Source organism: Microcoleus sp. LAD1_D3, assembly GCF_036702135.1.
Lineage (GTDB): Bacteria > Cyanobacteriota > Cyanobacteriia > Cyanobacteriales > Microcoleaceae > Microcoleus.
Map to the genome: position 1 here is coordinate 1 of NZ_JAUBSB010000033.1, position 57671 is coordinate 57671.

Genomic DNA, 57671 nt, shown 5'->3' on the forward strand with positions numbered 1-57671 from the left:
AAAGCCCTTCAAGTGGACTTATAAGGGTAAAGTATTAGCGGTTTAGTGGGTATTCTATTTTCGCCGAGCTGTACTAGGCTTAACCAATTGCTGATGGTAATTTAGGAGACTATCGCTCCGTGGGGGAAGGCCTATGCGAACTCAAAATCAATTATGGGCCTGGCTACCGAATCTATTTTGGACAAATAGAAATGACAATTGTGATTCTCATCTGCGGAGGCGATAAAAGCACTGAAGACAGAGATGTCCGCCAAGCTAAAGAATACTGGACAGATTATAGGAGTTAAGACAATGCCTAAAAGCCTACCTTATCATCCATTTTTGATTGAATCTCTCAGAAAAAAGCCCGAACTAGCAGCAGCCTATATAACGGCGACATTAGAGGAAGAAGAGCCGGAACCTGAACTGCTGAAACGAGCTCTCAGCGATGTAGCAGAAGCTCTCGGTCAACCAAAACTGACTCCTGAACAATATGAATTGCACTTAAAAAAACTGGATGAATTGCTGTCGCAGCAAGGAAGTGATGCGATTTATAATATGGGAACTTGGCTGAATGCTTTGGGATTGAAACTAACAGTTGCTGTTTGTACTGATACAGAGGATAATACTGCAAATGCTGAAATGCGATCGCACTTAACTGTCTAGCCCAACGATAAAATGCCCAATTTTAAATATTCATCCTTAATTAATGCCACCGTTGAAGCAGTCTGGAACTTTCACGAAAGGCCGGACATTCTGCAACTTTTGACTCCGCCTTGGCAACCGGTTCAAGATAAGATGAGGAGCGACATACTATAATACAATTATGCCAGAAGTCCAACCGAAAGAAATTCAGCGTTATACTACGCCAGACAACAGAGTACCTTTCGAGGAATGGTTTAATGTTCTCCGAGATGGCCAAGCTAAAGCTAGAATTAGGTTGAGATTAGACAGAGTTCAACTCGGCAATCTCGGAGATTATCGATTTGTTGGAGAAGGAGTCTATGAATTAAAAATAGATTAGGGCCCTGGATACCGAATCTATTTTGGACAAGTCGGCACAACTATTATCCTACTTTTAATAGGCGGGGATAAAAGCACTCAAGACCGAGACATACAGCAAGCTATCAAATACTGGACTGATTACAGGAGTCAAGATAATGCCTAAAAGTTTACCTTACCATCCTTTTCTAATAGAATCTCTCAAAAAACTAATAGATTCTGCTATGTATCTAGAGGCTTTTTTTGAAGAAGAAAACCCGGAGGCCGAACTGCTAAAAATGGTACTTAGCAATGTAGCAGAAGCTCTTGGCAAACAGCAGATGTCTCCCGAACAATATGAATTGCACTTAAAAAAACTGGATGAATTGCTGTCGCAGCAAGGAAGTGATGCGATTTACAATCTGGGAACTTGGCTGAATGCTTTGGGATTGAAACTAACTGTTGCTGTTTGTACTGATACAGAGGATAATACTGCCAATGCTGAAACGCGATCGCACTTAACTGTCTAGCCAACGATAAAATGCCCAATTTTAAATATTCATCCTTAATTAATGCCACCGTTGAAGCAGTCTGGAACTTTCACGAAAGGCCGGACATTCTGCAACTTTTGACTCCGCCTTGGCAACCGGTGAAAATAATTCGCCGCGAAGGGGGACTCGATGTGGGTGCGGTATCAGAATTTCGCCTGTTATTGGGGCCGATTCCTGTAAAATGGGTGGCGACTCACACTGAGTGCGAACAATATCGCTTGTTTGTTGATGAACAAACTGAGGGGCCGATGGCACGTTGGACTCACCGACACGAGTTTACCTCAGAAAATGGTAATACTAGATTGACTGATGCGATCGCATTTTCGATACCGGGCGGCCCGATTGTCGATTTGTTGTTAGGGTGGTGGGTAGAAATGCGGTTAACAGATATGTTTCGCTACCGCCACGAAGTCACAAAAAGAGAGTGCGAGAAAGATGCAAACAACGGCTGAATATTACTGTGCTTTCTGCGGCGAACCGAGTACAACTTTTGTTGATATCAGCGGTGGTATGGAGCAATCTTATATCGAAGATTGTCAGGTTTGCTGTCGCCCGAATGTTCTGTATGTCAGAATAGATGAAGATACCCTGGATATTGAAATAGATACTGACTATCAAGAATAAGTGACTATCAAAATGTATGAATTGCATTTGATGCAGACTTGGTAGAATTCATAAATCTTGAAGCTGCTGCTTCTACGAAAGCCTGAAAAATACGAGAGTTGAACGAACAGTTGGGCGACATTTCCGGATGCCATTGAATTGCTATCATCCAAGGGTGATAGCAGTGTTCCATTGCTTCTACCAAAGTGTCAGGTGCATCGGCTACAATTCGCCAATCGGATGTTACCTTCCGCACTGCTTGATGATGCCAGGAAACAACTGTTGTTGAAGTTTTTCCCATAATTTTTGCGAGCCGACTGTTGGGCTCAATTTCAATGGTATGCTCGATCGCACGCGGGGGAGTTCCGGTGCCGTGATTAACCTCGTCTCCGTAAGCATCCGGTACATGAATCACCAAACTGCCACCGCTGGCTACATTCAGGATTTGCATACCCCGACAAATCCCCAACACAGGTATGTCAGCCTTCAAAGCTAGCTTGGCTAAGCTTAATTCAAAATTGTCGCGTTCTGCATTAACCGAGTAAACTGTGCGATCGACATAACCGCCATAAAGTTCTGGGTTGATATCTCCGCCCCCGGAAAAAATCAAACCATCTACTGCCTCAAAAATACTAGCCGGATCTAATTGATTGGGCGGCAGTAAAATCGGAATGCCACCAGCCGCCTGAACTGCATCAATATAAGTTCCATTTAAGCGATATTCGCCTGCGGGACAGCGGTTGTATGTTGTGATGCCAACGATAGGAAATTTTTTCATTTGCTAGAGACTGGGAGATAATTATTTAGATTAATACTCAGATTTGGCACTATTTGTAATCAGTGTTTCATGGGCGGGCTAGAAGCCCACTCCACAATAAAACTTACTTATTGTGGAACAGGCATCTTGCCTGTTTCTTGCCGGATTTATTGTGATTCCTAGATTAAACTGAGCATTCCCTGCGCTGCTGTCTAATTTGTAACACTTTCATTTTTAGTTTCTGGCAGCGGTTTGCGCGTGCACAGATAAGCCAGTGGCCCGAACAGCGGCACTAATGTCACTGCCCAAAATGCTGTAGAGTTCTGCATTCCTCGGCGCGCCATGTCGTCTGCCAATAAGGCAGGAAATAGCAGGCAAAGCATACAAAAATCTAAACTCATTACGTGGATAAAACGGTTGGTTTGCCACTGTCCAATAAAATCAGACCAATCGCCTTTTGTCAAGCCAAAAGAAACTAAAGCAGCAGCACCCAATGTTAGGACAATGGCAGTAAAACGGGAGTCTAATATCTTTAAAAAGATATTTTTATGACCGGGAAATTCAGGATTCGGTTCGCGCAGGGCTAAATAAGGCAGCAAGGCAACGGCGCCGACGCCAAAGGATAAAGTGGCAAATAGCCATGCAGGTATTTTCTGCCCCCTGCCGTCAGCAAATAAGACGCAACTGTAGATGAGCGGCCAGACTCCCATGAGGTTGAATAACGCTACAATTAAAGGGTTGATGTCTGCTATTTTGCCTGTGGAAATATTGGTAATTAGTGTGATGGTTTTTTCTGGGCTGTCGGGTGGTGCAAATACAAAGGCGTAGGTGATAAATGCAATCCAAAGCAGCCCAAATCCAATTTTTCTGAACATAGTTAGTTTTCTTTACTTCTGATATTACTATAACAATCTTAAAGCGTTTTTGAATAACACTTTTTTTATTAACCGCAGAGGACGCAGAGGAAGAGAAGAGAAGATGAGAGCGGATAAAATGTGGGCATCTTCTGAATGTATTGCTATTTGGTATCGCCTGTTTTGGGCAGATTGCTAAATTTTTGCATAAATTGGCGATCGATCCAATCTTTCCAATACCACAACAACCGCGATTCCCACATGAAAGATCCGCGAGAGGCGATCGCCCTTTTATTCCCAGTACCGATTAAGCCTAAATATTGTTCCTGCGGTGCAAAGGGTTTCAGCGGTTTTTCCAATAAAAACTGCTGCAAATTTTCAAACAGCGGTTTGCCCTGACGCACGGCAAACACGCCTGCTTTGGGACGGGGATAATTAACCATCGCAGCGATATCGCCAGCCGCAAATACGTTGGGGTGAGAGACGGATTGGAGGCAATCGTTGACTTGCATAAAGCCGTTTGAGTCTGCTGCTAAACCGGATTCTCTTATCCAATCGGCGGCCGCTGCTTGTGTTACCCAAAAAATGCGATCGCACTCTAATTCTAAACCCGATTTACAGGAAATTTGGTAATCCGTAATTGGGATTTGGGAAGGGGTTTCTCTCTTAATCTTTTCTAAAGCACAGACTTTTTCCTTTAAATGCAATTGAATGCCATGACTGATGAGAATTTCTTGAATGCGTCGGCGCACCCGCTGATTGTGTCCCTGCATCAATTCAGCACCGCTGTGAAACAAATGAATTTCTGATGATAATTTTTCTAGTTTTTCTTCCCTCTTCCTTCTTCCCTCTTCCTTCTTCCCTCTTCCTTCTTCCTTCCCCAATCGAGATTGCATATTTAATGCTAATTCTACGCCGCCAGCACCGCCGCCTACAATCGCTATCCGCAGCGGTTTTTGGGGATGGTTTGCTCTTTCGGCAATTAACTGATTCCAGCTAGCTAAAAACTCCGGTACGGGTTTAGCTGCAATTGCATATTCAGCAGCACCCGGTACAGATAAAGTCGCAGGAGTGCTGCCGATATCCACCGAAAGCAAATCAAAATTAACCGGAGGGCGAGTTTGACAAATAACTAAATTTTTGTTAAGGTCGATCGCGATCGCCCGATCGATTAATATTTGACAGCCGGCAAATTCAGCAAGCGATCGCAAATCGATGTGACATTCATCATAATCGTAAAACCCGGCAACGTGTCCCGGCAGCATCCCCGAATAAGGAGCGTGCAGCACGTCGCTAATCAGAGTCAAACGCACTCCCGGCAGCGGTTTGATACCGAACATTTTTAATACGATAGCATGACTGTGACCGCCGCCAATTAACACTAAATGTTTCACAATTACAGATGTTCGATCGAGATGTTCCAGCACCGATATTGTACAGCACTTGCACTCCTGGGGCCGCACTGTCCGGTAAGGAAAGCTTGCAGTGCGTAATTAATGATTTCCCAGCAGTTAGACAGAATGCTGTCACTTACCCTCTGTCTCAGAGATTATACTTAGCTCAGTTGCGATCGCATAACATCAATCCACCCATTGCACTTAACCGATTCCACATTAAGCGCAAATGGCTGTAGACTGTAGAGCGAGCAAATTTTATCACCAAATTATGCCGGGGTGCGTTTCGATAGCTAACTCACCATTCAAAACTATGACATTACGCATCATTCCGCGCAGTTGGCAGCGATCGATTAAAACTCTTTTCCCGCTTCTGTTTGCCCTCTCATTCATTATAGTATTGCTGGCGAACAACTTCATTCCGGCGATCGCCCAGCAACCCCGCCAGGAAATTCGCGGTGTTTGGATGACGACAAACGACAAAGACATCCTCAGAGATAGCCGCAAACTAGGAGATGCTGTCACCCAATTAAAGCGGTTAAATTTCAACACTATTTATCCTGTAGTCTGGAATTCTGGCTATGCAATGTATCCCAGCTATGTAGCGCAGCAAAGAGACATTCAACCCTTTGTTTACAGAGGGTTAGAGGGACAAGATATGATCGCCGATTTAATTGATAAAGCTCACCGCCAAGGCTTGCTAGTAATTCCTTGGTTTGAGTTTGGTTTCATGGCTCCTCCCACCTCAGAATTAGCCTTAAATCATCCCGATTGGCTGACACAAAAACAGGACGGCAGCCAAACATCAAACGGCGCAGGTGGGGAAGTAGTTTGGCTCAATCCCTTTCATCCCGAAGTGCAGCAATTCATTACCGAACTTGTACTAGAAATCACCACTCAATACAACGCCGACGGCATTCAATTTGACGACCACATGAGTTTGCCGTCGGAATTTGGTTATGATGACTACACAGTTGCTTTGTATACCAAAGAAACAAAAAAAGCTCCACCAAAAGATTTTCAAAATCCAGCATGGGTGCAGTGGCGAGCCAATAAAATTACCGCTTTTATGTCGCAGCTAAATCAAGCCGTCAAAACAGTAAAACCCAATGCCATTTTCTCAATTTCTCCCAATTACTACGAGTTTGCTTACAAACATCACCTGCAAGATTGGCTGGCTTGGGTGCGTTTGGATATTGCCGACGAGCTAATCGTGCAAGTGTACCGTCCCAATTTAGAATCATTTGTGGACAAGATTAACCGTCCAGAAATGCAAGAAGCACAGCAAAAAATTCCCACCGGAGTTGGGATTATGACAGGTTTGAGAAATAACCCAGTACCGATTGAGCAAATTAAATCTCAGGTGCAAGCAGTCCAAGAATACGGCTTAGGCGTTGCTTTCTTCTACTACGAAAGCTTGTGGGAATATGCACCAGAACCCACCGCCGCTCGACTTTCTCAATTTAGTGCTTTCTTCCCGTCTTCTGCATTCCGAACAGCGCTACAAATACCCAGGCGCGCGGCGACTTTCCCTCCGCCTGCGCCACCCAAACCAGACCCCAAAGCTAAGCCAGATCAACCTACCAAAAACAGCCCACCTACGCCCTCGCCAACCACGTAAAAGAATTCAAGAGTCATCAGTCATTGGTAATTTTGTAGGGTGTGCCATTAGTCCGACAGTCCAACAGGGGTTTAAACCCCTGTCTCATAGCTGAAGTCGTCTAAAGACGACTCCAGCAATTCTATCAAAGCTGTTTTTGTATAGAGTTAGCGCAGAATATATGTGTAACTCTAATTTTCCAAATTGAGATTACTATTTGAGTCGGCTTTAACCGACTTATGCTATTAGACAGGGACTTGAGTCCCGGGCGGCCCGTGGCAGAATGAAACAGCTCTACAGGGGGCTAGGGGATACCGAGTTATGTTCCTATAAAATATCCGTATTACCAACAACTACCATCAATAAAAATGCAAACTCACCAAAAAATTTTACTGCCAAAAATGGGCTGCGGCACTTGGGCTTGGGGCAACAGATTGCTCTGGGGCTACAATGAAAGTATGGACGAGGAATTGCAAGCCGTTTTCAATCTTTGTGTTAGTAACGGTGTCACTTTATTCGATACCGGGGATTCTTACGGAACTGGCAAATTAAACGGACGCAGCGAGCAGCTTTTGGGGCAGTTTTCTCAACAATATCAAGGTGCAAACAAAGACAGTATTTGTATTGCGACCAAACTGGCTGCTTATCCTTGGAGACTGACGCGACAATCAATGATATCGGCTTGCAAAGCCTCTGCTTCGCGCATCGGGAAAAATGTAGATTTGGTGCAAATGCACTGGTCTACAGCCAATTACGCTCCTTGGCAAGAGGGGGCTCTTTTAGACGGTTTGGCTGACCTTTACGAGCAAGGATTGGTCAAGGGAGTGGGCTTGTCTAATTACGGGCCGAAACGGCTTAAATGGGTGCATCAAAGATTTAGCGATCGCCAAATTCCTATTGTTACTTTACAAGTGCAATATTCGCTACTTTCTACCTATCCGGTGACAGAACTCGGGTTGAAAGATGTTTGCGATGAATTGGGGATAAAATTGATTGCTTACAGTCCTCTAGCCTTGGGGTTGCTGACGGGTAAATATTCCGAAAATGGCTCTCTTCCTAAAGGTATTCGAGGTTTGGCGTGCAAGCAGCTACTTCCGGGAATGCGATCGCTTTTGGAGTGTTTGCGAGAAATAGCGGCATTCAGAAATAAGACTGTTTCGCAGGTAGCAATCAACTGGTGCGTGTGCAAAGAAACTATTCCGATTCCGGGGGCGAAATCTGCGGCACAGGCGAGGGATAATATTGGTGCTTTGGGCTGGGAGTTAGACTCCGGGGAGATTGCCGCATTGGATAAGGCGGCGGCAAGTGTAGATAAAAAAATGGTGCAGAATATCTTTCAAACTCGGTAATATCTGAGATATGGCACCATTTTCATGAACAGGCAAGAGGCTTGTTCCACAAGACATGAATTTGCTTGTTCCACAAAAACTAAATTTTCTTGCGGGGTAGGCTTCTAGCCCCCCCCTGAAAGCCTGATTCACATCACACAAAAATTTTCCACACACCGCACAAACATTTCTACACCCATCCCCAGCGCAGTTTCATCAAAATCAAAACGCGGGTGATGGTGCGGGTAAGCCAAGTTTTTCTCTGGATTTGCAGAACCTAAAAAGAAATAGCAACCGGGGACTTCTTGCAAAAAGAACGACATATCCTCGCCGCCCATTGTTTGACATTCCGGCACGATTCCCGCAGGAGTTTCAACAACGGATTCTGCCACGCCGCGCACCAATTCAGCTATTCTCGAATCATTAATAACTGGCGGATAAAGCGCACAATAATCTAATTGGTAATTTGCCCCATGACTCTGACAAATTCCGGCAATTACTTGCTCGATTCGCTTTGCAAAATAACCTTGATATGCTGGATTGAAATAGCGCACAGTGCCACCGATTTGAGCGGTATCGGCAATGACGTTGTGGGTGTGGCCTGCGTAGAATTTGCCGACAGTTACTACCGCTGAGTCGATCGGGTCAATGTTCCGCGCGACAATTGCCTGCAAAGCGCTGACAATTTGGGCTGTAACTACGATCGAGTCCACAGTCTGATGTGGCATTGCGCCGTGTCCACCTTTGCCAAAAATCGTGCAGTCAAAAACTTCGACAGCAGCCATCAGCGCGCCACTGCGGACGCCTACAGTGCCCAAAGGTAGATTGTTCCACAAATGCAAGCCGACGATCGCATCAACATCAGGATTCTTCAAAACTCCCGCTTCAATCATCGGTTTTGCGCCCCCTGGCCCTTCTTCGGCGGGCTGGAAGATAAATTTTACTTTACCCGAAAAGTTGTGTTTGTGCTTGGCCAGATAACAGACAGTACCGAGGGCGATCGCAGTGTGGCCATCGTGGCCGCAAGCGTGCATAATTCCATCATGCTGCGATCGATAATCCACCTCATTTTCTTCTTGAATGGGCAAAGCATCCATATCCGCGCGAATTGCCAAAACCCGCCCCGGTTTGCCGCTGTCTATAGTGGCGACAATACCAGTTTTAGCAATATTAGTTTCATGATCTATTCCCCATTCCTGCAACTTTTGCGAGATAAACTGCGCCGTTAAATTTTCATCAAAACTCAACTCCGGCTTTTGGTGCAAAAGGCGACGCCATTCGACTAGCTGAGGCTGCAAATTTCTAATCTCCAGCCTCAATTGAGATAAATCGACAGAGGTTAAATTCGGTAAAGTAGAAACCATGTTTTATTCTCCTTATAGCAATTCTGAATAATTTGTGAAACTCTCTCTTCTCTTTCTCTGCGCTCTCTGCGCTCTCTGCGGTTAAAATAAAATCTTCTTCAATCCTATCTGAGTTGTGCAGGATATTTTTTTTAAATGAACCGCAGAGGAGGCAGAGTACGCAGAGGAAGAGAAGAATGAGAAAGAGAGGTGTTGAAAATAGGGTTATTTAGAAGTCTGAGGAACTAAATTAACCCCTGGTAGTAACCGCTCTAAATCTAAATCTGAAGCAACTTTAGCTAATTTAGCAAGGTCAGTGGGGTCATCTAAATGCGGCAAAATACCCAACACAGGTATTTGAGTCAGCGACTGGATCAAATCAACGGGCGCTAGATCGGCAATTTCTTGTTCCGAATAAGCTTTAACGCAATTGAGCACAATTCCTCTCAGCTTAAAACCAGTGTGTTTGGCGAGAGCAACATTCGCCACAGCTTGCCCGATCGCCCCCAACCTCACAGGTACTACCAAAACCCCCCTCAGCCGCCAATCCCTGGCAATATCGGCCACCGTCAGTTCCCACGTTACAGGCGATCCCAGCCCTCCCAAAGCTTCCACCAACACAAAATCCTTGCGCTCCGAGAGGCTTTGCCAAGCCGTCCAGACCTTTTCGAGTTCGATAGGTCTCCCCTCCCTTTCGGCGGCAATCGGCGGTGCTAGAGGCGCATCAAAGTGCAGCGGATTGAGTTCTTCGGGGGATTGGTCGAGAGAAAACAAACGGGTGTAGAGTTCGCGATCGCCCGTTCCCGTTTGCATGAGTTTCATAATTCCCAAACTGCGATCGGGAAAATACATTTGCCAATAAGCAGCCAGAGCGCTGGTCAAAACAGTTTTGCCCGCGTCGGTATCAGTTCCAGCAATTAGCAGCGAGTTCATTGGCAAATAGCTAACAATTAATTGGCATCAACCTCAGTCTAGGGGAATTTTGCCAGAAGTTTAGAGTTCTGGCGATGGTGCGGGTGTTGGTGCTGGTTCCGGTTCCGGTAAGGGAGTTGGTTCCGGTTCCGGCGACGGCGCGGGAGTTGGTTGCGGTTCCGGTGACGGTGCGGGAGTTGGTTCCGGTTCCGGTGACGGCGCGGGTGTTGGTTCCGGTTCCGGCGATGGTGCTGGTGTTGGTGCGGGAGTTGGTGCGGGAGTTGGTGCTGGTGTTGGCGACGGCGCGGGTGTTGGTTTGGGTGCGGGCGTCGGTTTGGGCGCGGGAGTAGGCGCGGGTGTCGGTTTTGGGGTCGGAGTTGGCGCTGGGCTTGGTTCTGGGCTGGGTTCCGGCAAAGGTTCTGGGCTGGGTTCCGGCAAAGGTTCTGGGCTGGGTTCCGGCAAAGGTTCTGGGCTGAGTTCTGGCAAAGGTTCTGGGGTTGGTTCTGGCAAAGGTTCTGGGGTTGGTTCTGGCAAAGGTTCTAGGGTTGGGGTTGCCAAAGGTTGCTGGGTTGGGGTTGGCAAAGGTAGCGGGTTTGGTATCGGAGTTAGTGTCGGCGTCGGATTTATAAGTGCTGGCGGCGTCGGAGTGGGTTTTGGCCGCGAATTGTTGAGAAATGAGCCGACTAAAGCCCAGGAACCGAAGCCCGTCAAGATGACTAAGCCCGCCAGCAGAGCGATCGCAGCGATGGGATTGTCCCAAAAAGTGTCGCCTGCAGGCTCACTTAACGGGTCTGGCTGGTTTGGCGGGGGGGAACTCGGGGCGACTGGCCGGTTTGGCGGGGGGGAACTTGGGGCGGCTGGCTCTGGCGGCCTGCCCACGGCCACCGTTGCGATTAGCGAAGGGTTTGTCGGCACCACTGCTGGCGGCGCGGGCGGTACAGTTGGCTGGCTAGGCTTAGGATTAGTTTGGGCGTCGAGTGCTTGGGCGACTTCGCTGACAGATTGATATCGATCGCCCGGAGACCGATTCAACATCCGATTCAGCACCAAAGCCAAACCCGTACTCACCTGCACTCGCTGCTGCCAATTCCACTGCAGCGTTGTTTGATCGAGCAATTCCTGGGGTTCTTTGCCTGTCAGCAGGACGATCGCCGTTACGGCTAAAGCGTAGAGGTCGCTGCTGGCAGTTGCTCGCCCGCTGTGCAACTGTTCCATCGGCGCGTAGCCGATTTTACCGACAGTTGTCGCGTGGGCTGTTCCTTCGGGAGACTGGACTTTGGTGGCGAGTTCCTTCACCACTCCAAAGTCAATCAGTACCGGCATTTGGTCATTTTCGCGCCGAATTATATTTTCTGGGGAGATGTCGCGGTGGATGATGCCGCGGGCGTGGATGTGAGCGAGTATCGGCAGCATTTGCCGGATAAATACCAAGACTTCGGCTTCGGTGAAGGTGCGACCATTTGAAGTTCGATCGAGCATTAGTTCGCGGTAAGTCATCCCTTCCACGTAATCCTGCACTAAAAACAAACGCTGGTTCTCTTCAAATATTGCTCGAAACTGGGGAATTTGTGGGTGCCCAATTTGGTAAAGTATTGCCGCCTCTCTTTGAAACAATTCCTTCGATTTTTCCAAAACGTAAGGCCCGCTTTGCACCGGAATCAATTCCTTCAGGGCGCAGCGTTCTTGAAACCGTCCCAAATCTTCTACTAAATAAGTCCGGCCAAATCCTCCTTGACCTAAAATATTCACCAAGCGGTAGCGGTTTTGTAGGAGAGTTCCAATAGCAATAGGTGGCTGCATAAGTTTAAGGAGAAACTGTTAAAAAATAGACGATCGCTCACAGACTTAGTAATGCTATGTCTTTAATGCTCTTGAGCATACTTCACTATCTCTAGTCCCCAGTCCCGACCAAAGTTAGTATTTTACATTTTTTTGACATTCTTGGACGCCCGGATGGTCAGAAACCGGGTTTTCTCACGAAAATACACAGGTTGCAACCCGCAGATCCGATCGAAAACCCGATTTCTGCGTCAATATCTCAAGGGAGAAATGCACGATTTTTCGTAGAAACCGGGTTTTTTGGCCTTAGCCCTAATAAATTGTCGCCCCTCGGCCTAGGCCATACATCTCTATAAAGCTGGAGATTATTTATGGGAGATGTCTACTGACTACTGACTACTGACTAAGCTTTGCTTTCACCATGTCTTGAATTCTGTTACCGTCTGCTTTGCCCTTAAGCTGCTGCATTGCCTTGCCCATCACCTTGCCCATATCTTTTGCAGAAGTAGCGCCAACCGAAGCAATCACTTCGTCAACGACTTGACTCACCTCTTCGTCTGACATCTGCGCCGGCAAATACTCTTCAACAATTGCTAACTCCGCCTCCTCTTGTGCCACTAAATCTTCGCGGCCACCTTTGCGGTATTGTTCGATCGAATCCCGGCGCTGTTTGGCTATTTGCATCAAAATTTCCATTTCTTGAGCTTCTGTCAGCGTGTCTTGCCCGGAGGGACGAAGGCTGACTTCTTTTTCGAGAATAAATTTCTTGATGCCGCGAACTGTTTCCAAGCGAACTTTGTCCTTGGACTTCATGGCTGCTTTGATTTCTGCGTCAATGCGTTCTCTTAAGCTCATCGATTTCTACCTTGCTTTGCCCGATATCAAAAATCTGAAGTATGCTTCCGATTCTTAACTTTTTTTACAGTATTTTTCAAGTTTATTGCCTGTTGGTGGCATTTTTATCGCCTTGAACCCGGATGCCTTGGGCTTTCGACTGAATTTGGGGTGGCTGCGCTTGCAGCCTCGGCCCCAAATTGACTCACGCTAGAACTTTTAGACGCAGGGGCAGAAGTGCGATCGTACTTCTGCCAGTACACAGATCGCGAGAACCCAGATTCCGCATCCTGGTGTGTCACAGAGCATAATTACGGACACAACTCTATCTTTAACAGAACTTATGCACTCAAGGGCGTTAAATCAAGGGTTTGAGATTCCTTCACTACGTTCTCTTCTGACAGAAAATCGTAGTACGTGCGTCCAGGACTATTTAAGTGAGATGTTGCACCCTGGGGTGTCACACAGCATAATTACGCAGAAAACACTATCTTTAAAGTAATAAAGTATGCCTTTTAATTTTTTTTTATCCGTTAATATACGGTATTTTAGTATAATTTTTAGAGTTTGATTGCTGGATAAGAATAAGTAAAAACCGATTGTGACGCTTGAAGATGCCGAATGTGGGCTTTAAAGTAATAAATTATGCCTTTAAAAAGTAATTTATCCGTTAATATACGGTATTGTAGTATAATTTTTAGAGTTTGATTGCTGGATAAGAATAAGTAAAAACCGATTGTGACCGTTGAGGGTGCCGAAAGGGGGTCAAAAACTGGGTTTCTCGGACATATTTTTGCAAGTCCTATTCAATTCGCCTAACTTAACACTTGTGGCCGCCCCAAAAGTTAAATCTCTCAAAAATTTGGCTGAATATTTCTAGTTTCAGATGGTAAGATAGCGATGGAATAAACGTCCTGCAAGAGGCCTGCTGTGATCCGTTCTGCTACTTTACCGCTTCCGCTTCCCGAGCCGCCGGTTTCCGCTCATGACCGTCTGCGGCTGTTCTCCGGTTCTGCTAATATTCCCCTCGCCCAAGAGGTGGCTCGCTATCTGGGGATCGATTTGGGGCCGATGGTTCGCAAGCGGTTTGCTGATGGGGAACTCTACGTTCAAATTCAAGAATCGATTCGGGGTTGCGATGTTTACTTGATTCAGCCAACTTGCTGTCCGGTAAACGATCGCCTCATGGAATTGTTAATTATGATCGATGCTTGTCGCCGCGCTTCGGCCAGACAAATTACTGCTGTCATTCCCTATTACGGATATGCTAGGGCTGACCGCAAAACGGCCGGAAGAGAGTCGATTACTGCAAAATTAGTGGCTAATTTGATTACGGAAGCTGGGGCCGGTCGCATTTTGGCGATGGATTTGCACTCAGCTCAGATTCAAGGTTATTTTGACATTCCCTTCGATCACGTTTACGGTTCGCCGGTGCTTTTGGATTATCTGGCGAGCAAGCAATTGACGGATATTGTTGTGGTTTCGCCGGATGTTGGCGGAGTCGCTAGGGCGAGAGCTTTTGCCAAAAAGCTTGGCGATGCTCCCCTGGCAATTATTGACAAGCGCCGCCAAGCTCACAACGTCGCCGAAGTGATGAACCTCATCGGTGATGTCAGGGGCAAAACAGCCGTGTTGGTGGACGACATGATCGATACTGCCGGCACGATTTCTGAGGGTGCGAGATTGTTGCGCCGCGAGGGTGCGAGGCAGGTTTATGCTTGTGCTACTCATGCGGTGTTTTCGCCTCCGGCGATCGAGCGTTTGTCTAGCGGGGTTTTGGAAGAGGTAATTGTTACGAATACAATTCCTGTGCCTGAAGAGAACCGTTTTAAGCAGTTGACGGTGCTTTCGGTAGCCAATTTGCTCGGAGAAACTATTTGGCGGATTCACGAAGATAGTTCTGTTAGCAGTATGTTCCGCTAGACAGCAAAGACACTTTTTGAATGTTTGTTTTAGGGTGCGTTAACCAAGTGTAACGCACCGTTTTTTTTTTGTGAATAGTGCGATCGTTTCCCGCAAGTAATAAGCCCAGGCAGATCTAAATTTTACTGTCAACTGCCCTTAAATTCTTGTGGAGTGGGCCTCCCGCTCGCCCGGAAAATACAATTTAGATGCGGAACAGCTTATCAGGTTCCTCGGTAAAATAATGGTTATAGCTTTGTAGGGAGGACTCAAGTCCTCATAAAATGCGCTGGGACTTGAGTTTTCGCTACGAACCAATGTGACGATCGCCGATCGATCGCACTTGGTACCACCGGAACAAGAGGTGGTAAAATTCTATCTTGTTGTTGGAAGAGGGCGAATTTTTTATATTCTAGATAAGTCTCATCACCATAAGGACCCAATAGGGAAAAATCATGAAACATTCACTTGTACGAACAGTGGCCGCACTGGCAGGTTCAGCAATTTTAACACTGGGCGCGATCGGTTCGGCTAAAGCATTTACTTTTGACGAAACCGACATTAACCAAGACCGAGTAATTGTCATCGCCCAACCCCGCCCTTCCGGCGGCTACCAATTGCTAATTCTAGAACAAGTCTCTGACACGCGAAAATGCTGGAGCGAAAGTGGCTCTAATCCCGTGAAAGTCGATCCCTTATTAGTTAGTTTTGATTTCACCGGTATTTGTGGGCGCGCAACAGACAGCAACGGCTTTTCAATTCGCATGGCCGGCACCGATTTAGCATTAAAATACACCCTAAGCTTGGAAATTGTTGATGGCAATGTTCTTCTAATGGGAACTCCGGTAGATTACCAAGGTAAATCGGTGATTATCGGTCGCACAAACGGCGATGTTAACGACTTCATGAAAATCAGTCTCGATCCTACTTGGCGCTTGAGTAAAAGAGCTTACCAAGGCCGCACATTAGGCCACTTTTATTTCACTACCAATCAATCCGCACCGGGAGAAATTGGCAATACCGGAGGCAATACCGAAGCAATACCGCAGCCATTACCGCAGCCAATACCAATACCAATACCCCAGCCAATACCCCAACCAATACCCCAGCCAATACCCCAGCCAACGCAGCCAATACCGCAGCCAATACCCCAGCCAACGCAGCCAATACCCCAGGAAATACCAGTGGAAATACCGGTGGAAATACCCTAGGCAATACTGACCCTTCTACAATTCGGAGATAGCTACCGATGATATCTATGCTTGGGAAATTAAAGAAGGTATGGGCCTTGGGTTTGTAGCCGGGTTTTCTCAAAATAATGCTTTGCGGCCGCAACTTGCTGTTACCAGAGAGCAATTGGTATCTTTAGTTTGGAAATCTTTGAAATGAATACAAGGTGCTAATATCACCTTTCCTAGCCATGTTTCTATCCGTCCATTTAGCGACTTTGATATTTCCCGCTGGATTGCCGGAAAACTTCTATTGGCGCGGAACAACAAGATAGTTAGCGACTATCAAGATGGAACTTTTAAACCTACGCAGCCCGTCACTCGCGCTGAATTGATGGCAGTGCGCCGTCGAGCGGCGGAATGTGGTTTGTCGGCGCGGGGAATGCAGCAGAATTTAGTGTCTAAAGAGCCGTCTAAAACTTTTTCAGACATTCAGAATTATTGGGCTGCTTCTATTATTACTCAAATGTCTTCTTATTGTTCTGTTGCTGCCGCTTTTAAGGAAATGGGCTCGGTTTGCTTTCGATAATTCTGCAAAGCGGAATTACGCGGTGGCTACTTTGCGGATGCTGAAATGCGTTAAGGCTTAGTAGGGCGAATTAGATACCCGACAACTTTGGCGAAGTCGGGTATCTGAGTATTCTGTTTTTTCAGCTTGACATTTTATGCTACACCATAATCAGTATACGGCCGTTTGTATGGGGGTTGCAATCCCAAAATAATATCCTCTCTCGGTACTCCCATTGCAACTAATTCCTCCGCAGGATTTTCCTCTGTCAAATTTTGTTGAAGCCAGATTTTTCCATCTTTGATGTCAATGTGAATAATGGTTTGATAAATCCGGGTTAAGTGTTCCCAGCCGACATTCATCCACTGATAATGATCTCGCTCTGTGTCGCAGATAAGTTGAACTTCGACTTCATCATCTGAAACATCGTCTTCGGCATAACGGCTCATTAATGTCTGAACGTACTGACGATATTGAGCTAGTTTGTCCATTGTACAATTACCTCATTTGTTGGATCGTATACGATTAGCAACACCTGATACTGTTGTACCGCAGCTTGAGTAAACTCAGACTGAAAAAATGTTCTATACACGTCAATTGGTACTGCCAAGTATAATTTCCGATTAGGTTCAACAGATGCCAGCCCTAGCCGATAACTGAGAAATTGTCCCAATGCAGCATAAAAGTCTGTAATTACAGAAGGATTGAGGAAGCTTTTGATTTCGACTGCAATTTTCTCCCCTCCTCGCTCCGCTGCGACTAACCTTTCTGCTCCCAAATCGACCTGAAATTTAATATTGCCAAACTTAAACCTTAGTGGATCAGCAGTAATCACCCACTGTTCTTTTTGAAGGGCTCGCTTTACGGATTCGTGGAAAGTATCTTTGGCAGACACAGACAAATTCTCAGCGCGATTGCAAATAAGTATTAATAATACCGAATTCGCGGTATATTGTCAATCGGTACTATACTAATTTTATAAAGAGTTTTAATTTTTAAGTTAATTAGCACTAAAGTCCTCATATTATTTGTTTCCTGACTCGGTTTCCTTGCGTTTCTTCTTAGATGCTGGTTTCCGATTTTTCGGAACCGGGATTGTCTCTGATTCTTGCTGTGCGATGTCGGGGGTTACTTTACACAAGTCGTTCAAGGAAAGTTTTTGTTGCGATTCAAGTTCGTTTAGCAAGTTTGATGCCGTTTCTAATATTTGCTTTCCCTGTCTGACTTGAATAGTAGTTTTATTTTCGATCGCATCCAACAACACAAAAACCGAGACTGTTTGCCAAATATCTAAATCGTCGCCGACGAGATCGCACCCAGACACAATTTTGCCGTTTTGTGGGGCGTGAATTCCTAAGCCGGAATCTTGAATTAACGGCTGGATTTCTGCTAGACTTAAATTCGCAAGGTCGGTAATTTTATGTTCTAGCGATACTAAATCTCCTAAATCTGGCAAGTTGACCGATTCTGGCGCTAAAGCATCGAATTTAAAGGTAAGAGTTTGATTCAGTGGATCGGAAATAGCATAAATTGATTGAATTTGCGATCGACTAACCGCACCTTTATCGAAAAAATCTCTACCTTGCGGGGCGATCGCAATTTGCCCATTTTCAGCCACCTCCAAGCTTTCCAAACTAACCAGAGTCGCCGCCGTAGTCTTCACAAAAATCTCGTCTAACCCCAGCAAATCCGCCAATTCCTTCAAAGTTGGCGCAGGTTCAAACTCAACGCCCGCCCGCAAAATGAACTCTTCCAACACGTTAAACTCGCGCGGTTCGCTAATCGCCACCTCCAGCGGAGTTTGGCGGATTGCAAAGCGGAATTGACGCGCCGCCAACACTGACAAACCCGGATTTTGTTGCTCAATTTGTTCGGCTAGCGAACTTAAATTCGAGTCTATTGGTTTAGTTGAGGACGCTAGAAACATCTACAAAACCTCCGCAGTGACGCACCGTTTTTGAAACTTCCTGATACATTTTTCCCACTGTACCTGTTTGTTGGGTAAATAAATCGTGGCAGCCGACAACTACCAGCAATTCTTGAGCGCGGGAAAATGCCACATTCACCCGTTCCGGTTCCTTAGCAAATCCAATATCGCCCCTAACATTATTGCACACTGTGCTGACAATAATTACAGGTCTTTCCATGCCTTGAAATATGTCAACCGTACCAGTGCGGATGCTCAAAGCAGGGAATTTTTCACCTTCGATTCTGTCTTTAATTGCATTTAATTGAGCAGCATAAAAAGTGATAATTCCGATTTCTTTCGGTGGTTCACCGTCGGCAACTTTGGGCTGCCAAGCTATCTCCATTTGTTCGCACAAACGCTCGATCGCATCAATCTCCTTGACATTCAACCGCGAAGTACCCTGTTTTTCCTCTTCAAATCCTTGTGCCACGGGCGTTTTAACCCACAGGATATGATTGTTTTCTTGAATGATTCTACCTGCGAGGTTGTGGGCGCGCTTGGTGTCAGCTTGCTGAATGCCACAGTTGAGTTTTTGCTGGTAAAACTGATTGATTGCGCCCATAATTTGTGGGTGCATTCGATACTGAGTTGTCAGCATTTTTTTGATGCTGTCGCTGGCATTTTCAAACAAAACTTTGAACAGCGATTCTTTGATAAAGCTAAGTTCGTCTCCGGTACAGCCGATGTCTTCGGCAATATCGTCGATCGTACTTTGATTAAACATTGGCGGCAATTGCCTGTGATCGCCCACTAATACTAACTTTCTGCCTTTCAAAGCGGGGATTAATAACTCTGGGGGAGTGCATTTGCTAACTTCGTCAATGATGACTGCATCAAAGCTGGGAAAGTTTTTAGTAAAATCGAAACTAGCAGCTTGCACGCAAGTAATGCCGATAACGTTGGCATTGTCAATATAAATTTGCTTTAAATCGTTGCGGTCTTTTTCTGATGGATTGCGGAGTTTTTGAATCCAATCTGTCACAAAGTTTTGAGAGCGATTGAGTGCTGTTTCTTCTTGTTCTAATTTCCGCTGCCAAGTTTTGAATAAACGCTTAATTTTGTTTAAAAAAGCTACGGTAAATAATCCTGTATTCGGAACTTCTGGCTGGTATTGAGTGGGGATAGTTTGCCATGCTGACTCCCACCAATTTCTCTCAACAAGTAATGCTACGGTTGGTTGCTGCTGTTGCAGTTGAGCATTAATTTCGCTCAATTGTGCTTGTAGTTGAGCGAGTTGCTGCTGCGAAGTTGCAGCCGCAGTTTGCAGCGGAGATAAATGCTCGTCAAGAGTCTTTTTGATTGTCTCCAAAACCCCAAAAGGGTCTAAGTCAGCAATGGATTTTTCAAGCTGAATCAGGCTTGCTTTCCAAGCCTCAACTTGCTTGACAAACTGCTGCGGTTGCTCCCAAATATTCGATTTTTGGGCGAGATATTGTTCGGCTAAAATCCGCAACTTTTCAGGGACGTTTGGCTGTTGGACAATTGCTTGCAACAAATTAGTAACTTCGCTAATTTTTAAGTTTGCCTCTTGCTGCGCTGTTTCTACCTGAAGTTTAGCGGCGGATATTTGCTGCTGGCTTAAGGTTTGACCGATTTTATCTAATAATTGTTGCTGTTTTATAAGCTGCTGTTCGGTTTCGGTTTTCAGGGGAACCACGCACTGACGCGCATTGGCGAGGATACTGTGCAGTAATTCTTTGACTAGGCGATCGAAGGTAGCCTGGATATGATTGGGCTGCAAGGATTGACTGTAAAATTGTTGAATGCTAGCTAAGAAAGTGGCGGCTTTTTCGATGATGAATTTGCGCTGACTTTGGCTGACTTGAGAATAGCTGGCGAAGTCTTTGGCTAGTTGCTGCCACTGTGTACGATCGCCCGCAGAGAGCACGATCGGCGTTTGACTCAAATTTAGGTGCAGAAACTCGCTAAACCGGAACTGTTGCCCTTGTAAGTCCTTAAAACCTGCGCTTTCCTCGTGGGATATCGCCTTTTGCAACCGATCCAAATCGGGCAAATTGATTTTGCATTTGGGCGGCACGATCGGCAATTTGAGCGATCGGGCAATTTTCAGCAATCCTGCGGGCAATTCTACCATATCATCCGTGAGCATTGCGCCCGTTTCCCAGCAAGTTTTCACGACTTCATAGAGCCCCGTATCCGCCGTCTCGATCCACTGTGCAACGGCGACGACAACGGCTGCAATTTCCGCTTTTCGCAGTTCCAAATTCTTGATTTTCTGTTCGAGATTGTGGCGGTGTGTCTGATTTTGCCGATCGCCCAATTCGAGTTGATTCAAAGCCTCAGACATCTGGCGGGAAACCCGCAACGACTCTGCAACCGCCGACATAGCGTGACAAACATCATCAGCGCGATCGAATGCTATCTTAAATTCCGATATTTGCGCTGCTACAGTTTCCTGCAGCCAAACCGCAATCCCAAACGCGCCGCAAGCAGGGCGATCGAACCCAATTTGAGTAGCATTGCTAGTGGCAATCCGAACATTTGCCATAAAGTTTTCTACTAAAACATTGCCTTCTGAGTATGGTTTTAGTCGGGGCATAAACTCAGCTACTTCTGGAGATTCCCAGTTAACTTGCGGCGCATCCAGTAGATTCTCTAGCCCCAAAACCACCGATTCAATCTCGCTTTTTTCGGCTAAAATTTGTTCATAAGCTGCTGCTTGCTGACTGCATTTTTCCTCTATATTTGCTTTACTGTCGTGCAGGTGTTTTAGTTCATTAAAGAAATCTCTCTCTGCGGCACAGTAGGCGGTAAATCGCTCGGATTCTGCCACCAACTGCCGCAAAGATTTGACATTAGTCAGGCGCTGCGAGAGCTTTTCTTCGCAGTCAGTCGCCGTATTTTGCAGCCAAGTGCCGATCGCATTTTCCTCTAAAAACGGCTGCCCTTCTTCCTGCACCTTATGAGCTTTTCCCTTCCGCAAAGCCCGAATCGCCGGATTGTGAACTAACCGACTCAAAGCATTGTCTACAGCCAAATTTGCTTGCGAAGCAATGAGCGTTTTGCCACCCTGACGGGCAATTTGATAGCAAATCTCCGCAATCACAGTCGTTTTGCCCGTTCCCGGCGGGCCTTGAATCAAAATTAAATCCCGCGCCGAAAGCACCGTTTCTACGGCGGCAAGTTGATCCTCATTAGCATTACGATTTAATAAGTTTTCCCGATCCAATTTAATCATTTTTTCCGGCATTCTCGCCTGAGAAGAGTCGAATAAAAACTCACTCAAATAGGGATTTTGAGCGCGGCCGTCTGTCAGCATTTTTAAAGCTTTTTTCTTGCGTTCAATCTGACTGATATCGCCCGCAGCCTCAAAATACAAGAATCCTTGTTTGGGCATTTGATATCTGCCGCCCGCCATGCGATCGCCTAAATCAACATCTAACTTAATGCGTAATTTACCATGTTCAAAGTCAACTTCCGCGATGCTGCCTAATGTCTCTCCATCTCGGCTGCTTCTGCTTCCGGGCGGCGAATCAAACAGGATAATTTCTTCATTTCGGGCTTTTTTCAGCCTTTCGCGAAAGTCGCCCAATTCTAAGGAATTTTCCTCGTAACCGTCCAGAGTTGCGGAATTACGATCAATTTCAAAAGTGACGATTTTAAAGCCTGAACCGTAATTATGACCTCGGAAAGGCACGCAAAATTGACGCGCTTCCGCGATGCGTTTTTCAACATTTAAAAAAGTGTGCCAAACTTTTAGCTGTTCGGTAGTCGGTATGTGTCTGTCGTCCCAAAATGGCATTTGTTGGACGCGGGCGATCGACTTTACAGCAATTGGTGATCGACTATTAGCCAAAAGTCGCAACTGAACCGGCAAAGCATACCCATCTTTTCGGCCTCTGGGAACCGCCACCAAACCAGCATCCAGCAGCTTTAAACCGCCAATTCCGTCTTCACAACGTACAGTGGCTAATAACCGTAAAGTGCGATCGGCTTTTTGCAACAATTGGGGTAATTCAAAATCATCTCCATCCGTAGCAAGCAGCAATTCCCAGATTTCTTCTTCGGAATATCTCTCATTTACCTTTTGGCGGCGCACGTAGAAAAGATTGTGCGATTTCCCAGCTATCTCCGACATCAGAATTTCCGCACGTTCTTTGCATTCCCAAGCGCAATATTTCCCTAAAGCTGCTTCCCCTTCTACATCCCGAATAAACTTATTAATTGTGCGATCGCCACTAAATTTATATCCCCAATCTTCTGCTACTAAAGATGGCATATTTTGATTTTTGATTTTTGATTTTAGATTTTTGATTGGATTTAAGATTAGCACATCGGAACTTGTGCCGACAGAACCGCGACATCCCAAAAAAGATTAAGGTGTGCAATGCACACCCTACGACCATCGCAAGTTACCGTACAGGCGACGCGCTATCGAATTAAACTGTTCAGAATTAAAAGGGCGAATGATGGGAATTGAACCCACGAATGGTGGTACCACAAACCACTGCCTTAACCACTTGGCTACACTCGCCATAACGTTTCTAACTATAGCATCAGATCTCAGCACAAGTCTAGGGGTAAGGCAAAAATATTTTGAAATATTTCTGAGCGTCCCTGAACCGGACAGATCGATTGTGCCTTAAATTCCCAGCACAGTAAGAGTTTAGCACAATTTTCGGTCTGTGCGATCAGGGTGTGCGATCGGCAATTATCTCGCCCCCAGCAGTCATGCGGTCTGGGTTCGGCCGCTTTGGCAGCATCCCGATTCGATCTAGCGCATTAAAATAGCCTTATCAGCCCAGGCGCATCTAAATTTTACAGTCAAGTTTGATAAAACTCACATCTGGCACCATTCTCAAGAACAGGCAAGATGCCTGTTCCACAAAGAATGAATTTCTTGTAGGGTGGCTCTTCTAGCCCGCCCCTAAAAGCCTTATTGAGAATGGTGCAACATCTCAGATGAAATGCGTGTGGGGTTTCCCGCCCGCCCGAAAAATACAACGCCAGAAGCGGGACAGTTTATCCCGCACTGCATGAGTTATCAACCATCCTTCTTCTCTCTCTTCTCTCTTCCCTCTTCCTTCGCGCAGCTTCGCGTCTTCGCGGTTCGTTTTAAAAAAAGTCTTGTCCGCAATATAAAATCTAAAATCAATATGAGCTACTGTGTCAACCCAGAATGTCAAAATCCTCATAACTCCAACGCCACACAATTTTGCTTAAACTGCGGCTTTAACCTGTTGCTGAGACAACGATATCGCCCGATTGAACTTTTAGGTAGAGGCGGATTTGGTAAAACTTTCCTAGCAATTGATGAAGACATCCCATCTCTACCCCGCTGTGCAGTCAAGCAATTTTATTTTTACGACCGCGATCCCAAAATTTTTAACAAAGCCGTTGAATTATTTCGGCAAGAAGGCGTCCGTTTAGACGAACTCGGAAAACACCCGCAAATCCCTACATTATTAGCCTGCTTTGAACAAGAAGGTCATATTTATTTAGTTCAAGAGTTTATAGGGGGATCGACTCTTAAACAAGAATTAGACAACAGTGTATACGATGAAGAGCAAATTTGGCAACTGCTGCAAGACTTATTGCCAGTGCTGCAATTTATCCATGACAAGCGCGTCATTCACCGCGACATCAAACCAGAAAATATTATCCGCCGCCAATCGGACAACAAACTCGTCTTGATCGATTTCGGCATTGCCAAACTGCTGACTGATTCAGCCATGCTTCGTCCAGCAACGCTCATTGGTAGTCAAGATTATGTAGCTCCCGAACAAATGCGCGGCAAAGTATTTCCTGCTAGCGACCTTTACAGTTTAGGTGTTACTTGCATTCGCCTAATGACGCAAGTTCCTCCCTTGGATATGTACGACTGCAACAACGAGCGCTGGTGGTGGCGCGAGTTTCTCCCCAAAGCTACGAGTATTAGCGATGAGTTAGGCGAAATTTTAGATAAATTGCTGCAAACTCCTCTCAATCAGCGGTACAGTTTTGCTGCGGAAGTTTTGCAAGATATCCAAGCAGCTTTAGATATTCGTCATCAAAATTTGCTTTCGCCCCAAAAACCGATGACTCCTGCTCTCGGTAATAGCGACAACTCAACCGATATCAGCGCACTACAAACTCCTGATTCTCGAATTTTACCAACCAATGCCGCCGCCCATTGTGCAGAAAATTTTTCCTTATCTGTTACTTCACATACTTCAAATCTCGATCCAACCCTAATTTCTGCACGGGGAGTTGATTATACCAAACTGCGCGATTTTTTGTCTAACAAAAAGTGGAAAGAAGCCGATCGCGAAACTTGGGGCTTGATGTGTCAATCTCTTTCCCAGGAACCGGGAACTCAGCTAGAAATAAGCCAAATTTACCAGCTACCGTGCGAAGATTTGCAAACAGTCGATCGCCTGTGGCTGCACTACAGTCAAGGTCGGTTTGGCTTCAGCGTCCAAAAGCAGATTTACGAAAGCGTTAAGGGAGACTATATCAGATTTTGCGATCGGGTCAACTGGCAAACCTACAATTCTGCTACTACTTTAGGGCAGATTAAATTTAGTCAGCAAGCACCAATCGGACACCTCCCCTCTCGCAGTTGGGTTGGTGGCATTCAGTGGCTGCGACATCTCGATGTCCTGTCTGCAAAATTAACCGAGTGCGACAATAATGCAGCTTGTAAGTTGTAGTATTTATACCGACTAACTAGCTAAAATTTTAACTTTAAACTCTACCTGAAAGCAGAGAAATTTGTCGCGAGAGATGTATCCATCGACCGAGGCTCGGTGCGATCGCTTGTCGCACAATGGATTGTGAAGGTGAACACAGGTACAAGTCTGCAATCCTCAGACTGTAACAATAGAATTAAAAAGAGGTATCGATCCATGTTTTTTCACAAAAAGCAATTAATGGCTGCGGTGACTGTAGACGAAGCCAACCCCCGTTTTGCCCAATTGCTGCTAGAACAGTTTGGCGGAGCAACCGGAGAACTGACAGCAGCTCTGCAATACTGGGTGCAGTCCTTTCACTGTGAAGATGCAGGGATTAAGGATATGCTCCAAGATATTGCAATAGAAGAATTCAGCCACTTAGAAATGGTGGGCCAACTCATCGAAATGCACACCAAAAACTCTGACCAAACAGAAGCTTATAAAAGCACTTTGTTTGCGGTGCGCGGCGTAGGCCCACACTTGTTAGACAGCCAAGGTCAAGCTTGGACGGCAGCTTATATCAACGAAGGCGGGGAGGTAGTGCGCGATTTGCGCGCTAATATCGCTGCGGAAGGAGGAGCTCGCCAAACCTACGAAGAGTTGATTAAACTCGCACCGGATATGGGAACGAAAAAGACGCTGCAGTTTCTGCTGACTCGCGAAATTTCTCACACTCAAATGTTCATGAAAGCTCTGGAATCGCTTGGCAAACTCACCGATCCAATGTTCGGCAATATTCCGCCAGATTCCACAGTGGATCTCTACTTTAACTTGTCCACAAATGGCAAGGATGAACGCGGCCCTTGGAACTCGGAACCTACTTTCCAATACATTGCCGATCCCGCTCCCAAAGCTTAATTTGAGATTTGTGTAACCTGGGTGGCGAGTGAAGATTTAAGCTCAGTGTTAAGTAATTTTTAAGCCGCGCACCTTCTTTTGTAAGGTGTGCGGCTTAGAAAATTTAAGCCCAGTGTTGAGTAATTTTTAAGCCGCGCACCCTAGGATATCGAACTTTTGTGTTGAGTAATTTTTAAGTCCCGCGCCTTACGGTGTTATAATTATTTGAAATCCGGATCGAACATTAACATTTAATCTATATTGAAATTGCGATCGACCTATTTATTAGTTTCTCACGGCAGCCGTGACCCCAGACCCCAACTAGCTTTGGAAAACCTAGGTCAACTGCTGTCTCAAAATTTGGCTGACTCGTTCCCCGCAGTAGCAACCGCCACCTTAGAACTCGGGCCCGCACCGCTGCACGAACAAATTTGCAGTTTTGGCGATCGTACCCTGTCGCTGGGAGTGACACAATTGCAAATACTGCCTGTATTTTTATTGCCGGGAGTTCACGTCGCCGAAGACATACCGGCAGAGGTGGAAATTGCCCAAAAAACTTTTGGTGACAAGCTAAAAATTGAATTGCGCCCGCATTTAGGTTCCCAGGAAGCAGGCTTAACACAATTGGTAAAAAGTCAGATGCAAGAGGTGAGTTTTCTCCCCAATCTGCTATTGCCAAAATGGATTTTATTATCTCACGGCAGCCGTCGCCCCGGAGGTAACTCGATTGTTGAGCAAATCGCCAGCAAACTCGGTGCACAGACAGCTTATTGGTCGGTAAAGCCGAGTTTGGAAGAGCAAATTGACAGTTTGGTTCGTGGTGGACAGCAGCAAATAGGGATTGTGCCATACTTCTTATTTAATGGAGGAATTACAGATGCGATCGCCAAAAATGTCGCACAGCTAAAGCAGCAATTTCCTGCGGCGGAACTTCATCTCGCAAATCCTCTAGGCGCAAGTGTAGAATTAGCAGACTTAATTGGGGATTTAATTCAAAAATGAACCGCAGTGGCACAGAAGAGGTAAAGGAAGCAAGAAAAATGTCTTTAGGAAAAGTGTATTTAGTAGGTGCGGGGCCCGGAGATCCAGGTTTGATGACCTTGAAGGGAAAAGCTCTGTTAGAGTGTGCGGATGTGGTGATTTATGACGCTTTAGTCAGCCCTCAAATTTTGGCAGCAATCAACCCCCAAGCAGAACGAATTGATGCCGGAAAACGCAAAGGCCGCCACTCGTTAATGCAAGATGAAACAACTCAGCTAATGATAGAAAAAGCTGGAGATAATGCGATCGTAGTTCGTCTCAAAGGCGGCGATCCGTTTATCTTCGGTCGCGGCGGCGAAGAAATGGAAGAGTTGGTAAAAGCTGGAGTGTCGGTAGAAGTCGTCCCCGGCGTAACTTCTGGGATTGCGGCCCCGGCTTATGCGGGAATTCCTTTAACACATCGATCGTACAGTTCCTCTGTCACTTTTGTCACCGGTCACGAATCAGCGGGAAAATATCGACCGGAGGTAAATTGGCAGGCGATCGCTCGCGGCTCGGAAACCATTGTAGTATACATGGGAATCCACAATTTGCCTTACATTATCGGTCAGTTAACAGCAGCCCAATTGAGTGCAGAAACACCCATAGCGTTAGTGCGCTGGGGAACGCGGCCGGAACAAGAAGAATTGATCGGAACTTTGGGTACAATTGTAGAGCAAGTTGAGGCTGCCGGATTTGCAGCACCTGCGATCGCAGTAATCGGAAATGTTGTCAATTTGCACTCAATATTGTCTGGCTGTCGGCCAGTTTCTCAGACTGTAGAATAAGCGCAGAAATTGCCCCTAAATCCTCGTAGGGTACGCACGGCGCACCTTACTTACTACTTTTGATGCGTCTATGCTGATGATTTCAACGCGCCACCTGCCGCATATACTCCCCCCACAACTGAGCGGCATTGGCACTACCTCCCCCAGTCGGAGAATTATCATCATTTCCCAACCAAACTCCTGTCACCAGTTGCTGACTCGGAATATAACCGACAAACCACAAATCTCTATTATCATTAGTCGTGCCTGTTTTTCCAGCTTCTCCCAACCCCAAAGCAGCACTGCTACCCGTACCTCCCCGCACCACACCTTGCAGCATATCAGTCATCGTATCCGCTACCGCTTCAGAAACTAACTGCCGATTGGCAACGCCATCTTTTTGATACTCATAAATCACCCGGCAACTGTTAAAATCATTTCGATCTTTGCAATCGCTGCTGTCAATAATTCGCTTAATTACGTGGGGGCGATTTCCTAAACCCCGATTGGCCAAAACCCCGAAAGCACCCGTTAATTGCAACACATTAACTTCACTTTCACCTAATACTAAGCCTGGGTTAGAACGCAGTTCAGATGTAATCCCCAAACGTCTGGCCATTTGCACCACATTGTCTAAACCGACATCCTGTGCTACTCTCAAAGCAATTCCATTTTCCGACAATGCCAAGCCGCGATACATATCCGCACTGCCGCTGGTTCTTTCGCAACCACTATAACTTTGTCCTCCCCAGGAAAGGGGAGCGCAAGAATAAGTTTTATCGGCTGATATTCCCCGTTCCAGGGCTGCTGCATAGGTGAAAATCTTAAATGTAGAACCGGGCTGTCTCAAAGCTTGGGTAGCCCGATTAAACTGACTTTGCAAATAATCTACACCCCCAACTAAAGCTAAGACTTCTCCGGTTGCAGAGTTGAGAGTTACCACGGCTCCTTGAGAGAAACCTGCACTGGCTCCCTCATTTTCTACAGCATTTTTGAGGGAAGCTTCAGCCACTTTTTGCAGACCGGGATTCAAACCTGTTTCTACAATAAAATTGCCTTCTCTGGCTAACTGCTCCCCCAGCAAAAATTCCAATTCGTCAAATACATAACTGTAGAAATAAGGAGCGATCGTACTTTGCAGAAATTCGCGAGCTTTCGGATTTATCTCAATTCGCGATCGCCTCGCGCGATCGGCTTCTTCCTGAGAAACCGTCCCCAGAGCGCGCATTCGTTCGATCACTCGATCGCGATACTGCACCGCCAACTGATAATTTTGAATCGGATTAAAACTGTTGGGAGCCGGCAAAATTCCCGCCAAAGTTGCCGCCTCTGACAAAGTTAAATCCTTCGCCGACTTGCCAAAATAAAACCGAGACGCATCCTCAAAACCGTAAAGGTCAATTCCCAAAAACACCCGATTCAAATAAGTCAGCAACAGCTCATCTTTACTGTAATAACTCTCCAGTTTAAAAGCCACTACAGCTTCCCGTAACTTGCGTCCCGCCGAATCTTGAGTTCCCACATAATCTCGAAACAAACTCCTCGCTAACTGCTGCGTCAGAGTGCTACCGCCTTCGCGAATTCCGCCCCCCCGAACATTAGTTAAAAGTGCTCGCAAAACCCCAAGCGGATCTACCCCCAAATGCCAATTGTAGCGGCTGTCTTCTGAAGCAAGTACCGCCTTGGATAAATAAGGCGAAAAATCCTGCAATTTCTTTAATTCTAAGTGAGCGTTATTCTGAGGAGGACGCAGGGGAGTTTGCCCGTCGCGGGCGTAAACAATCACGGGGCCATTGATACTTCTCGGTAGAGGCCGCACTTGAAACTTTGTCGATTCCATGCCTACCAACACAGCAATCAAAGCGGTGATGCCGCTGACGCCGTAAAAGCTGTAACGCACCAGTTCCAAATACCAAGGCGGCGGATATACGAATTGAATTCTAACAGCGGCGGCTAGTTCCGGTGGCCCTAAAGTGAACACGTCTCCGTGACGCAGGGACATACTTTTAACTCGCCTTTTGCCATTGTAAATGCCGTTTGTGGAGTCTTCATCTTTGATGACAAAAGGAGTCCGCCGCCGAGTATCCCGCGACAGGGATAAGTGCACGTGACTGACAACAGGATTGCGAACCACAATATCAGAAGATTTGGACGATCGACCTAATAAATATCGATCGCCCAACAGCGGATAAACCTCAGCTTTAGCTGCACCCGCATCCTGTACCCACAATTCGGGTACTTTGGCGTTCGGTTTCAGCGCTAGCTGGTTAAAATTAACCTTGGCAATAGTCTGGACTGCTTGGGTAATCGCACCCAAGACGGTTTGAGGTTTGCGGGGCGGCGGCGGTGGGGTCATATTTCGCTGTGCACTACGATCGAGCGATCGGCTCTTGCACCATTCTACTCGCAACTTTTGGCTATTTTCACGATCGGCCCCACAGAAGGAGGCGATCATCGGCTAGTGGCGATCGATTTGGGGGTTATTGGTGAACCCGCAAGGCGAGCAGTTTCTTGAGCAAATCTCCATCTAGCCACCAAAAATCTCGCTCTCACCAGAAAATTAAATTATCATAAACCTGCTAAAAAATCCACACTTTCAATCAATACGATTCAGTTAAGCCCGATCCCCCCTAGCCCCCCTTAAAAAGCAGGGTGGATTAATTGTCAAAACAGTAAACCAGTGGGGCAAGGCTATTTGCTGACGAGCACGCGCCAGATTTAATTGGTTTGTCTTGATGAGATAAACCGAAAAGTAATTCGCTAACATATTCAAGTTGATTGGCCATAAATCTTAAAGCTTCAGGAAGTGTATTTGTACCGAGCATCCGAGCTAGAGATAGTAAAAATTGTCTGACCATTGCCCAGTTCGCAGGTGCATTGCCACCTCGATGGATGCAGTTATCCTCATTTAACGTCACATCTTTAACCCAATGCAGCCGATTCTCTATTAACCAATGTCCTCGAATTGCCGACGCAAATTGGCTTGCCGACCAATCCTTACTACTTAAATAATAATGCGTTTCATGGAAATCAACTAACCGACGACGACTTTTTTTGCCTTCCCACCTACTGCCAGTTCTTTTGATAGCAATTATATGTTTGACACCAGCCCACGCTGGTAATAACTGAGTAGATACGGGATAAATTGTAGTAGAGCGAGTTGTGGTGCGGCCATGCAAGCGTTCTGAGGTTTGAGCTGAATCGCTCGCACCCACAGATTCGACCAATTTTTGAGCCATTTTAAACAGACTAGATTGATTTTTTTTGAGAGTAATTATGTAGTCATTACCTCCATCAATAATTAACTGAATAGTTTTTTTTTGAGTGTGCAGTGCATCAGCAGTAATTACTACTTGAGAACCCGCAAGTTCTTGCACGAGTTCCTCCACAGCTTCGATTTCACTTCGCTGCTGATTTTCCATGACTTTATGTCGGACTACCCACCCGCGATTGTGACTGTACACAGAAACCAGGCTCACAAAATTTTGGTAAGAACTATTACCCCCAACACTTGTGCTTTTGATACTTTTACCATCAATTGCCATCAATTCTCCTGGCGTGCTCGGTAATGTCTGCCCTGCCCATATATTAAAAAGGACGGCAATTACCTCAAAATCTAATGAGAGAATGATGTTTCTAAAAGTTGAGTCGCATGGAAAACGAATATCTGGTGGGAGGTTAAAGAGTTTTATCAGAGTTGAGCGATGATTTTTCGTAAATTCAGCTAAGGGCTTATATCCCCAATATCCCGTACAACTGCCCAATAAAATTATCATGAGTATCAGCCATAAGGGATGCCTAATTCCCCTCGGATGTCGGTGGTCAGGTACTGATTTAATTGCTTCAATTAAATTCATTGTTGATGCACTCTGTAGGATAGTCGAGCGCGAGCGGATCGAGTCCGCTCGCGCTCGACTATTATAATTTACTTGGGGACAATTAATCCACCCTGCCTAACCCCCCTTAATAAGGGGGGGACAAGAACTTACTCAAAGTCCCCCTTCTTAAGGGGGATGCGAGGGGGATCTCCGGGGAATAAACAGTTTTAACCCAAGCGTATTGCACTTTCGATAACATTTATCCCTGATTTACCAACACACTTTGCATAATTAAAACCCCCCTTTTTCAAGGGGGGTTAAAAGCCGAAAATCAGCTTAATTCTCCTTACATCGAAGAACCCAAACCGGCATAAGCACCGTAGAAGAAAAGACTCACAATGCTCAGAACACCGAGACCAGCGACAGTAGCTACCAGCCACAAAGGAATTCTGCCACTTTCACTAAACATAGCCATCACCTCACTAATTTACAGCTAAACACATTCGAGCGAACTATCGAAAGCAAACTGGGGCACCAGTTAGTTAAAGAAATAACTGGAAAACAAAATACCCAGAGTAAAAATCAGCAACAAACCCAAATACAAAGAAGTCCGGTTTAACTCAACAGGCTGCTCGTTGGGATTAGGAAGGCGCTCAGGCATTGTAAACTCCTATCGTTGAATAAATTGCATTGCTGCGATCGCGCCCAAAAAGAAAATTGTTGGGACACCTAAAGTATGAACTGCCAACCAGCGCACCGTAAAAATCGGATACGAAATTGGCTCATTATTTGGGGTTCTGCTCGTCATTTTTCCAAATCCTTGTTAAATTACTTGGCAATGAACTGATCTACTTGTTTCTTAGCTTCAAAGCGATCCGAGATAATCGGCACTTCTTCCCGCTGCGGTGTGAAATACTGGTTAGGGCGAGGAGTTCCGAAAGCATCGTAAGCCAAACCCGTTTGCACAAACAGCCATCCAGCAATAAACAAAGCTGGAATGGTGATGCTGTGAATTACCCAATAACGGATACTTGTAATAATGTCCCCAAACGGACGTTCTCCAGTTGTACCAGCCATTTAGAATCCTCCTTTCAACAACAAATTGACAGACAATCTCTATTACTATTCTACTATCAAGCAGCTTGCGCTGAACCTTGATATTTAAGTAGAGTACCGCTCGCGCCGATCACAAATCCGCGATCGGGGCCCATAAAGACAATCCTGTAAAAATTAGCCGGAACATCTTCAACTTCGCGGTCTTTTTGCCAAGTTTTCCCGCCGTCCAAACTGCACAGCAAATTGCCGCCGCCGCCGGCTACCCACACTTCATTATCAGTCCGGTAAGCCATGTCCAGCAAACCCCAACTCGCCTTGCGATCGGGAAAAAACGGTTTTCCCCAACCTTCTGGATTGGACGGGTCGCTAAACTGAATCTGACCACCACGGGCGAGCATCCACAAACGCCCGTCCTTGGTAAAGCCCATATTTTGCAGGCGGCGAGAACTATTGCGGTTGTGAGGTTCCCAAGCTTCTTGTCCGGGCTTCCACACGGAGTAGAAATTGCCCTTCGAGGAAACCGCAACATACTGCCCGTCTTCAGAACGGTTGATATTGCGAACTACCCCAAAAGAATCCTGCACGACAGCTTTCCAATTTTTGCCGCCGTCAGAAGTCCGGTAAATCGCCCCGACATCGGTCGTCATCTCGGCGGAATTCGGGCCCAAAGCCGCGATCGTACTCGGAGAACCGGGCAACTGACTGCTCAAAGCAATCCGCGTCCAAGACTTGCCCTCATCGTTCGTGTGTAGCAAAACCGAAGGCTGGCCGACAATCCAGCCTTCGGAACCCGAAAAACTCACCGACGCAAAACGCGACCTCGGATCGTCGATATCCAGTGCTATAGACTTCCAGCTAGTGCCACCGTCAAGCGTTTCGAGCAGAGTCGCCTCAGAACCCACAACCCAGCCGTGCTGAGAATTGCCCGTAAAGGCAATATCCTGCAAATTAGCTTCCGTCGGCAGGGAAACCACTTGCCAGGGGTTGTAACTCACAGAACCGATGGTGCTGCAACTCGTACAGATGAGGGCCGCGGCCAATAACATTACAATTCGTTGCCAAAATCTCACAATTGTCTTACTGCAAACCATACATACTAAGTAAAAACAAGAAACCAACGACCAAGCCGCCAAAAATCAGCAAACTTTTCTGACCTTCGGTCATGCCGTTGACACCGACACCGTAGCGCTGATTTGCCTTAAATCCCGATACCCCTTCCATCTGACCGAGATTTTGAAACATCGACTTGCGCGCCCCGCAAACGGGACAGACCCAAGTCGGGGTCACATCTGTAAAAGCAGTGCCAGGGGCAATTGCATTTTTAGGATCGCCCTTTTTAGGATTGTAGACGTAGCCGCAGGCTCGGCACTCGTGCCGATCGAGGGTATTAGTCTCCGTGGCTCGATCGCTCATAAATCCAAAAGAGTAGGTCAGCTAATCGTGAAGTACCTCAACTAAACTTCGTTATAGTTGGGGCTTCCAACTAAAACTCATATTAGGACGGTCTTATTCGTCTTCGAGGTTTCCCGTCTCAACCGCCGATGCCACGTTAGGGACACCACAAGGGTGTTCGACACAAAGCGTCGATGATGGTCTTACTTAGCGTCCACAGGCAGCCGCCCGTCTTCCACAGGCAGTTACAATATTAGAATATACATTAAAAATTATTGCAGAAGATGGACGATTAATCTCAACCAACTCGTAATTTTAGCTACCCAAAATCTATATAATGTAACAGACAAGTTACAGAACCCTTTCACCTAGGCAGTAATTATTCACCGTGTTTGCACTCAGCGGCTACGAGTATTTCTTAGGCTTCCTGTTAATTTCCAGCCTAGTCCCTATCCTCGCCCTCACGGCGTCTAAGGTTCTGCGCCCCAAAAGTCGTCCCTACGACCGACGCACTACCTACGAATCCGGCGTCGAGCCGATCGGCGGAGCCTGGATTCAGTTCAACATTCGATATTATATGTTCGCCCTGGTCTTCGTCATCTTCGACGTAGAGACCGTCTTCCTCTATCCTTGGGCGGTTGCTTTCAACCAGCTAGGACTGTTGGCTTTTATTGAAGCCTTGTTTTTTATCACGATCCTCGTTATTGCTCTTGTCTATGCATGGCGCAAAGGAGCCTTGGAATGGTCTTAAGTTCTGACAAATCACAAAAAGCGCTGATCAACCCAGTCGATCGCCCGGAAGTCACATCGCAACTCTCAGAGAACGTCATCCTGACAACAGTGGATGACCTCTACAATTGGGCGAGACTTTCGAGCCTGTGGCCGCTGCTTTTCGGCACAGCCTGCTGCTTCATCGAATTTGCAGCTTTGATCGGATCGCGCTTTGACTTCGACAGATTCGGCTTAGTACCGCGATCGAGCCCTCGGCAAGCCGACTTGATCATCACCGCCGGCACAATTACCATGAAGTACGCCCCCATCTTGGTGCGGCTGTACGAACAAATGCCGGAACCCAAATACGTGATAGCGATGGGCGCTTGCACCATCACGGGCGGAATGTTCAGCGTAGACTCTCCCACAGCAGTCAGAGGCGTTGACAAACTGATTCCTGTAGACGTGTACATCCCCGGCTGTCCCCCCCGCCCAGAAGCGATTATTGACGCAATTATCAAACTGCGGAAAAAAATCGCCAACGATTCGATGCAAGAACGGGCCAAATTGCTCCCAACCCACCGCTACTACACCAGACCCCACAAAATGAAGGTAGTAGACGACATTTTGGACGGCAAATACTTGTCTATTCCAGGCCGGATAGCGCCGCCGAAGGAATTGACGGAAGCTATGGGAATGCCAGTACCGCCGGCCCTGCTTGCAGGACAAAAACAGGAGGTAAACCGTGGCTGATCAAGAATCTGCGATTGTTGAAGCAGGTAAAATTTCCCAGTGGTTGACTCAGAATGGCTTTGAACACGAAGCTTTAGCGGCCGATAATTTGGGCGTGGAGATATTAAAGGTCGATCGAGAATTCCTAATTCCGATGTCAACAGCACTGTATGCCTACGGGTTTAATTATATGCAGTGCCAGTGCGCCTACGACCAAGGGCCGGGAGAAGATTTAGTCAGCGTCTACCACTTGGCTAAGCTGACAGATAATGCTTCCCATCCCGAAGAAGTCCGCGTCAAAGTATTCATCCCCCGCGAAGACCCCAGAGTGCCATCAGTCTACTGGATTTGGAAAGCAGCCGACTTTCAAGAGCGGGAATCTTACGATATGTACGGCATCGTTTACGAAGGACATCCGAATCTGAAACGGATTTTGATGAACGAAGATTGGGTAGGCTGGCCACTGCGGAAAGATTACATTTCCCCTGATTTCTACGAACTGCAAGACGCTTATTAATAGAGTTTTGCGAGGGCGGGTTTAGAGCATAAAATTTGACTTTTGGGGTTAAGTTTTATGCAAAACCCGCCCTCTGTTTTTTTTATGAACTGGTTCCTAGGCTCTGCCTGGGAACCAATGTCTAGAGGCTCTGCCTCGCTGGTAAAAATTGGAGGCAGAGCCGATCGATCAGCGTTTCCAGGCAGAAAATTGCCAGTTAAAAACCTCTTGATTCTTGATAAAGCTTAAACTCATTCCTGATCAGTAATATTGTTGTGTAACCGTTGCAGAATAGGATTACAGTCCTCTCATCAAAGAACTTTTCTAGTTGCTTCGTCAACTTTAAACCGACGTAGGTCATCATCCCAAATGACTTTATTGTCTGACCCAATGCCTTGCAAAAGTAATATAGCAATTTTATTTGCACCTATCTCAATTGTTTCTTCAGTATGAACAATTTCATAGGATATCTTAAGGCATTTGAGTTCAACTGAACCAAGATTGTCAACCTCAAGTGTAATATTTGACACGTCTACATCATGCTCAACTGGACCTGGCGGCGTACTAACAGAGTATTTCATGTTTCGTTCAACAAAATCGTTTGCTTGAAAGCGCCCCTCTGGAGTATGAAAGAAAAATGGTTGATCGCGCCCTAATCCGTTTTGAGATATACCAAGAGTTTGAAGATCGTTAGCTATCTTCTGCCAAGCATCATCTTGTTTGAACTTAATATCTAGCCTTGGCTGCGATGGAATGACCATATTCAGATGTATATTAATTTGTCGAAGACGTCCCTCCCAGTCAGATTCGTGAAACTCTCTTAGAACGACAAGACCAATGTGCTTACTTTTTGCATATTGTTCAGCGTCTTTAGTAAATCCATTGCAGGTTACAACATATGCATCCGGCGGCGGATTAATGTCAGCTATCACACCGTAGAAATTTCGGATAACACCAAGTCCCACTTTATCACCAGAAATATCAAAATCTTTACATTCCACTAAAGTGCGTTGGCGTTTTCCACTGCGTTCGATGGTGACATCTATTTGATGCGGGGCTCCCGATTCGCCTCGCAGTGTGAGATCGTGGATGACTGTATCACTTTGCTCAAGAGCCTTAAAGACAAAAGCAGCAAGCCTTTCATAACGTGTACCGGACTTTGTTGATAAAATCTCAGAATAGCGATCGTGTAGCTCATCGTAACTAGATCTTTGCTTAGGCATAATTACTATAAATCAGATGGCAGAGTTATTATTTCTAACGTTGCTTGTCTTCTCACCCTGACTTAGTATTCTTCCAGCAGGAGTTAGACCGTGAGGAATAGGCATAATTTCCGCACCTTTATATTATATACTAAAAGTTCACATTCTAACTCTCTAAACTTGAAATCTACACCGAATAATACCAAACATGATATAACTTAGGTCACTCATAAATAGAGATTAAATCGCGTCATAACCCACCAAAATTCATTAAAAGTATATCAAAAATTCTGCAAGGCTCGCTATATGAGGACTTTGACCGTAGAAATTCTTTGTTCTGAGGCGGCAATATTTTCAGCAGCCGAGTCTCAACACCCGGAACCTCTGCTTTACGGCATCACAGACGGAAAGGCTGTTGGGACATATTTGGAGCAAAAGTTCAGACTCTATCTCAAGCAAAAGTATGAATTTATAGATGGCAATTCAGCAAGTGGTATCGATTTCCCAGGGATATTGGTTGACGTTAAGGTAACAAGCGTTAGGCAACCGCAGTCGTCATGTCCTTTCAAATCTGCAAGGCAAAAGATTTTTGGGCTGGGATATTCACTGATTATCTTTGTTTACGAAAAGACAGACAACAGTACCATCCGAAGTGCAACCCTGAATATTTTGCATACAATTTACGTGAGTGCGGAAAGAACAGCAGATTTTCAAATGACCCGTGGAATTCGCAATATTTTAGACAATGAAGGCAATAAAGATGATTTGCTTGCTTTCATGTTTGACAAAAATTTACCTGTTGACGAAATTGAAGCAGGTAACATTGCCGACGAAATACTGAGAAACCCGCCCTTGCAAGGTTTTTTGACCATTTCTAATGCGTTGCAATGGCGACTTCAGTATGGAAGAGTCATTGAGCGTGCCGGACAACAGGAAGGGGTTATCGCAGTTTATCAATCTAAACGATGAGTTCCAACGATCGCAAAACCAAACTAGAATATGGGGATTTTCAGACACCGCTGGAATTAGCCGAGATGGTGTGTCGGAAATTGATAGAACTTGATGTTAACCCCAAAGTCATCATTGAGCCAACTTGCGGGATAGGTAATTTCATTAAAGCTGCTGCAAATTCCTTTCCATCCGCCAGCAAGATTATCGGGGTTGAAATCAATCAAAGTTATTTAAGAGAATTAATAGCTAAGCATGAATTGTTGCAGGATGAAAGATGTGAGGTTAAGCACGGAGATTTTTTTGAGTTTGACTGGACATCATTAATTAACCAATTTAATCATAGGGTGCTGGTACTTGGCAACTTTCCTTGGGTAACAAACTCACAACAAGGAACTCTTGGCAGTGAAAACTTGCCTAAAAAAAGTAATTTTCAAAAGCACACTGGCTTAGATGCACTAACAGGTAAAAGTAACTTCGATATCTCAGAATGGATGCTGATCCATGCGATACAATGGTTGCAAAATCGTGACGCCACTCTGGCAATGCTTTGCAAGACTTCCGTTGCCAGAAAGTTATTGAGTTACATTCATTCAAAAAAACTTAATCTCGCTAGCTGTGCAACTTACAAAATAGATGCTAAAAAGTATTTTGATGCAAATGTTGATGCCTGTCTGTTATTCTGCAAGTTTGACTTAAGTTCACAAAACTACTTCTGCGATGTATTTAGCAGTTTAGAAAGTTCTGACTCCCATCGAATCGGATATCACAACAATCTCCTGGTTAAGGATATAGATTCTTTTAGTAAAGTGAGTGATTTATATGCGGTGAGTTCAGGGGCCAAATGGCGATCGGGCGTCAAACATGACTGCTCAAATGTGATGGAGTTTCGGAAAATTGATAATTTGTTTGTCAATGGATTTGGGGAAGCTGTCGAGCTTGAGGAAACTTATCTATTTCCGCTACTTAAAGGATCTGATGTTGCTCAAAATCGAATTAATCGCACAAACCGCTATATTTTAGTAACTCAAAAATTTATTGGCGAGCCAACCGAACCTATCAGCCAGATAGCTCCTAAAACCTGGCGCTATCTGCAGGAGTGCGGACAATATCTAGACAATCGCAAAAGCAAAATTTATCAGCACAATCCTCGTTTTTCTATTTTTGGAGTTGGCGATTATAGCTTCAAACTTTGGAAGATAGCAATTTGCGGGCTTTATAAGAAATTGGATTTTAGGTTAATCGGTGAAATAGCTAATAAACCTGCGATTTTTGATGATACTGTTTACTTTCTCAGCTTTGACAGCGAGAGAGTTGCACGTCAAACTTTTGAGCTTTTGAATTCACCGGCGGCAATTAACTTTTATTCAGCGATGGTATTTTGGGATGAAAAGCGCCCGATCAAATCCAGCATTTTAAATTGTCTGAATCTGGCATTGCTGGCAGATTGGAAAGATTTAAGCGCAGATGCAAGCTGATAAGCGCAGATGAGTACACAGGAATTGCTCAGCAAAAGCAAAGAAACCGGGTTTTTGGCAAATTATGCGGGTGTAACGCGTCTTTTCAGCAACAAAACCCGGTTTCTGACTACTCGTGCGTAAGCCTTATAAACGTAAAATATCGTTTACGGTTGTTGCTGAATGATTAAACCGCAGAGAACACAGAGGACACAGAGTCAGAGATTGAGAGAGATGAATAATTTCGATGCCAATGGATTTGAGATCGGAACATTTGTCATAGCAATCCGCGATAGCGAATAAACACCAACAGCACCGCCCACGATCCTAATGCGACTTTGACTGCAACCAGGATATTGAGCAAGGGGAGAATGCCACCGCTGAAAAGTGTGCCTAATTCTCCGTGCGGTAACTCATATCCTGACAGAGTGATAACGGACAATACAATGAAAACAAGTACCGAAACTTTCTCCAAAGTCGCGGCGTGCCAGCGCTGGTAGATTTCTTGCATCCACTGCGGTGATGAGGTAATCGCCACCAAGCCGATCGCAGTTCCCCCCGCTACACCCGCGGCAAAACCACCGCCTGGACTTAAATGCCCGCGAATTGCTAGTTCGATACCCACCAAGGCGGCAATCGTCGCTCCCAATCGCGCCAAAATAATCGATGGTTGATCGGTAAACTGATATATGGCGCAGGACGGCTGTTCATTTGCTAGCATAAAACTTGCACCCAAGATGGCGATCGTAAATACTACGACTTCAAAGATCGTGTCGTACAGCCGATTTCGCAAAATGATACCGGAAACCGCATTGGGTACTCCACTATCTTGAACAACCAATTCGACGATCGAACTTTGCAGCGATGAGTCCATTATTGGATTGGCGATTAGCAGCATTTTGACAAACAGCGCTATCCCTGATAAAAAGTAAACCCACTTCATCAATGTTTGTCCTCTGCGTCTGGTGTATTTACATAGGTTAGGGTTGTCCCTGGTGATGAAAGTTCGGTTTGCATGATGTCGTAGACACGCCGAACTCTGATTGCGGTGTTATAAAGTTGTGCTTCGCCGCTGTGTTCTAGTTGGTCTTCTGGGGAACAAGCTGCATGAACTTCTTTTTCCATCAGCGCCCGCTGCAATGCCTGTGTAGTCGCATAGGGAACCAGTTCCAGGCGCATATGGCGTTTCTCAAAAACTGTGCGGATGTCATCTATCAGTTGCTTAAAATGACCTGCGGTTTTGTCGTTTGGTATAGCCTCGCCCTCTGCCCCCTCTTCAATTACACCCAGACGCAGCACGAAGGATGAACGCACCGTCACTGCATAAAGTGTAATCGCCAGTAGAGTACCCATCAAGGCTTCGGTCAAGCCCACATCCCCCGCGCCTAAAATTGTATACACCAAGGCGGCGATCGCTCCCAATACCCCCCGCAGTAGCAATGCGTGGTATGGATTGACCTGAAATACCACCATACCAGCAGCTAAGGGTAGCAGAGCGACGAGGACATAAATGTAGCTATTATCGTTCATAGTTACTCCCTGTTTTGGAACAATAGGCCAACACATATCCCAGCATTGTGTTCCAGGTTGCTAAGCAAATGATCGCCAGAATCAGCAGGGGCCATTTACTGGGTATTTTCAGCAGCAATCCGACGACTATCGCGATCGATCCCAGCGTATCTGCTACCGAAAGACTGTGCAGTTTATATAAAACCGATCGCTTCCCAAGTAGGAAAGAAGTACCCCAAAACCAGAAAAAAATCCCTATACCGATGCAGGTATAGCTCAATACATCTATTACGATCATGCTTCACTGATACGTTTGATTATATGTGCCAACAACATCAATCCAGCATTACCCACACTGAGGATAATCGCCGCCACCACACCGATCATCCAATCATCGCGCCAAACGGATATGACGAGAGCGATGATTGCCGCCTTGCTCGAAATACTGGCAAAGGCCAACATTGTCTGCCAGATATCATGATCTTTCCATACCTCGTACATGGGTATGAGCAGAGCCAGAATCATCGCAATTAAAATCAAGTTGTTCAAGTTGTTCAATTGTGTGCACTCCTGATTTTTCTTACTTAGCTAAATCGAAATTATTCATTTCTCTCTTCTCTTCTCTTCTCTTCTCTGACTCTGCGTCAATAGCGGTTAAATCATTCAGAAACAAACTTGAGCTAGGTGTTTGATGTCCGTCGCACTCGGTGTACTTCGTAAAAACCCTCTTCGTGATATTTCACGACAATCGTCTTGGGAGTAAAAGTGATCACGAAGACATCTAGGAAGATCAGCAAGGGCGATCGATGGTTTGGCACTTTTTCCATGATCACATCTTCGTGTCTGTGGGGACGGAGGATGAGTTCAAAAGCTTCCAGATAAGCTATCGGAATCGCCATCAAGATTTTACCCAACACCCCCAACCATTCCCTCAAAGGTTCCGGGGGTGCGTAGCTGCGCGGCAACAGGAAAGCAATGATGATGCCGATCGCAATATTTGGCAAACGAAAATCGGCAGTGAGTAGAAACCAAATCGTCAGTCTTAATATTAGATGTCCAATCATGTTGGCAATGCCATCCAGAATAGTAGGAGCGAAATCAAGCCCATAAAACCGACCAAATGATCGAATTCTTCAAGCATACGTGGCAGTTTGATTGCCGTGCGTTGAAAAATTAGAAAATAGGCTGACCAACCAATGCCGATGATGGCGATCGCCTTAAGCATATTGTCCAGCGTATAAGCCTGAACATCAAAAGCATTGGCTCCAATCAGCCCAGCTAGCAACAGCAACACCGCAGGCCAAAAACCGGGTTTGGCTGCTGTTTGTCCGCCACGGGGTAGAAAGATGAATTTAGCAAAAGAGATTGCTGTTCCGACTGCTGCGACATTCATCGCAATCGCTTGCCAGAATCCCAAATTCTTCACCGTCAACACCTTTGCCCCAAAGCCAACCAACAAGGGAAAGCCAGAGATTGATAAGCTAGCTATGACTAAGGCAATCCAGATCTTGGTATCGATCGGCTTCTGTTTCAATTCTTTCAGATTACGACTCGGTAACGATCCTGCAGTCAGAAACAGCGACGATTTGACCAAACCGTGTGCCAGCGCATAAAACCCACCCACGGACGGTGCAGCGAGGATAAAGCCCAACTGCGAAACCGTGTGAAAAGCCAACATCCGTTTGCTATCTTTTTCTAAAATGGCATAGAACACGCCCAGCAGCGCCGTCCCGACGCCAAAGGTTTGGACGATGGGTGCCACCTCCTCCACCATCAGCGCACAGCGCACGAGGGGATATACCCCCGCTTTGACCACAATCCCTGACAGCAAAGCCGACACAGGCGTTTCTGATTCCGAGTGAGTTAACGGTAGCCATAACCCCGATACAAACACACCTCCCTTAACCAAGAGTCCCATAAAGATCAGAGCGATCGCCTCTGGAGGCGCTGCACCCAAGCCGGCAAAACTAAACGAATGACTTGCCTTATAAACCAGCACGGCACCGACTAGATAAAACAGCATTGCCGTGTTGCTAATAAATAGATAGCGCAAAGCCACCCAAATCGAGCGATCGGTGCGAGGATAGGCAATCAACAGAAACGCCGCAATGCCGCTGACCTCTAACCCCACATATAAACTGATAAAGTCAGTAGAGGCAAAGGCCGCATTCAGGCTGCCGTGTACCATCAGAATTTGTGCATAAAAAAATGCCGTCTTATCTGTGGGCCAACAGTAGATAATCACCGCTGCTGTGACTAAGGCATTGGTTAAGATGAAATAGCCGCTCAAGCGATCGACTAACAACGTGACACTGAAATTATCCAGTAACTCCAGCGTCACCGCTGACGGCATAACAAAAAGCTGGAACGCATAGGCAGCGGACGCGATCGCTCCGAATATTGCGAGATACTTGTCAAGCTTCGGAATCAAATAAATACTAAACCCGACAAAAAACGGGAGTCCAATCCAGGCTAGCGTCAGGGTATTCATGGGGTATTATTCATCTCGATTTCATTACTTTCTAATGTCGGATTATCTCGTGCCAGCTTCATCACACTGACCAGCATTAAAGCCTGAATCGAAAAGCCGATCACGATCGCCGTTAAGATCACCGCCTGGGGAACCGGATCGGCGTAAGCGACATTTTTTCCCTTTGAAATAATTGGTGTCAGCCAGCCTTCTCGCGATGCCACCACCACGTAATAGGCTATAACCCCTGTACTCATGACATCCATACAGACGATTTTCATGATCAGGTTTTTTTTAAAGATGATACCAAAAAATCCGCAAAATACAGTTGCCAATACCAATCCTTCTAACATGGAAATTGCGTGTTGGATAAGGGGTTTTGGTTATTATATTTGAAGAAACGTATATTAGTTCTAATGAGACTTAGACATTTTCTAGCCCCTAAAGTACCTGAAAACCAGTCTAGGTAAGGGAAAGAGTTTGTTGACTGTTGACTGTTGACTGTTGGCTGTTGACTGTTGACTGTTGACTGTTGACTGTTGACTGTTGGCTGTTAACTGTCAGTCCAAAAACTGAATGATGGTTGAGTGTTAACTGTTGACTCGATTTTACGCCCGGCGATCGAGCGCGGATTTGATATCAGAGGTGAAACCCTTGTCAATCCAGGACTGAACCCAATTCAAGATCAAACCGTTTACCTGTCCCCGTTTGCCGCCATTTTCGACGTGATTTTTGGCTAAGTCCCGTTAGCGAATCTGTGGCCGACAAGGAAGTCTGAACGTCCATCAAACCCGGTTTCTGACCACTCGTGCGTCCAGGACTATAATTGTGACACTTGCGTCCAGGACTATTCAATTTAACGGGGGCGAACGTCACTAACTTCAATCATTCCGCAAAGCTGCGATCGGATCTAAGCGAGCGGCATTCCGAGCCGGCAATACTCCAGCTAACAACCCGACGGTAAAAGATAGCCCAAAACCTGCTGTAATCGACCATACAGAAACCACAAACGGAAATTTGAACGCTGTCGAAGCCCCAAAGGCGATCGCAATTCCCAACCCAATTCCCGCCGTTCCCCCCACCGTGGAAACTAAAATAGATTCCGCCATAAATTGAATTAGAATTGCTGCATTAGTAGCACCTACCGCTTTGCGAATCCCGATTTCCTTAGTGCGTTCCACAACAGACACCAACATAATATTAGCAATACCGATGCCGCCAACCACCAAAGAAATTCCGGCTATCGCACCCACCATAACCGTAAATAAACCTATCACATTGCTGAAAGTATTAACGATCTCAGCTTGATTTACAACTCGAAAATCATCCGGTTGTGGCGGATAAATATTGTGGCGCAAGCGCATGATATTTTCCACTTGAAATTGAGCATCCGCTAAATCCGCTTCGCCGGCAGTTTCCAACCAAAAACCCGAGATCGCAATCCCCGCTAAAGAATTTCTCCCCACAATCCGCGAAGACATATTTTTGAGGGGAATATACACTCGATCGTCCTGATCGGTTCCCCCTACAGACCCCTTGGTTTCCATCACTCCAATGACCTTGTAGCGGTTTCCCTGAATGCGAATATCGGAGGATAGCGCATTAGCTCCGGCTCCAAAAAGTTCGTCCCGCACCTTAGAACCGAGGACAACTACTGGCTCAGCAGCATTCAATTCATCCTCGTTAAAAAACCGTCCTTCTTGGGGTTGAATGTTCTTCACATCTGGATAGTTTAAATCCGTTCCCAAAATAGCAGTAAATGAATTTTGTCCGCCATAAACCACTTGCACTTGGCGCTGCAAATAAGCCGAAATAGCCTTAACTGCGGGAGCTTGTTTGCCGATCGCCCTAGCGTCATCCCAAGTAAGGGTAGTAGCAGAACCGCTTCCCTGACTAACACCGCCCGATCGCGAAGCGCCGGATAAAACCAACAGCACATTTGTACCCAAAGCCTTTAACTGTTCTTCAGTTGATTTTTGTACACCCTGTCCCACCGAAGTAATCGCAATTACCGAAGATATCCCAATAATTACACCCAGCATAGTCAAACTGGTACGCAACTTATTATTCCACAGCGCCTCAGTCGCCATGAACACAATTTGAACATTCGAGATTTTCTTAATAACTGGGGGAGTCTTTAATTTCATGTTATTAGTTATTTGTTATTTGTTATTTGTTATTTGTTGGAAAATTTCATCCTACTCACATCTTTCACCCTTCTGATGAACAGGCAAGATGCCTGTTCCACAATAGATCAATTTTCTTCTTGTGGGCCGTTGCTCCTAGCCCGCCAAAAAAGGATTATTGCAAATAGTGCAAGATGATATCCGATCTAACGCAAGCGCGTTCCCCCACCCGGTTGCAAACCCGGAATTCCGCCCGACGATGGATTTTGGGATCTAGGCCGCAATCCGGGGGGTAAACTAAGCAGCACTTTTTCATTTCCTTTCAAACCCGATCGCACTTCCGTCTTGTCATCCACCGTCATACCAGTTTTAATCGGCATAAAAGCAGGTTTGCCATCTTCTCCACCGGGAACAAAAACCCCCGTTTCCCTTTGTTGGCGGACAATTGCCGCAGTCGGAACTACCAAAACATTTTTGAGTTCACCGGCCTTAAACTCCACATTCACATTCATCCCCGATCGCAGCATTTGTTTCTCATCATTAATAATTGCCGCTTTAACCTCAAAACTTGTCACATTTTGCTGGACGATCGACTGAGGCGAAATTTGAGTGATTTTACCTGTAAAAGTCTTTCCCGCAAAAGCATCGGCTTGAATAGACGCAGCCTGGCCGATCTGAATCTGAGAAATATTAGTTTCTGCTACGTTTGCTACTAATTGATTTTTTGAAGCTAAGGACAAAATCGAAGAAGAAGTCGCCGAAGAAACCGCACTACCTGCCGTAGTGGGAGTCACAAAAGCGCCCGGATCGGCGTACTTGCGGGTAACAGTGCCGGTGAAAGGAGCCCGCAGCACAGTGTCGTCGATCTGGGCTTGAACGCTTTGCAGGCTGCCTATAGCTGCGAGAACTTGGGCCCGGGCTTGGGCGATGTCTTCGGGGCGAGAACCCGCTTCTAGCAGCGCCAAAGCTTGCTGTTTTTGCTCGACGGCGGCCTGCCCCGCAGCGATGTCTTCCGGGCGTGCGCCCGATCGCGCCAGGGCCAAAGCTTGCCGTTTTTGCTCCACAGCAGCCCGCCCCGCAGCGATGTCTTCCGGGCGTGCGCCCGATCGCGCCAGGGTCAAAGCTTGCCGTTTTTGCTCGACTGCAGCCCGCGCCGAAGCGATTTCTTCGGGGCGAGTACCTGCTTGCAGCAAAGCTACAGCTTGTTCGGCTTGCCTGACTTGCGTTTGAGCTCGATCGCGCGCGGTGCGGGAGTTGTTGACAACTTGCAAAGCAAGGGCGCCGGCATTATAAAGTTCCTGATTTCTCTGAAAGTCTTCCTCAGCTTGGTTTTTGGCGTATTCCGCATCTCTGAGTTTGGCGATTGCTTGGGCGATGTCTTCAGGCCGATTGCCCTTGAGCAATTTTTGTAAATTTGCCTGTTGTTCAGCTAGTTGTGCCTCGGCTACGGCAATATCTTGGGTTCGATTGCCGTTGAGCAATTTTTGCAACGTTGCCTGTTGCTCTGCCACTTGTGCCTCAGCTACAGCAATGTCTTGGGTTCGATTGCCGTTGAGCAATTTTTCCAGACTTGCCTGTTGTTCTGCTAACACTGCCTTAGCCACAGCAATGTCCTGGGTTCGAGTGCCGTTGACCAATTTTTCCAGGTTTGATTCCGCGGCTGCGAGTTGTCCGCGAGTTTGGGTAAGTTGCCCTTGGAGGTTGGAGTCGTCCATGTAGGCTAGAATCTGCCCTTGTTCAACTTTATCTCCTTCCTTGACAAGCAAACTTTTGAGCATTCCTGAAGTTTTGGGGCTGACGTTAACGGAACGTTCGGGCACAATTGTGCCGTTTGCCGAAATTGTAATCGGCAGGTTCACCCTTTCGACAGCAACGGTTTTTTCCCTGCGTCTGGTTTCGCGGCTGGATTTGACTGTGAGTTGGCTGTAAGCTGTGTAGCCTACTCCTGCCAGCAGGGAAGCGGCGAGGAGTCCGCTGAGCCAGGGAGTCAGCTCTTTTTTAATCTGAAAGTGCTTTACGAAGTACATATAAATTAGACCTGATGGGTCTGTCTTGAATTTAGACCGATCGGGAACAGAAAAGGTTCAAGAGAAGTCGCACTAAGTTTTTTCCGGTGTTTAATGCTTGGGGCCGATCTAATCTAGTTTAGATACGAATGCAGATAAAACCTGTATGGTCGGCTTCGTTGGTAAATGCCGTACAACGATCGGCGATCACGAAGCATAAATAATTGTTAAGCGATCGGGTATAACAAATCATTGGAGCGGACCAACAGCTATGATGTTAGTCAAGCTGAAGTTATCGCCGAGCGCCAAGTATAAATAATTGTTAAGCGCTCATCGATGCCTAACGAATCCTTGGATATGACAAAATCGCAATATTTTAGGTTTGAGTCAGAGGCTATCCTTTTCCGCTCAATTTAGCCGTTAGGTGGCAGTTATTTCGAGATAGAGATGTTCCCTTACAGTCATTGGTTAGTGATATATGGCTGAAATTGATAACAGACATAAATTAATTAAAAGAATTCAAAGAATTTCTAATTGGTTTGAAAACAAGCTAATTCAAATTTCTGATTGGTTTGAAAACAAGCTAATCCCAATAATTTCTAATTGGTTTGAAGACCAGCTTAACCCCATCGTGAAGTTCTTGATATATTTAAGAGTGCCTCTGACAGTTGCAATCGCAGCTTGGTATTTTTTTACCCAGATCGATCAAACCATTGAGGTCTATCTCGCAATTGCTTTAGATAGTAATGAACTTCAGGCAGTTGTTTCTACAGTATTTGTTGTTTTGCTTTCACTTGTTGTCTGGTTCGCGGCACGTTCACTTGAGAAACGCTATAAAGATCATCTTCCTAAATTCAACAAGAAGCAAAAATTAGATATCTTATACAAAAATGCACCTCGTTTGCTAGGTGCTGTACCACTGGGTAGCCTTGCTTATGGCACTTGGGCTACTACCCAAAAAACATTGCAGGACTTATCGAATAATACTGCTTTAAGTGCCTATATTTTTTTGCTAGTGTGGATGTTTAGCAATATAGTTTTATTAGGAAGTTTATTTTATTTATTAAGAAACCGTATAGAAAAAAAATACTTAAAGTACCTATATTCCGTTGGCTCTAAGAAGAAAAATGAAGGTCTCTTTGGGCAAATATTTGAAAATATATTTGTTAATATTGCCTGCTTTGTTTTTAGTATTTTATCTTTGCCTATGATTCTGGGGGCAAACGATTCACGTTGCTCTTTTGGTGTAATTGCTGTTTTTCTGTTGCTCGTATTTTCTAATGTGGGGCTATATTCTTGGCAAAACAAGCTAGAGTCACGATGGATCGTTGTTAGAATTTGTTTCATTTCTGTGGTGGCATCCCTCGCCTTAGGGTGGAAAATGCCTCCGACATTTTTTCCCGATAAGCTGGGTTCAATTAGTGTGGTGGCAATATCGTTGACGATTGTGGTGGTTGTTTTTTCAACAATTTACCACTGGGGGAAACGAACTAAAATACCCGGCATAACGATTCTAATCGGATTAATGTTAGTTTCTAGTGCACTAAATCTTAATGACAATCACCGCTTTCAACTAATCAGCAAACGCGAAAAGTCAGTCCTTCCAACTTTAGAATCTAGTTTTAATCAATGGTTAGAGAATCGCCCCGATCGCGCTCAATTCTCAAATAAACCCTATCCTGTATATATCGCTGCAGCTCAAGGTGGTGGTATCTATGCCGCTTATCATGCAGCGACAGCCTTCTCAAAGCTAACAGAATATTTTCCGAATTTTCCTCAGCATGTATTTGCAATCAGTGGGGTGTCTGGCGGTAGCTTGGGGGCTTCTGCCTTTTCAAGTTTGGTGAAAGTGGGTGGAATTAGTGGTAAATCCCTTAGCCAAACGGCTAGCAAACTGTTTAGCAGTGACTTGCTGACGCCCCTCCTGACGATGGGGCTATTCCCTGACCTGGTTCAGCGATTTATCTTTTTCCCAATAGACGATTGGGATCGGGCAAGAGGTCTGGAAGTTGCGTTTGAAAAAGCTTGGGATAAGCTGTCTCTTCCAAATCCAGATAATCCCTTGCGGAAGTCTTTTTACGAACACTGGCAGCCCCAGGGCAAAGCCCCTGCACTGGTTCTCAACACAACTGTTGTCGAAACGGGCGATCGCCTGGTGATCAGCCCCTTTCAGATTAACTTGCCCAACAAAGAAAATATTGCCATTGATGAACCCGATCTAAATTTGAAACTGAGTACAGCGGCTGGCCTCAGTGCTCGTTTTCCCTACTTCACCCCTGTAGGGTGGTACCAAAGCAGTAAGGACAAAAGTAAATTGCATTTGGCTGATGGCGGTTATTTTGATAATTCTGGTATTCCTACTGCTTTGGACATTGGGCGGAACTTACAGCAACTTCCGGGTTACGGAACAACCTTTGAAATTGTCTACCTATCCTTAATTGATGGGCAATTTAACGAGCCTACAACTCAACTCAAGAGTGAAGGACTGAACGAGCTTTTATCGCCAGTTCGTGCCTTGTTTAGTGCGCGCGAGTCCCGCAGTCGCAGTGCTGTTGAGTTGTCTATGTTCACGGTCAATGATGAGATTGATGCTCGACTCAAAAATGACAATAAGAAGCGACGCAAATATAAATTCAGAACCTTGTTCCTGAACAAGTCAGGTAAGGACGTTAAGTTGCCTCTGGGTTGGCTCATCTCTAAGCGCTCAAGGGAATTTATCGATCTGCAGACACCTGATCCCAATGACCCCAAAGCAAGACCCTGTGATACCAAAAAATTCCAAGAAGCCCTTGCAAACGGTCTGGTGGGTATGGATAAGAATCATAACCTTTGTGTGATTGCATCGATTGGCGACGATTTGAGAATGACCCCAAAGCAAGACCCTGTGATACCAAAAAAATCCTAGAAGCCATTGCAAACGTTCAGGTGAGCATGGATGACAATCATAACCTTTGTGCGATCGCATTGATTGGCAACGATTTGAGTTAGATTCAGATCATGTCTAGCGATCTACACCTACTGTCTATTTAGCAAAGGCGGGATCGTGGAATCCTTAAGCTAACGGCGCACCCTAACAATTCGGTTGGAGCGGATTGTTGAAAGTTGCTGGTGGTGCTACGAGTGTTATTTGCAACAGCTCAACCGGAACGTTATACTACCAACGAAAATTCCGTTGAGCTTGTCGGTGTCAGTTCTAGAGAATGCCAGCAATAATAGTTGGCTTTGTTGTAACCTTTGGAAAGGTTAAAAGCGATCGTAAAACACAAATAATTGTTAAGCGAAAAGTTTTTTTGTCTGCGATCGCATCGATCGAACTTGTGAAAAGTTCGATCGCCAATTTCCTACTCAACAAACAGCCGCTACACCCAACTCTGTAATCGCCGCCTCCGGGCCCACCAAAGAAATATACGGTTCGATGAAGTATTTCTTAGCCGCATCCCGCGCTTGTGAAGCTGTCACCTGTGCAATTTCTTCTTGAAATTGCTGGTCAAATTGAATTCCCAATCCCAAAATTTCATACCAGCCTAAAACTTGGGCAATTTGCGAATTAGTTTGTTTCCCTAAAGCATATTGACCGAGCATTTTATTCTTGCAAGCTTGCAATTCTTCCTCGCTTAGTTCGATGTTGGCGAGTCGATCGACTTCGGCGCGCAATCCTTCAAAAGCAGTCGCCGTATTTTCCGGCGCCGTACCCATGTACACGACAAACTGAGCCGTGTCCAAGCGCGTCGCGTAGAGGGCGGAAACGTCGTAAGCCAAGCCCCGCTTTTCCCGCAATTCCACAAACAATCGGCTCGACAAACCGTTACCCAAATAAGTATTCAGCAACTTAATCGCTGCGTAATCGGGATTTTTGACGGAGGGTGCGAGGTAGCCCAGCATAATCACTGATTGCTGCGTATCTTGCGCGGTAACGACCGATTGAGGGGAGGGGTAGAGGGGGGGGACAGTTAAAGTTGGCAGGGGTGTTAAAGGCGCTTTCCAGGATCCAAAAGTTCGATCGATCAGGGCGATCGCATCTTCGGTGGAGATTCTGCCGGCTACAGAAATCACTACATTATCGGGACGGAAATAGGTTTTGTGGAACTGTTCGAGCTCGTTTCTGGTGAGCTGTGACATAGTAGCTTCCGTGCCCAAGGGAGAGAAAGCATAGGGATGTTCCTGGTACATCGCGTGCCGCAATTGCTCAAAGGCGATCGCAAATGGCTGTTCTTGTTGCGATCGAATTGCTGATATGGCAATACGGCGTTCAAGTTCGACTTCAGCTTCCGGGAAAGTGGGCGATCGCGTCAATTGCGCCGCCAACTCCAAAATGTCCTCAAAATCCGCAGAAACCGTCTTCAAACTCACTAAAAAATAGTCTGTAGTAGAGTCGGCACTCAACCTCGCTCCCACCGATTCTACACGCTCCGCAATTTCCAGCGAAGACAGGCGCTCGGTTCCCTTAGTCATTACCGCCGACAGCAAGTGACACAACCCTGCTTGTTCCGGCTGCACGTAGCGACTGCCGGCCCGCAGGAATATCCTAGCTGCAATAATATCTGCGGCTGGATTTTCTGCTGCCAAGACAACAATACCGTTGTCTAAAACCGTGCGCTGGATTTCATTTTTCATGGTTAATTTAGTCGAGAATTGGTAATTGGGAAGAGGTAATTGGTAATTGGGAAGGGGTAATTGGTAATTGGTAATTGGTAATTACTTGATTGCCATTTTTCTATTTTCCATTTGCATCTTGTATGATGTCATACCGGGCAGGGCCTGACGCACAACATCTAAATGTAACAACATCTATCCTGTAAGGTGCGCCACAAGCACAAAGAACCCTGGACAAACGCCGAACCTCTATCCCGTAGGGTGCGCCACAACCACAGAGAACCCCGCACAAATGCCGAACATCTATCCGGTACAAAAGATATTTATATTCACCAGTTTAACGATTAGATTGGTTTGAGTACGACGGCTGTATAGCGTCGGGGAGAGAGATATTGTTGAGCTAGGCGTTGGAGGTCTAAGGGCCCAAATGCTTTAATCCTGGTGGGATAGCTGAGCGCTAATTCCGCAGTGGCGATCGTATTGTAATATCCGTAAAGACCCGCTAGCTGTCCCGGCGTTTCGAGCGAGAAAGCAAAATCGTTGCACAGCAAACGCTTACAGCGGAGCAATTCTACCTCGGAAACCGGCTCAGACTGCAATTCCCAAAGTCGATCGCAAATCCGAGATTCCACCTGTTCGACATCCTTCGCGTCCAAGACTGCACTGATAGTAAATAAACTCGATTCCCGTTGCAGCGAGAAAGTGCTCTCGATCGCCTCTACTAATTGTAATTCTTCCCGCAGTTCCCTGACTAAACGCGAAGTTCGCCCGTCTGCGAGCAACACCGACAGCAAATCCAAGCCGCAAGCACTTTGCAAGTGTTCAACTCCCGGGCCCGTCCAGGCCATCATTAGCCGGGCTTGTTCTAATCGGGGCAGGCTCAATTCCTGACGGCGAATTTCTATCAGTGGCGGTTCCGCCTCTGCGGTTAATTTGGGACAATCCCACGGATCGTAAAACTGCTCGAATGCTTTCCCCGTAACATCTCTGGCCTGTTGTTCATCAATTCCCCCAACTATCACCACAGTCATATTTTCCGGCTGATAGTGCGATCGGTGGAAACAGCGCATTTCGTGGGGAGTTCGCGACATCAGCAGCTCTTCGGTGCCGAGTACCGATCGCCTGTAGGGATGCCGCTGGTAAACTGTTTCCATCATTGCTTGGAAACCCAGCCAATCGGGATTGTCTTGAGCTTGACGGATTTCTTCTAGCACCACATCTCGCTCGCGATCAAATTCTCGATCGGGAATCGAAGCGCGCAGCAGCAATTCTGCCAGTGGCTGCGCTGTTTCTGCTAAATAATCGGCCGCAGCGTTGACGAAAAAATGGGCGTAGTCGTGACTTGTAGCTGCATTGGCGACACCGCCGCGATTTTCGATTACCTGGTCAAATTCTCCAGGGGCAATCGAATCCGTCCCTTTAAATATCATGTGTTCTAGAAAATGAGCCATTCCCGACCAAGAATCCGGCTCCAGCGTAGCGCCAGCCCTCACCCACACGTCTAGGGCGACCACCGGTGTGGCCGAAATCCGCTGGTGAATTACCGTTAACCCGTTGTTGAGCTTCCAGACATTGGCTGGGAACTCTAAAGCAGTGAGCAGTTGAGACAAGCTAGTTATTCTTAAACTTTAGTTAACTTCGGCTGCAACTATGGTAGCGCTTTACAGCTCTGCGATCGGGATTAATTGATACAAAAGTCAGTTGTCAGTTGGCAGTTGTCAGTTGGCAGTTGGCAGTGGTCAGTGGTCAGTGGTCAGTTGGCAGTTGTTATTAAGGGTAATTTTTGCTTTTTTAAAAAACGACCTTAGCCTTAATTAAGTATCATTTCTTGGTTTAAAAGTCAATAGGTTGCGCGGGATATTAATGAATCAGTCGGGAGAAAGAGGATGTTATCAGAATATTTCAATAAATTAAGAAATATAAGAACACTAAAGACATTGAGAGGAGAAACGACAGATGGTAGCTACCTTAGAAGATACCAAGCGCCAAGCGATCGCGATGAAATTAGCAGACATGAAAGCGCTGCAAAACCTGTTGATCGCCAACGAGCAATTGTTCATCAATTCCTGCAACGACTCCGAACTGGCTGATCGCTTCCGCCATATGCTTGAGGACGATCGCAAAAACATGGGCGTATTAGAAACTACGATCGTGCAATACGGCATTCAAGCCGAACCCAAAGAAACCAGCACAAAAATGATTGAAGAAGTTCAGAAACTTATGGAAGGTTCTGAACTCACCATGTTTGAAAAAGTCGCCCAGCACGAACTGCTCAAACACAAACAAACAATGGCTGGCTTATTAATTCATAAAGCCGCCCAAGTAGTTGGCGCCGACATCGAAGCCGCCATTACCCCGCTCAACACAGTTAACTTTGAAAACCGCGCTCACCAAGAACAACTCAAAGGAGTTTTAGAAGTCTTAGGAGTGCGCGAACTGACCGGCAAAGACCCCGATCAAGGCGTTTGGGCCCGCGTACAAGATGCAATGGCAGCTATGACCGGCATCATCGGCGGTGCAGTTACCCGCACCAAAGATGAGATGAACATCACCGAAATCCTCACCATGGATCACCGCAAAGTCGATACCCTCTTTATGGAAATCGAAAAAACCGACGATCCTCAAAAACTGCAAGAATTCTTCGGGCAACTTTACAAAGACCTCAGCGTTCACGCAGAAGCCGAAGAACAAATAGTTTATCCAGCAATTCGCAGCTACTACACCGATACTCAAGAACTGTACGACGAGCAAGCAGCAATGAAGCAAATGCTCGCCCAAATTAAGGCTCTCAACCCCAGTTCTTCTGATTTTAAAGCCCAAATCAAACAGCTCCAAACAGCGGTTCAGGATCACGTGAAAGAAGAAGAAAACGATATGTTACCTCAAATTCGCCGCAACCTGAGCGAAGCACAAATGGAACAAATGGCTACTCAATTCAAAGCAGCCAAAAGCACCATGCAGCAAGAAATGGCTAACATGAGCTAATTCAGCAGCGAGCTAATTGTAGCTCTAGCAAAACTAGAGAGTAGCTAAACTGCAACCTATCAATCCCGCTACGTGGGTAGCGGGATTACTGTTTTTTTGAAAGACTATTTTAAAAAATAAATATATTATTTGTAGGGGCGGGTTTCACGAAAGATATTTCGGGTAATTCATAATATAAATAAACCCGCCCCCGAGTTGTGGAGGGCGGGTTTATTTATATTATGAATTTCATCAAAGGTTTCCGGTAAAACCGGCCCCTACGAGCATTGGAAACAAGAAGATTTTAGCCATTAATCACAGAGCCGCCGTTGGGATGCAAAATTTGACCCGTCATGTAAGACGAATCTTTTGAAGCTAAAAACACGTAACTGGGGGCAACTTCATCGGGTTGACCGGCGCGTCCCAAGGCTGTGTCTGCACCAAATTTCTCCACTTTTTCTTCAGGGAAAGTCGAGGGAATTAGAGGCGTCCAAATCGGGCCGGGAGCTACTCCGTTGACGCGAATTCCTTTCTCAGCTAAACTTTGAGACAAAGAGCGGGTAAAGGCAACAATTGCTCCTTTTGTGGAGGAGTAATCTAATAATTGTTGATTGCCTTTGTAAGCGGTGACAGAGGTAGTGTTGATAATTGCACTTCCTTCTTTGAGGTGTTTGAGAGCGGCTTTTGTGAGGTAAAACATTGAGAAAATGTTGGTGCGGAAGGTGCGCTCTAATTGTTCGGCGGTGATGTCTTCAATGCTTTCTTGGGGATGCTGTTCGGCGGCGTTGTTGACGAGGATGTCGAGGCTACCAAATTCTTTAACTGTTTGTTCTACAAGGTTTTGACAGACGTTTTCGTCGCCGATGTCGCCGGCGATCGCAATACAGCGGCGCCCTTGTTGTTCGATCGCCTCTTTGGTTTTTTTGGCATCATCATCTTCGTTAAGATAGCTGATGACCACGTTCGCGCCTTCTTTGGCAAAGGCGATCGCCACTGCACGCCCGATACCGCTGTCTCCGCCTGTAATTAAGGCTACTTTGTCCCGCAATTTGTCGCTACCGCGATATCCCTCCGCGAAGGATTGAGGTTGCGGGGTCATTTGCGATTCAATACCGGGTTGCTGTTCTTGATGTTGAGCCGGATTGGTTTGTTGTTGAGTTGGCATAACATATTCCTCTAGGTTATACCTCTATAAATAAAGGTTTTCTGGAACTAGGGAATCGCTCTTTTTGCCGATCGCGCTCTACGACTAAAGACAGTAATTAAAGAGATAAATAAACCCGTCAGCCGAACCCATGATTGTGGGGGGCTGGTTTATATAAATTGTGAGTTTTCCTCAAAGATTGTCGATAAAATCCGTCCCTACGAGCATCGGGATATATTTGTTGTAGAGGCGGGTTTCACGAAAAATATTTGCGGTAATTAAAGAAATCCATAAACCCGCCCCGCGAGCCTCTAATTATTGTCACAACAGCAAAAAGCACGCCAAAACATGATTTGACGTGCAGTTTAAACAAGCTAGTGGCTAATTGATGAGTCTCAAACTAAAGACCCAACTTAAGATTAAAGCAGCGAAGGCGTAGGCTTAGGAGGAACGACGAACAATGATTTATCGAGACCATTCTCTTCAAAAAATATTGCCATCAGGGAATTCGCCGAGTTTCGCAAATCGTTGGGGTTAAAGGTGCTAACACCAGTCTCAGTCTTAGAAGCGAGCAAGCGATCATCATCGGCGGTGCTGGCCTGTACCAGAGCCGCCGCTGAACGCTCGGGGTTATTCAGCGGATCATTATCGTTGGGGATGCTAGAAGCAGTTACCACACCCGTGCCACCAGTCAGCGGATCGATGCTCATAATCGTTAGCTCTGGCGTCACAGACGCATTCGGTCCCGGCACCGTTAAAGGAACAGGGTTGGGCCCGGTCGGAATCGGGAACGGGTTGGGAACGCCCGGAGCGTTGAAAACTTCCAATAGCGAATAGGTGCCCGGAGCTAAATTGGTGAACAGGGCAATACCATTCGCATCAGTAAATACCAGAGGCTCGGTAGCAGGATCGTAGAGCCGGTTGTTATTCAAATCCAAGGTGAACGGGATGCCCTCCAAAGGAGGCTCGCCCTCATCTCGAATGCCGTTGCGGTTGTCGTCGCGGAACTTCTCAACTGGCTCGTTAAAGCTAAGGTTCTGAGGGATCTGGTTGTTGCCTACCAAAGCACAAGTAAACGTTTGGTTTGCGCCCAGTACGATGTCCAGTGGTTGAGTAGTTTGGAAAGAATTCGGAGGCGTGACTTCCCGGACTCGGTAAATACCGGGGGTCAAATTGCCAAACTCCCAGCGGCCGAACTGATCGCTGACGCTAGTGGTTTCTTCCGC

At 46.1% G+C, this 57671-nt stretch carries 55 protein-coding genes, 1 tRNA gene and 3 pseudogenes (1 of these 59 running past the window's edge); 25 read left to right on the plus strand and 34 right to left on the minus strand.

All coding sequences use genetic code 11. From position 1 onward, the window contains the following. Nucleotides 1-95: 95 nt before the first annotated feature. The 7 genes and pseudogenes from QUA74_RS18405 to QUA74_RS18435 form a co-directional block, all read left to right on the plus strand. Nucleotides 96-287, plus strand: a pseudogene (locus tag QUA74_RS18405) (type II toxin-antitoxin system RelE/ParE family toxin); the annotation flags it as partial. Nucleotides 288-291: 4 nt separating this feature from the next. After that, entirely contained in the window at nucleotides 292-645 is a 354-nt protein-coding gene (locus tag QUA74_RS18410; RefSeq protein ID WP_333331952.1) for a transcriptional regulator, read from the plus strand. 12 nt (nucleotides 646-657) lie between these two features. After that, nucleotides 658-771 (plus strand): annotated as a pseudogene (locus QUA74_RS18415) (SRPBCC family protein); the annotation flags it as partial. 34 nt (nucleotides 772-805) lie between these two features. Continuing rightward, nucleotides 806-1147 (plus strand): annotated as a pseudogene (locus QUA74_RS18420) (type II toxin-antitoxin system RelE/ParE family toxin). Beyond that, nucleotides 1140-1490, plus strand: coding sequence for a transcriptional regulator (locus tag QUA74_RS18425; protein ID WP_333331955.1), 351 nt, complete (start codon nucleotides 1140-1142; stop codon nucleotides 1488-1490). Before QUA74_RS18420 ends, QUA74_RS18425 begins: the two are co-directional and overlap by 8 nt. A gap of 11 nt (nucleotides 1491-1501) precedes the next feature. Beyond that, nucleotides 1502-1963, plus strand: a complete 462-nt coding sequence (locus QUA74_RS18430) for an SRPBCC family protein (protein ID WP_333331958.1) — start codon at nucleotides 1502-1504, stop codon at nucleotides 1961-1963. Further along, nucleotides 1947-2135, plus strand: coding sequence for a CPXCG motif-containing cysteine-rich protein (locus tag QUA74_RS18435; protein ID WP_006635525.1), 189 nt, complete (start codon nucleotides 1947-1949; stop codon nucleotides 2133-2135). Before QUA74_RS18430 ends, QUA74_RS18435 begins: the two co-directional genes overlap by 17 nt. A 7-nt stretch (nucleotides 2136-2142) precedes the next feature. Here the strand turns inward: QUA74_RS18435 and QUA74_RS18440 are convergent, their stop codons facing one another. The 3 genes from QUA74_RS18440 to QUA74_RS18450 form a co-directional block, all read right to left on the minus strand. Then, nucleotides 2143-2892, minus strand: coding sequence for a gamma-glutamyl-gamma-aminobutyrate hydrolase family protein (locus QUA74_RS18440; protein WP_333331960.1), 750 nt, complete (start codon nucleotides 2890-2892; stop codon nucleotides 2143-2145). A 191-nt stretch (nucleotides 2893-3083) separates the two neighbouring features. Next, nucleotides 3084-3746 (minus strand): DUF2834 domain-containing protein, encoded by a 663-nt coding sequence (locus tag QUA74_RS18445; protein WP_333331963.1) that lies wholly within the window; start codon nucleotides 3744-3746, stop codon nucleotides 3084-3086. Between the two features lie 143 nt (nucleotides 3747-3889). Then, on the minus strand, nucleotides 3890-5119 hold the full coding sequence (locus QUA74_RS18450) for an FAD-dependent oxidoreductase (protein WP_333331966.1): 1230 nt from the start codon (nucleotides 5117-5119) through the stop codon (nucleotides 3890-3892). An 8-nt stretch (nucleotides 5120-5127) separates the two neighbouring features. On the opposite strand from QUA74_RS18450, the gene QUA74_RS18455 reads away from it, so the two are divergent. The 3 genes from QUA74_RS18455 to QUA74_RS18465 all read left to right on the plus strand — a co-directional run bounded on the left by QUA74_RS18455 (nucleotide 5128) and on the right by QUA74_RS18465 (nucleotide 8068). Next, complete coding sequence (locus QUA74_RS18455) at nucleotides 5128-5358, plus strand: hypothetical protein (RefSeq protein WP_333331968.1); 231 nt, start codon at nucleotides 5128-5130, stop codon at nucleotides 5356-5358. Further along, nucleotides 5349-6740, plus strand: a complete 1392-nt coding sequence (locus tag QUA74_RS18460) for a glycoside hydrolase family 10 protein (protein WP_333331971.1) — start codon at nucleotides 5349-5351, stop codon at nucleotides 6738-6740. Before QUA74_RS18455 ends, QUA74_RS18460 begins: the two co-directional genes overlap by 10 nt. A gap of 347 nt (nucleotides 6741-7087) precedes the next feature. Then, nucleotides 7088-8068: an aldo/keto reductase gene (locus tag QUA74_RS18465; protein ID WP_333331973.1), complete on the plus strand. Its 981-nt coding sequence runs from the start codon at nucleotides 7088-7090 to the stop codon at nucleotides 8066-8068. A 128-nt stretch (nucleotides 8069-8196) separates the two neighbouring features. Here QUA74_RS18465 and QUA74_RS18470 read toward each other — a convergent pair whose 3' ends face one another. The 4 genes from QUA74_RS18470 to QUA74_RS18485 form a co-directional block, all read right to left on the minus strand. After that, nucleotides 8197-9411, minus strand: a complete 1215-nt coding sequence (locus QUA74_RS18470) for a M20 family metallopeptidase (protein ID WP_333331975.1) — start codon at nucleotides 9409-9411, stop codon at nucleotides 8197-8199. Between the two features lie 204 nt (nucleotides 9412-9615). Next, entirely contained in the window at nucleotides 9616-10323 is a 708-nt protein-coding gene (bioD, locus tag QUA74_RS18475; protein ID WP_333331978.1) for a dethiobiotin synthase, read from the minus strand. A 60-nt stretch (nucleotides 10324-10383) separates the two neighbouring features. Beyond that, nucleotides 10384-12102 carry a serine/threonine-protein kinase gene (locus QUA74_RS18480; RefSeq protein ID WP_333331981.1) on the minus strand — a complete coding sequence of 573 codons (1719 nt, stop codon included), beginning with the start codon at nucleotides 12100-12102 and terminating at the stop codon, nucleotides 10384-10386. 375 nt (nucleotides 12103-12477) lie between these two features. Further along, nucleotides 12478-12936: a GatB/YqeY domain-containing protein gene (locus tag QUA74_RS18485; RefSeq protein ID WP_333223560.1), complete on the minus strand. Its 459-nt coding sequence runs from the start codon at nucleotides 12934-12936 to the stop codon at nucleotides 12478-12480. Nucleotides 12937-13845: 909 nt separating this feature from the next. Between QUA74_RS18485 and QUA74_RS18490 the strand changes: the two genes are divergently transcribed. The 3 genes from QUA74_RS18490 (at nucleotide 13846) to QUA74_RS18500 (ending at nucleotide 16575) form a co-directional block, all read left to right on the plus strand. Beyond that, the gene (locus QUA74_RS18490; protein ID WP_242716335.1) at nucleotides 13846-14838 is read left to right on the plus strand and encodes a ribose-phosphate pyrophosphokinase; all 993 of its coding nucleotides are present in this window, start codon (nucleotides 13846-13848) and stop codon (nucleotides 14836-14838) included. Nucleotides 14839-15272: 434 nt separating this feature from the next. Beyond that, nucleotides 15273-16028 carry a DUF3747 domain-containing protein gene (locus QUA74_RS18495; RefSeq protein ID WP_333331985.1) on the plus strand — a complete coding sequence of 252 codons (756 nt, stop codon included), beginning with the start codon at nucleotides 15273-15275 and terminating at the stop codon, nucleotides 16026-16028. A gap of 271 nt (nucleotides 16029-16299) precedes the next feature. After that, nucleotides 16300-16575 (plus strand): S-layer homology domain-containing protein, encoded by a 276-nt coding sequence (locus QUA74_RS18500; protein ID WP_333331988.1) that lies wholly within the window; start codon nucleotides 16300-16302, stop codon nucleotides 16573-16575. Nucleotides 16576-16709: 134 nt separating this feature from the next. Here the strand turns inward: QUA74_RS18500 and QUA74_RS18505 are convergent, their stop codons facing one another. The 5 genes from QUA74_RS18505 to QUA74_RS18525 form a co-directional block, all read right to left on the minus strand. After that, complete coding sequence (locus QUA74_RS18505) at nucleotides 16710-17045, minus strand: XisI protein (RefSeq protein ID WP_333331991.1); 336 nt, start codon at nucleotides 17043-17045, stop codon at nucleotides 16710-16712. Then, nucleotides 17033-17449 carry a XisH family protein gene (locus tag QUA74_RS18510; RefSeq protein WP_333331996.1) on the minus strand — a complete coding sequence of 139 codons (417 nt, stop codon included), beginning with the start codon at nucleotides 17447-17449 and terminating at the stop codon, nucleotides 17033-17035. Before QUA74_RS18510 ends, QUA74_RS18505 begins: the two co-directional genes overlap by 13 nt. Before the next feature lie 129 nt (nucleotides 17450-17578). Beyond that, nucleotides 17579-18481 (minus strand): hypothetical protein, encoded by a 903-nt coding sequence (locus QUA74_RS18515; protein WP_333331999.1) that lies wholly within the window; start codon nucleotides 18479-18481, stop codon nucleotides 17579-17581. Further along, the gene (locus QUA74_RS18520) at nucleotides 18459-22763 is read right to left on the minus strand and encodes an AAA domain-containing protein (RefSeq protein ID WP_333332001.1); all 4305 of its coding nucleotides are present in this window, start codon (nucleotides 22761-22763) and stop codon (nucleotides 18459-18461) included. Before QUA74_RS18520 ends, QUA74_RS18515 begins: the two co-directional genes overlap by 23 nt. A gap of 182 nt (nucleotides 22764-22945) precedes the next feature. Further along, a tRNA-His gene (locus QUA74_RS18525) sits at nucleotides 22946-23018 on the minus strand. A gap of 622 nt (nucleotides 23019-23640) precedes the next feature. On the opposite strand from QUA74_RS18525, the gene QUA74_RS18530 reads away from it, so the two are divergent. From QUA74_RS18530 to cobA, 4 genes are all read left to right on the plus strand, one after another. Further along, nucleotides 23641-25176, plus strand: coding sequence for a serine/threonine-protein kinase (locus tag QUA74_RS18530; protein WP_333332004.1), 1536 nt, complete (start codon nucleotides 23641-23643; stop codon nucleotides 25174-25176). Nucleotides 25177-25371: 195 nt separating this feature from the next. Continuing rightward, entirely contained in the window at nucleotides 25372-26055 is a 684-nt protein-coding gene (locus QUA74_RS18535) for a manganese catalase family protein (RefSeq protein ID WP_333332007.1), read from the plus strand. A gap of 246 nt (nucleotides 26056-26301) precedes the next feature. Then, complete coding sequence (locus tag QUA74_RS18540) at nucleotides 26302-27036, plus strand: sirohydrochlorin chelatase (protein WP_333332009.1); 735 nt, start codon at nucleotides 26302-26304, stop codon at nucleotides 27034-27036. After that, nucleotides 27033-27842 (plus strand): uroporphyrinogen-III C-methyltransferase, encoded by an 810-nt coding sequence (gene cobA, locus QUA74_RS18545; RefSeq protein WP_333332012.1) that lies wholly within the window; start codon nucleotides 27033-27035, stop codon nucleotides 27840-27842. Before QUA74_RS18540 ends, cobA begins: the two co-directional genes overlap by 4 nt. A gap of 82 nt (nucleotides 27843-27924) precedes the next feature. Here cobA and QUA74_RS18550 read toward each other — a convergent pair whose 3' ends face one another. The 8 genes from QUA74_RS18550 to QUA74_RS18585 form a co-directional block, all read right to left on the minus strand. Beyond that, nucleotides 27925-30177 (minus strand): transglycosylase domain-containing protein, encoded by a 2253-nt coding sequence (locus QUA74_RS18550; RefSeq protein WP_333332100.1) that lies wholly within the window; start codon nucleotides 30175-30177, stop codon nucleotides 27925-27927. Between the two features lie 301 nt (nucleotides 30178-30478). Next, entirely contained in the window at nucleotides 30479-31678 is a 1200-nt protein-coding gene (locus tag QUA74_RS18555; protein WP_333332014.1) for an ISAs1 family transposase, read from the minus strand. A 307-nt stretch (nucleotides 31679-31985) separates the two neighbouring features. Then, nucleotides 31986-32108 carry a photosystem II reaction center protein J gene (locus QUA74_RS18560; protein WP_006635506.1) on the minus strand — a complete coding sequence of 41 codons (123 nt, stop codon included), beginning with the start codon at nucleotides 32106-32108 and terminating at the stop codon, nucleotides 31986-31988. Between the two features lie 69 nt (nucleotides 32109-32177). Next, nucleotides 32178-32300 carry a photosystem II reaction center protein L gene (locus tag QUA74_RS18565; RefSeq protein ID WP_006635505.1) on the minus strand — a complete coding sequence of 41 codons (123 nt, stop codon included), beginning with the start codon at nucleotides 32298-32300 and terminating at the stop codon, nucleotides 32178-32180. 9 nt (nucleotides 32301-32309) lie between these two features. After that, nucleotides 32310-32447, minus strand: a complete 138-nt coding sequence (psbF, locus tag QUA74_RS18570; protein ID WP_006635504.1) for a cytochrome b559 subunit beta — start codon at nucleotides 32445-32447, stop codon at nucleotides 32310-32312. Nucleotides 32448-32467: 20 nt separating this feature from the next. Beyond that, a complete protein-coding gene (psbE, locus tag QUA74_RS18575) occupies nucleotides 32468-32716 on the minus strand; it encodes a cytochrome b559 subunit alpha (RefSeq protein WP_006635503.1) in 249 nt (82 codons plus the stop codon). Between the two features lie 56 nt (nucleotides 32717-32772). After that, the gene (locus tag QUA74_RS18580; protein ID WP_333332017.1) at nucleotides 32773-33786 is read right to left on the minus strand and encodes a photosynthesis system II assembly factor Ycf48; all 1014 of its coding nucleotides are present in this window, start codon (nucleotides 33784-33786) and stop codon (nucleotides 32773-32775) included. After that, entirely contained in the window at nucleotides 33773-34108 is a 336-nt protein-coding gene (locus tag QUA74_RS18585; protein ID WP_333206831.1) for a rubredoxin, read from the minus strand. Before QUA74_RS18585 ends, QUA74_RS18580 begins: the two co-directional genes overlap by 14 nt. A 367-nt stretch (nucleotides 34109-34475) precedes the next feature. On the opposite strand from QUA74_RS18585, the gene ndhC reads away from it, so the two are divergent. The 3 genes from ndhC to QUA74_RS18600 are packed head-to-tail and all read left to right on the plus strand — an operon-like array spanning nucleotide 34476 to nucleotide 36047. Next, the gene (gene ndhC, locus QUA74_RS18590) at nucleotides 34476-34838 is read left to right on the plus strand and encodes a photosynthetic/respiratory NAD(P)H-quinone oxidoreductase subunit C (protein ID WP_006635500.1); all 363 of its coding nucleotides are present in this window, start codon (nucleotides 34476-34478) and stop codon (nucleotides 34836-34838) included. Further along, nucleotides 34829-35551, plus strand: coding sequence for a photosynthetic/respiratory NAD(P)H-quinone oxidoreductase subunit K (gene ndhK, locus QUA74_RS18595; RefSeq protein ID WP_333332020.1), 723 nt, complete (start codon nucleotides 34829-34831; stop codon nucleotides 35549-35551). Before ndhC ends, ndhK begins: the two co-directional genes overlap by 10 nt. After that, entirely contained in the window at nucleotides 35544-36047 is a 504-nt protein-coding gene (locus tag QUA74_RS18600) for an NAD(P)H-quinone oxidoreductase subunit J (RefSeq protein WP_333332023.1), read from the plus strand. The genes ndhK and QUA74_RS18600 overlap by 8 nt, the downstream gene beginning before the upstream one ends. 290 nt (nucleotides 36048-36337) lie before the next feature. Here the strand turns inward: QUA74_RS18600 and QUA74_RS18605 are convergent, their stop codons facing one another. Beyond that, nucleotides 36338-37249: a restriction endonuclease gene (locus QUA74_RS18605; RefSeq protein WP_333332026.1), complete on the minus strand. Its 912-nt coding sequence runs from the start codon at nucleotides 37247-37249 to the stop codon at nucleotides 36338-36340. Between the two features lie 285 nt (nucleotides 37250-37534). Between QUA74_RS18605 and QUA74_RS18610 the strand changes: the two genes are divergently transcribed. Both QUA74_RS18610 and QUA74_RS18615 read left to right on the plus strand, forming a co-directional pair. Then, nucleotides 37535-38197, plus strand: a complete 663-nt coding sequence (locus tag QUA74_RS18610; RefSeq protein WP_333332029.1) for a restriction endonuclease — start codon at nucleotides 37535-37537, stop codon at nucleotides 38195-38197. Between the two features lie 80 nt (nucleotides 38198-38277). Then, nucleotides 38278-39654, plus strand: coding sequence for a class I SAM-dependent methyltransferase (locus tag QUA74_RS18615; RefSeq protein WP_333332032.1), 1377 nt, complete (start codon nucleotides 38278-38280; stop codon nucleotides 39652-39654). 256 nt (nucleotides 39655-39910) lie between these two features. Here QUA74_RS18615 and QUA74_RS18620 read toward each other — a convergent pair whose 3' ends face one another. From QUA74_RS18620 to QUA74_RS18650, 7 genes are all read right to left on the minus strand, one after another. Further along, nucleotides 39911-40576, minus strand: a complete 666-nt coding sequence (locus QUA74_RS18620) for a Na(+)/H(+) antiporter subunit B (RefSeq protein ID WP_333332035.1) — start codon at nucleotides 40574-40576, stop codon at nucleotides 39911-39913. Further along, nucleotides 40576-41163 carry a DUF4040 domain-containing protein gene (locus QUA74_RS18625; RefSeq protein ID WP_333332038.1) on the minus strand — a complete coding sequence of 196 codons (588 nt, stop codon included), beginning with the start codon at nucleotides 41161-41163 and terminating at the stop codon, nucleotides 40576-40578. Before QUA74_RS18625 ends, QUA74_RS18620 begins: the two co-directional genes overlap by 1 nt. After that, nucleotides 41153-41440: a monovalent cation/H(+) antiporter subunit G gene (locus tag QUA74_RS18630; RefSeq protein WP_333332040.1), complete on the minus strand. Its 288-nt coding sequence runs from the start codon at nucleotides 41438-41440 to the stop codon at nucleotides 41153-41155. The genes QUA74_RS18625 and QUA74_RS18630 overlap by 11 nt, the downstream gene beginning before the upstream one ends. Then, nucleotides 41437-41667: a hypothetical protein gene (locus QUA74_RS18635; protein WP_333308098.1), complete on the minus strand. Its 231-nt coding sequence runs from the start codon at nucleotides 41665-41667 to the stop codon at nucleotides 41437-41439. Before QUA74_RS18635 ends, QUA74_RS18630 begins: the two co-directional genes overlap by 4 nt. A 155-nt stretch (nucleotides 41668-41822) precedes the next feature. Next, complete coding sequence (locus QUA74_RS18640) at nucleotides 41823-42206, minus strand: Na+/H+ antiporter subunit E (RefSeq protein ID WP_333332043.1); 384 nt, start codon at nucleotides 42204-42206, stop codon at nucleotides 41823-41825. Continuing rightward, on the minus strand, nucleotides 42203-43633 hold the full coding sequence (locus QUA74_RS18645; protein ID WP_333332046.1) for a cation:proton antiporter: 1431 nt from the start codon (nucleotides 43631-43633) through the stop codon (nucleotides 42203-42205). The genes QUA74_RS18640 and QUA74_RS18645 overlap by 4 nt, the downstream gene beginning before the upstream one ends. Continuing rightward, entirely contained in the window at nucleotides 43630-43965 is a 336-nt protein-coding gene (locus QUA74_RS18650) for a cation:proton antiporter subunit C (RefSeq protein WP_190739504.1), read from the minus strand. The genes QUA74_RS18645 and QUA74_RS18650 overlap by 4 nt, the downstream gene beginning before the upstream one ends. Before the next feature lie 234 nt (nucleotides 43966-44199). Between QUA74_RS18650 and QUA74_RS18655 the strand changes: the two genes are divergently transcribed. Beyond that, nucleotides 44200-44352, plus strand: a complete 153-nt coding sequence (locus tag QUA74_RS18655; RefSeq protein ID WP_333332050.1) for a hypothetical protein — start codon at nucleotides 44200-44202, stop codon at nucleotides 44350-44352. Between the two features lie 141 nt (nucleotides 44353-44493). On the opposite strand, the gene QUA74_RS18660 is transcribed toward QUA74_RS18655, so the two are convergent. Beyond that, a complete protein-coding gene (locus tag QUA74_RS18660) occupies nucleotides 44494-45759 on the minus strand; it encodes an ABC transporter permease (RefSeq protein WP_333332053.1) in 1266 nt (421 codons plus the stop codon). A gap of 185 nt (nucleotides 45760-45944) precedes the next feature. Beyond that, a complete protein-coding gene (locus QUA74_RS18665) occupies nucleotides 45945-47765 on the minus strand; it encodes an efflux RND transporter periplasmic adaptor subunit (protein WP_333332056.1) in 1821 nt (606 codons plus the stop codon). 457 nt (nucleotides 47766-48222) lie between these two features. Between QUA74_RS18665 and QUA74_RS18670 the strand changes: the two genes are divergently transcribed. Next, on the plus strand, nucleotides 48223-50649 hold the full coding sequence (locus QUA74_RS18670) for a patatin-like phospholipase family protein (protein ID WP_333332059.1): 2427 nt from the start codon (nucleotides 48223-48225) through the stop codon (nucleotides 50647-50649). A gap of 440 nt (nucleotides 50650-51089) precedes the next feature. Here QUA74_RS18670 and QUA74_RS18675 read toward each other — a convergent pair whose 3' ends face one another. Both QUA74_RS18675 and QUA74_RS18680 read right to left on the minus strand, forming a co-directional pair. Beyond that, entirely contained in the window at nucleotides 51090-52358 is a 1269-nt protein-coding gene (locus tag QUA74_RS18675; RefSeq protein ID WP_333332062.1) for a pitrilysin family protein, read from the minus strand. 323 nt (nucleotides 52359-52681) lie between these two features. Further along, complete coding sequence (locus tag QUA74_RS18680; RefSeq protein WP_333332065.1) at nucleotides 52682-53947, minus strand: pitrilysin family protein; 1266 nt, start codon at nucleotides 53945-53947, stop codon at nucleotides 52682-52684. Nucleotides 53948-54293: 346 nt separating this feature from the next. Between QUA74_RS18680 and QUA74_RS18685 the strand changes: the two genes are divergently transcribed. Further along, nucleotides 54294-55322 (plus strand): hemerythrin domain-containing protein, encoded by a 1029-nt coding sequence (locus QUA74_RS18685; protein ID WP_333332068.1) that lies wholly within the window; start codon nucleotides 54294-54296, stop codon nucleotides 55320-55322. 283 nt (nucleotides 55323-55605) lie between these two features. Here QUA74_RS18685 and QUA74_RS18690 read toward each other — a convergent pair whose 3' ends face one another. Next, on the minus strand, nucleotides 55606-56466 hold the full coding sequence (locus QUA74_RS18690) for an SDR family oxidoreductase (RefSeq protein ID WP_333332071.1): 861 nt from the start codon (nucleotides 56464-56466) through the stop codon (nucleotides 55606-55608). A 398-nt stretch (nucleotides 56467-56864) separates the two neighbouring features. Then, nucleotides 56865-57671: the final stretch of an SdrD B-like domain-containing protein gene (locus QUA74_RS18695; RefSeq protein ID WP_333332074.1), read on the minus strand. It continues 1629 nt past the right edge of the window; only the last 807 of its 2436 coding nucleotides appear in the window; its start codon lies beyond the right edge, outside the window; its stop codon occupies nucleotides 56865-56867.

Excerpts from the sequence above, each read along its gene's own strand:
- QUA74_RS18495 (WP_333331985.1), top strand. The coding sequence starts at position 15,273 with ATGAAACATTCACTTGTACGAACAGTGGCCGCACTGGCAGGTTCAGCA.
- ndhK (WP_333332020.1), top strand. The coding sequence starts at position 34,829 with ATGGTCTTAAGTTCTGACAAATCACAAAAAGCGCTGATCAACCCAGTC.
- QUA74_RS18560 (WP_006635506.1), bottom strand. The coding sequence starts at position 32,108 with ATGTTTAGTGAAAGTGGCAGAATTCCTTTGTGGCTGGTAGCTACTGTC.
- QUA74_RS18535 (WP_333332007.1), top strand. The coding sequence starts at position 25,372 with ATGTTTTTTCACAAAAAGCAATTAATGGCTGCGGTGACTGTAGACGAA.
- QUA74_RS18435 (WP_006635525.1), top strand. The coding sequence starts at position 1,947 with ATGCAAACAACGGCTGAATATTACTGTGCTTTCTGCGGCGAACCGAGT.
- QUA74_RS18520 (WP_333332001.1), bottom strand. The coding sequence starts at position 22,763 with ATGCCATCTTTAGTAGCAGAAGATTGGGGATATAAATTTAGTGGCGAT.
- QUA74_RS18630 (WP_333332040.1), bottom strand. The coding sequence starts at position 41,440 with ATGATCGTAATAGATGTATTGAGCTATACCTGCATCGGTATAGGGATT.
- psbF (WP_006635504.1), bottom strand. The coding sequence starts at position 32,447 with ATGACGAGCAGAACCCCAAATAATGAGCCAATTTCGTATCCGATTTTT.
- QUA74_RS18455 (WP_333331968.1), top strand. The coding sequence starts at position 5,128 with ATGTTCGATCGAGATGTTCCAGCACCGATATTGTACAGCACTTGCACT.
- QUA74_RS18660 (WP_333332053.1), bottom strand. The coding sequence starts at position 45,759 with ATGAAATTAAAGACTCCCCCAGTTATTAAGAAAATCTCGAATGTTCAA.
- QUA74_RS18670 (WP_333332059.1), top strand. The coding sequence starts at position 48,223 with ATGGCTGAAATTGATAACAGACATAAATTAATTAAAAGAATTCAAAGA.
- QUA74_RS18515 (WP_333331999.1), bottom strand. The coding sequence starts at position 18,481 with ATGTTTCTAGCGTCCTCAACTAAACCAATAGACTCGAATTTAAGTTCG.
- QUA74_RS18665 (WP_333332056.1), bottom strand. The coding sequence starts at position 47,765 with ATGTACTTCGTAAAGCACTTTCAGATTAAAAAAGAGCTGACTCCCTGG.
- psbE (WP_006635503.1), bottom strand. The coding sequence starts at position 32,716 with ATGGCTGGTACAACTGGAGAACGTCCGTTTGGGGACATTATTACAAGT.
- QUA74_RS18480 (WP_333331981.1), bottom strand. The coding sequence starts at position 12,102 with ATGCAGCCACCTATTGCTATTGGAACTCTCCTACAAAACCGCTACCGC.
- QUA74_RS18685 (WP_333332068.1), top strand. The coding sequence starts at position 54,294 with ATGGTAGCTACCTTAGAAGATACCAAGCGCCAAGCGATCGCGATGAAA.
- QUA74_RS18645 (WP_333332046.1), bottom strand. The coding sequence starts at position 43,633 with ATGAATACCCTGACGCTAGCCTGGATTGGACTCCCGTTTTTTGTCGGG.
- QUA74_RS18550 (WP_333332100.1), bottom strand. The coding sequence starts at position 30,177 with ATGACCCCACCGCCGCCGCCCCGCAAACCTCAAACCGTCTTGGGTGCG.
- QUA74_RS18650 (WP_190739504.1), bottom strand. The coding sequence starts at position 43,965 with ATGTTAGAAGGATTGGTATTGGCAACTGTATTTTGCGGATTTTTTGGT.
- QUA74_RS18425 (WP_333331955.1), top strand. The coding sequence starts at position 1,140 with ATGCCTAAAAGTTTACCTTACCATCCTTTTCTAATAGAATCTCTCAAA.
- QUA74_RS18460 (WP_333331971.1), top strand. The coding sequence starts at position 5,349 with ATGGCTGTAGACTGTAGAGCGAGCAAATTTTATCACCAAATTATGCCG.
- QUA74_RS18530 (WP_333332004.1), top strand. The coding sequence starts at position 23,641 with ATGAGCTACTGTGTCAACCCAGAATGTCAAAATCCTCATAACTCCAAC.
- QUA74_RS18440 (WP_333331960.1), bottom strand. The coding sequence starts at position 2,892 with ATGAAAAAATTTCCTATCGTTGGCATCACAACATACAACCGCTGTCCC.
- QUA74_RS18555 (WP_333332014.1), bottom strand. The coding sequence starts at position 31,678 with ATGAATTTAATTGAAGCAATTAAATCAGTACCTGACCACCGACATCCG.
- QUA74_RS18625 (WP_333332038.1), bottom strand. The coding sequence starts at position 41,163 with ATGAACGATAATAGCTACATTTATGTCCTCGTCGCTCTGCTACCCTTA.
- QUA74_RS18465 (WP_333331973.1), top strand. The coding sequence starts at position 7,088 with ATGCAAACTCACCAAAAAATTTTACTGCCAAAAATGGGCTGCGGCACT.
- QUA74_RS18430 (WP_333331958.1), top strand. The coding sequence starts at position 1,502 with ATGCCCAATTTTAAATATTCATCCTTAATTAATGCCACCGTTGAAGCA.
- QUA74_RS18620 (WP_333332035.1), bottom strand. The coding sequence starts at position 40,576 with ATGAAGTGGGTTTACTTTTTATCAGGGATAGCGCTGTTTGTCAAAATG.
- bioD (WP_333331978.1), bottom strand. The coding sequence starts at position 10,323 with ATGAACTCGCTGCTAATTGCTGGAACTGATACCGACGCGGGCAAAACT.
- QUA74_RS18565 (WP_006635505.1), bottom strand. The coding sequence starts at position 32,300 with ATGCCTGAGCGCCTTCCTAATCCCAACGAGCAGCCTGTTGAGTTAAAC.
- QUA74_RS18640 (WP_333332043.1), bottom strand. The coding sequence starts at position 42,206 with ATGATTGGACATCTAATATTAAGACTGACGATTTGGTTTCTACTCACT.
- QUA74_RS18610 (WP_333332029.1), top strand. The coding sequence starts at position 37,535 with ATGAGGACTTTGACCGTAGAAATTCTTTGTTCTGAGGCGGCAATATTT.
- QUA74_RS18505 (WP_333331991.1), bottom strand. The coding sequence starts at position 17,045 with ATGGACAAACTAGCTCAATATCGTCAGTACGTTCAGACATTAATGAGC.
- QUA74_RS18445 (WP_333331963.1), bottom strand. The coding sequence starts at position 3,746 with ATGTTCAGAAAAATTGGATTTGGGCTGCTTTGGATTGCATTTATCACC.
- QUA74_RS18585 (WP_333206831.1), bottom strand. The coding sequence starts at position 34,108 with ATGAGCGATCGAGCCACGGAGACTAATACCCTCGATCGGCACGAGTGC.
- QUA74_RS18605 (WP_333332026.1), bottom strand. The coding sequence starts at position 37,249 with ATGCCTAAGCAAAGATCTAGTTACGATGAGCTACACGATCGCTATTCT.
- cobA (WP_333332012.1), top strand. The coding sequence starts at position 27,033 with ATGAACCGCAGTGGCACAGAAGAGGTAAAGGAAGCAAGAAAAATGTCT.
- QUA74_RS18675 (WP_333332062.1), bottom strand. The coding sequence starts at position 52,358 with ATGAAAAATGAAATCCAGCGCACGGTTTTAGACAACGGTATTGTTGTC.
- QUA74_RS18470 (WP_333331975.1), bottom strand. The coding sequence starts at position 9,411 with ATGGTTTCTACTTTACCGAATTTAACCTCTGTCGATTTATCTCAATTG.
- QUA74_RS18580 (WP_333332017.1), bottom strand. The coding sequence starts at position 33,786 with ATGGTTTGCAGTAAGACAATTGTGAGATTTTGGCAACGAATTGTAATG.
- QUA74_RS18635 (WP_333308098.1), bottom strand. The coding sequence starts at position 41,667 with ATGATTCTGGCTCTGCTCATACCCATGTACGAGGTATGGAAAGATCAT.
- QUA74_RS18485 (WP_333223560.1), bottom strand. The coding sequence starts at position 12,936 with ATGAGCTTAAGAGAACGCATTGACGCAGAAATCAAAGCAGCCATGAAG.
- QUA74_RS18410 (WP_333331952.1), top strand. The coding sequence starts at position 292 with ATGCCTAAAAGCCTACCTTATCATCCATTTTTGATTGAATCTCTCAGA.
- QUA74_RS18690 (WP_333332071.1), bottom strand. The coding sequence starts at position 56,466 with ATGCCAACTCAACAACAAACCAATCCGGCTCAACATCAAGAACAGCAA.